The organism is Pseudomonas sp. Irchel s3h17 (assembly GCF_900187505.1).
In the GTDB taxonomy this organism is placed as follows: domain Bacteria; phylum Pseudomonadota; class Gammaproteobacteria; order Pseudomonadales; family Pseudomonadaceae; genus Aquipseudomonas.
Genome location: NZ_FYDL01000003.1, coordinates 113,452 through 169,956 on the forward strand (window position 1 = coordinate 113,452; position 56,505 = coordinate 169,956).

Genomic DNA, 56,505 nt, shown 5'->3' on the forward strand with positions numbered 1-56,505 from the left:
CGCCTGCCCTGGGGGATGGTGCTGCTCGGCGACGCCAGCTATTCCCTGTATCTGTTCCACCCCTACGTGATGAAGGTGTTCAACAAGGTTTTCCACGTGTTCGATACGTCGGGCCTGCTCGCCTACCTGATAGCAGCGCTGGCCATCGGCCTGTGTTATCTGGTCGCAATCAGCATCTATCGGCTGGTGGAGTTGCCAATGACCAGGCGGCTGCGCGTCATCTTCCTCGACCGTCATCGGGTTGGGAAGCTGCCACCGGAGTTGCCGGTGGAGCGCAGCGAATTGCGGGGTGAATGAGCGAGGTCAGAACAAATCGATCGGCGCGACTTCGTCCGCTGGCAGCGGGCTGCCCGGTGCGGTGCCGTTGCCCAGTTCGCTGCCGGTCGGTGGCGTGTCTTCGCTCTTGAACAGTTCGAAGTAGGCGCCCGGCGTACCTGGTGATGCTGCGCGACCGCTGATCGGGTCCACTCGCAGGCTGAGTATGCCTTCAGGTTCGGCCTGGGTATGGGGCGGCTTGTCCTTGAGTGCGGCGCCCATGTAGTTCATCCAGATGGGCAGTGCCACCGTACCACCATACTCCCGCCTGCCCAGGCTCTCCGGCTGGTCGAATCCGGCCCAGACGGTGGTTACGTAGTCGGCGTTGTAGCCCGAGAACCAGGCGTCCTTGGATTCGTTGGTGGTCCCGGTCTTGCCGGCGAGGTCGGTGCGCCCCAGGGCCAGGGCGCGGCGGCCCGTGCCAAGCTTGATCACGTCCTGCAGCATGCTGTTGAGGATGTAGGTCGTGCGCCCGTCGATGATGCGCTCGGCCACGGCCGGCGCGGGTGTGGCGGCTTGATCGACCGGGGTCTGGCCGGGTGCGGCGTTGACCGTGAAGGCTTCGGTAGTCGGTACGGCAATGCCGTCGCTGGCGATGGCGCCCTGGGGCACGCTTGGCGGGTTGGCGACGAACAGCGTGTCGCCATTGCGGCTCTCGATCTTGTCGATGATGTACGGCGTGATCTTGTAGCCGCCGTTGGCAAAGGTGCTCCAACCGGTCGCGATTTCCATCGGTGTCAGCGTCGCCGTGCCCAGGGCCAGCGAGAGGTTGCGTGGCAGGTCGTCCTTGTTGAAGCCGAACTTACTGATGTAGTCGATGGTGCGGTCCACGCCCAGCGCCTGGAGCAGGCGGATCGATACCAGGTTGCGCGACTTGTACAGCGCCTCACGCATGCGGATCGGGCCGAGGAAGGTGTTGGTGTCGTTCTTCGGGCGCCAGACCTTGTCCAGGTACTCGTCGACAAACACGATCGGCGCATCGTTCACCAGGCTGGAGGCGGTGTAGCCGTTATCCAGTGCGGCGCTGTAGACGAAGGGTTTGAAGCTCGAGCCCGGTTGGCGCTTGGCCTGCATGGCGCGGTTGTAGTTGCTCTGTTCGAAGGCGAAGCCGCCGACCAGTGCGCGGATTGCCCCGTTTTGCGGATCCAGCGAGACCAGTGCGCCCTGGGCGACCGGGACCTGGCTGAACTTCAGGCTGTTATCGGGCTGACGCTGTACGCGGATCAGGTCGCCGACCTGGGCGACGTCCGAAGGCTGGCGTGGGACGGGGCCCATGCTGTTGGTATTCAGGAACGGCCGCGCCCACTTCATGGTGTCCCAGCTGACGTGCTCGGCGCCGGTGCGGGTCAGTACCTGCAGGCCCTGCTTGTCGACCTGGGTGACGATGGCCGGCTCCAGGCCGCTGATGGTGCGCTGCTTGGTCAGCTCGGCAGCCCAGGCGTCGAGTGTCTTGCCTGGCAGGCGCGATTCAGGGCCGCGATAGCCGTGGCGCTGGTCGTAGGTCATCAGGCCTTCATGGACGGCAGTGTTGGCCATCTCCTGAAGGTTGCTCGGCACGGTGGTGGTGACGCGGAAACCTTCCGTGTAGGCGTCGCTGCCATAGCGCCCGACCATTTCGGCGCGGGCCATTTCAGCGATGTACGGCGCGTTCACTTCCGGGGTCGGCACATGGTAGCTGGCGTTCAGCGGTTCGTTGATCGACGTGGTGTAGTCGGCTTCGGTGATTTTACCGAGCTTGTACATGCGCCCCAGGATCCAGTCGCGACGTTCCTTGCTGCGCGTCGGGTTGGCCAGCGGGTTGAAGCGCGACGGGGCCTTGGGCAGGCCGGCAATCATTGCCATCTGCGCCAGGGTGACGTCACGGATCGACTTGCCGTAATACACCTGTGCCGCCGCCTCGATGCCGTAGGCGCGGTTGCCCAGGTAGATCTTGTTCACATAGAGCTCGAGGATCTCGTCCTTGGTCAGCTGACGCTCGATCTGCAGGGCCAGGAGGATCTCCGTGGTCTTGCGCGAGAAGCTGCGTTCGCTGGTCAGGAAGAAGTTCTTGGCGACCTGCATGGTGATGGTGCTGCCGCCGGACTGGATGTGTCCGCTTTTGATCAGCTGGGTGGCGGCACGCATCAGGCTGCTGGGGTCGACGCCATAGTGATTGGCGAAGTTGTCGTCTTCAGCACTTAGTAACGCATTAATGAAATTGGGGGGAATGTCGGCGAAACGTATCGGTGTACGGCGCATTTCGCCAAATTCTGCGATCAACTTGTCGTCGCTGCTGTAGACCCGCAAAGGGATCTGCAACTGGATGCTTCTGAGCGCCTCCACCGAGGGAAGCCCCGGGCTAAGGTAAAGAAACGCGCCACTCAGACTCAGGAGCAGTCCGCAGAAAATGGCGACGATGGACCACCCGAAAAATTTCAGCAGACGAATCAAGGCTTTTGGATATCCAGGGTAAAGAATGAATTAGGCGTCAGGGCATTCAGGGTTAGCAAGGATCGGCCTGCGCTTGCGAAAAGCGGAAAAAAACGATGGGCATTATAAGCACTTTTTCTACCTCAGGCGCATTTGGCCCCAGTGTCAAGACTCGGCTATTGAACGCAACGAACAATAAAGAGTCCGTAACTCACGGAAAGTCATAGGGAATTGGTAGTGCCAGGACTCTTCAATAAAAAGCGCCGCAGGCTATTGGGCATCGACATCAGTTCAACCTCGCTCAGGCTTGTGGAGCTGAGCCGCTCTGGCACGCGCTATTGCGTCGAAGCCAGTGGGATGGAGCTGCTGCCAGCCGGTGCGGTGGTCGAGAAAAACATTGTCGAACTCGACATGGTTGGGGCGGCACTGTCCCGGCTGCTGCAAAGGACCCGGAGCGATGTCAGGAATGCCGCGGTGGCGGTTTCCGGATCAGCGGTCATCACCAAGGTCATCGAACTGGATGCCGGGCTGTCGGTCGATGAGATGGAGTGTCAATTGAAGCTCGACGCCGACCAGTATATTCCTTATCCCCTCGACGAAGTCGCCATCGACTTCGACGTCCAGGGTGTCGTTCGTCATAGTCCTGAGCGGGTAGAGGTGCTGCTGGCCGCCTGTCGCAAGGAAAGTATCGAGCTGCGTGAGGCTGCGCTGGCCCTGGCGGGCCTGACGGCCAAGGTGGTCGACATCGAGGCGTTTGCGTTGGAGCGGGCCTATGGCTTGCTGGTGCCACGGCTGGCGGGTTTGAGCGAGCACTCGATCGTGGCGCTGGTCGACATCGGTGACACCATGACCACGCTCAACGTGTTGCTCAATGGTCGAGTGATCTATACCCGTGAGCAGTTGTTCGGTGGTCGCCAGTTGACCGAGGACATACAGCGACGATATGGCGTGTCTGTCGAGCAGGCGATGCTGGCCAAGCGACAAGGCGGGCTGCCGGAAAACTACGCTCGAGAAGTCCTGCAGCCCTTTTGCGAGACGCTGGTGCAGCAGGTGTCGCGCTCCTTGCAGTTTTTCTTTGCCGCAGGCCAGTACCGTGCGATCGACCATATCGTGCTGGCCGGTGGCACGGCTTCGATCGACGGTCTGGGCCGCATGGTCGAGCAGCACCTGGAGACGCCAACGTTCGTGGCCAACCCGTTCGTCGGCATGACCTTGGGCCGCAAGGTCAATGCCGTTGCGCTGGCGACGGATGCACCGGCCTTGATGATTGCGTGCGGTCTGGCGCTTAGGAGCTTCGACTGATGGCGCGGATCAATCTACTGCCCTGGCGTGAAGCGCAGCGCGAGGAGCGGCGCCAGCGTTTCCTGCTGTCGTTGGTGGGTGTCGTGGTCGTGGCGGTTGGCGTGATTCTGTTGGGCAATCACTGGATCAACAGCGCCATCGAACGGCAGATCGCCCGTAACGCCTATGTCAGCAGGCAGATTGCCGTGCTGGATGACCGGATCCGGCAGATTGGCGAGCTGAAAGCCCGACGTGAGCAACTCGTCGAGCGCATGGGGATTATCCAGGGCCTGCAGGGTAATCGACCGGTCAGTGGGCGAGTCTTTGACCAACTGGTGCGTACCCTGCCCGCGGGCGTGTATTTCACCGAGGTGAAGCGGGTCGACGACACGCTGTCCATTCGTGGCGCGGCACTCGCCAGTGACCGGGTCTCGGACCTGATGCGCAATCTCGAGGGGTCCGACTGGTTCGGTGCGCCGAGCCTGAGCGAGGTCAAGACCGCGACGCCTGGCGCATCGGATCAGGCCAGTCTGTTCCGGTTGACCGTTCGCCAGGTAGCGCCGGCCACGACCGGGGGCGCGGAATGAGCCTGGTGCAATGGCTGGACGCGGTGCGCAAGGTCGATATCAATGAGCTGGACCTGAACAACATCGGGTCGTGGCCTGCACCGGTCAAGGTCCTGGTCGGTGCATTGGTCATGGCCCTGGTGCTGGTGTTGGGCTACAACCTTCAGCTTCGCGACCTGGACGATCTGCTGGAGCAGGCGCGTGCCGGGGAGGCGAGCCTGAAGGCGCAGTTTTCGAGCAAGGCGCAACTGGCGGCCAACCTCGAGCCCTACACCGAGCAGATGAAAGCCATGGAAGAAGCGTTCGGTGTGCTGCTCAGGCAACTGCCCGGCGATACCGAAGTGCCAGGGCTGCTGGAGGACATCAGCCGAACCGGCCTGGGCAGTGGCCTGGCGTTCGAAGAGATCAAGCTGCTGCCGGAAGTCGCCCGGCCGTTCTACATCGAACTGCCGATCCAGATCGCCGTCACGGGCGACTATCACGACCTGGCGACCTTCGTCAGCGGAGTCGCGGGACTGTCCCGGATTGTCACCCTGCATGACTTCAGCATCGAGCCGGCCAGCCCGGGTCTCGACGCCAGGCTGCGCATGAACATCCAGGCCAGGACTTACCGCTACAACGATACCGGGCGCCAGCCATGAGTGCGCCGCGATGGCTCTTTCCTCTCGTGCTGGCGGGCGGTCTTGCCGGGTGTGACGGTGACGGCGATTTCAGCGACCTGGATGCCTATATGAACGAGGTGCTGGTGCGTCCGCCCGGCCAGATTGAGCCGATGCCGGTCTTCCGCGCTTACCCGACGTTCACGTACAACGCCGCCTCGCTACGCAGCCCGTTTTCCGCGCAGATCAGGCCGGGCCTGGCCGGTGGTGGTCAGGGTTCGCGCGCTGTCCGGCCGGATCCCGCCCGGATCCGGCACTACCTGGAAGGTTTCAATATCGAGCAATTCGAAATGGTCGGCACGATCGCCAATGCCTCGGGCACCTTTGCGCTGTTGCGTGGTGCCGGTGGTGTGCATCGGCTCAAGGTGGGCGACTACCTGGGTCGTAACGACGGGCGGATTGTGGCGATCGGCGATGACCAGGTCGACGTGGTCGAAATCGTTCCCGATGGCGAGGGTGCCTGGCTGGAGCGACCGCGGACCCTCCCTCTGAAAGTGCACTCATAGTGGAACCCGAATCATGAACAGGACTCTTTCAATCCTCGGTCTGTCGCTAGGGATAGCGCTGCTTTCTCCGGGGGTGTCGGCGGCCAGCCTCAACGCGCTGGATGTCGCCGCGCTACCGGGTGATCGCGTCGAGCTGAAGCTGGTTTTCGACGGGCCGCCCCCGGAACCTCATGGCTACACCACGGATAAACCCGCGCGAATTGCCCTCGATTTGCCGGGGGTGACCAGTCACCTGGCCAGCAAGCACCGTGACCTGGGCGGTGCAAACGTGCGCAGCGCCACGGTGGTCGAGGTCAAGGATCGAGCGCGACTGGTGATCAACCTGGCGCAGTTGGTGCCCTACAGTACGCGGGTCGAAGGCAACGCCTTGTTCGTGGTGGTCGGGCAGGCGGCTGCCGTTGCTCGCAAGGCAAGCCCGGCCAAGGTCGCGCAGCCTTCCGGAAGTGCCGACTACGCGGGCAAGGCCATTCGCGGTGTGGACTTCCAGCGTGGAGAGCAGGGTGAGGGCAACGTTGTCATCGACTTGTCGGATCGAGGGATCAGCCCGGATATCCAGGAGCGCGACGGCAAGATCATCCTCAGTTTCGCCAGGACCCGCTTGCCCGAGCGGTTGCGGGTTCGTTTGGACGTCAAGGATTTCGCCACCCCGGTGCAATACGTCAATGCCAGTGCATCCGCCGACAAGGCCAGCATCAGCATCGAGCCCAGTGGCGCCTTCGACTACTCGACTTTTCAAACCGACAACAAGCTGACCGTCAGTGTCCGACCGATGGTCGTTGAGGACCTGCAAAAGCGCAATGTCGAGCGCTCTGCCTACAGCGGTGAAAAGCTGTCGCTGAATTTTCAGGACATCGACGTGCGTTCAGTGCTGCAACTGATCGCCGATTTCACCCAGCTCAACCTGGTGGCCAGTGACACGGTGCAGGGTGGCATCACCTTGCGCTTGCAAAACGTCCCTTGGGACCAGGCGCTGGACCTGGTGCTCAAGACCAAGGGGCTGGACCAGCGCAAGCTTGGTAACGTCCTGCTGGTCGCCCCGGCGGACGAAATCGCCGCCCGTGAGCGCCAGGAACTGGAGTCGCTAAAGCAGATCGCCGAACTGGCCCCGCTGCGCCGGGAACTGCTGCAGGTCAATTACGCCAAGGCGGTGGATATCGCCAAATTGTTCCAGTCGGTGACCAGTGCCGAGGCCAAGCGCGATGAGCGCGGCTCGATCACCGTCGATGAGCGCACCAACAACATCATCGCCTACCAGACCCAGGAACGACTGGAAGAGCTGAGGCGGATCGTCGCGCAACTGGATATTCCGGTGCGCCAGGTGATGATCGAGGCACGCATCGTCGAGGCCAACGTCGATTACGACAAGAGCCTGGGTGTGCGCTGGGGTGGTTCGGTGCGTAGTGGCAACTGGAACGCTTCCGGAGTTGGCAGCGCGAAGGAGGGGGCCTTGGGCAGAAGCGCCAGCACCAATTCACCGTTCGTCGACATGGGGGTGGCGGGCCATACGTCGGGAATCGGTATCGCCTACATCACCGATAACCTGTTGCTGGACCTTGAGCTGACGGCCATGGAGAAGACCGGCAATGGGGAGATCGTCTCACAGCCCAAGGTGGTGACCTCCGACAAGGAGACTGCGAAGATCCTCAAGGGTACGGAAATTCCCTACCAGGAGGCCAGCTCCAGTGGCGCGACCTCGGTGTCGTTCAAGGAGGCCTCGCTGTCTTTGGAGGTGACGCCGCAGATTACCCCCGACAACCGCATCATCATGGCAGTCAAGGTCACCAAGGACGAACCGGACTACCTGAACAAGGTGCAGGATGTACCGCCGATCAAGAAGAACGAGGTCAATGCCAAAGTGCTGGTGACCGATGGCGAAACTATCGTTATCGGTGGGGTTTTCTCAAATACTCAGAGCAAGGTCGTAGATAAAGTGCCATTTCTCGGTGATGTGCCGTATCTTGGCCGCCTTTTCAGGCGTGACGTGGTGTCGGAGAAAAAATCCGAGCTGCTGGTATTTCTCACTCCGCGTATCATGAATAACCAGGCGATTGCTGTGAGTCATTGATTCTGTGCGAAATTTGATTCTTGTTGGGCCGATGGGTGCTGGTAAAAGCACCATCGGTCGCTTGTTGGCCAAAGAGTTGCGCCTGCCGTTCAAGGATTCCGATAAGGAAATTGAATTGCGCACGGGTGCCAATATCCCGTGGATCTTCGACAAAGAAGGCGAACCCGGCTTTCGTGACCGCGAGCAGGCGATGATCGCCGAATTGTGCGCGCTCGACGGCGTGGTGCTGGCGACGGGAGGTGGCGCGGTCATGCGCGAAGCCAATCGTCGCGCGCTGCATGCCGGCGGGCGCGTGGTGTATTTGCATGCGTCGGTCGAGCAGCAGGTCGGGCGCACTTCGCGCGATCGCAATCGTCCGTTGCTGCGCACCGCCGATCCGGCCAAGACGCTGCGCGATCTGCTGACGCTGCGCGATCCGCTGTATCGGGAAATCGCCGACCTGGTGGTGGAAACCGATGAGCGGCCACCGCGGATGGTTGTTCTAGACATTCTGGAGCGCTTGCAGCAGCTTCCTCCCCGTTAATCCCCGGCGCGAAATGCGCTATCCTCGGCCTCGCGCCATGACGGCTTCGGGGTGTGGCGCAAGACGGGTGGGCAACGTCATTCAATCAGGTGTTGCCAATCGATAACAAAAGGCAGGGCACCTGATTCCAACTTCATTGTGGGGACACATGCAGACACTTAAGGTCGATTTAGGCGAGCGTAGCTACCCGATCCATATTGGCGAAGGGTTGCTGGACCAGCCCGAGTTGCTGGCGCCGCATATCGCTGGGCGGCAAGTGGCAATCATCTCCAACGAGACCGTTGCGCCTCTGTATCTGGAGCGTCTGACCCGCAGCCTGGCACAGTTTTCCGTCATTTCGGTGGTGTTGCCCGATGGCGAAGCCTTCAAGACCTGGGAAACCCTGCAAACCATCTTCGATGGCCTGCTTACCGCACGCCATGACCGACGCACCACCGTGATCGCCCTGGGCGGCGGCGTGATTGGCGACATGGCCGGTTTTGCCGCCGCCTGTTACCAGCGTGGTGTCGATTTCATTCAGGTGCCGACCACCTTGCTGTCGCAAGTCGACTCCTCGGTAGGCGGCAAGACCGGGATCAACCATCCGCTGGGCAAAAACATGGTGGGCGCTTTCTATCAGCCGAACGTGGTGCTGATCGATACCGCCACCCTCAACACTTTGCCGGCCCGCGAGCTGTCTGCCGGCCTGGCCGAAGTCATCAAGTACGGGTTGATCTGCGACGAACCGTTCCTGACCTGGCTCGAAGACAACGTCGACCGCCTGCGCGCCCTCGACCAGGGCGCGCTGACCTACGCCATCGAGCGCTCCTGCGCGGCCAAGGCTGTGGTGGTTGGCGCCGATGAGCGTGAGTCCGGTGTGCGGGCCACGCTCAACCTGGGTCATACCTTCGGTCACGCTATCGAAACCCACATGGGCTATGGTGTCTGGCTACATGGCGAAGCGGTGGCTGCGGGCACGGTAATGGCGCTGGAGATGTCGTCGCGCCTGGGCTGGATCACACCCCAGGAGCGCGATCGCGGTATTCGCCTGTTCCAGCGTGCCGGGTTGCCGGTCATCCCGCCAGCAGAGATGACCCCTGCCGATTTTCTCGAACACATGGCAATAGACAAGAAAGTAATCGACGGCCGTTTGCGGCTGGTGTTATTGCGCCGTATAGGCGAAGCCGTAGTGACCGACGATTATCCGAAAGAGGTTTTACAGGCCACGCTGGGAGCGGATTACCGCGCCCTGGCTCAGCTTAAAGGTTAATAAGATCCCCATGACCAGTTTGCATGCCGACGAGGCGTTCCTAGGCCACTACCAGTTGAACCATGACCCCTTTGCTCCACGGGTTCCAGGGTTCAAATTCTTCCCTGCCCAGCGCAAGCCCGTGCTGGGACAACTGCATCACCTGGCCCGTTATAGCCAGCTGTTGCTGGTGGTCACCGGGCCGCAAGGCAGCGGCAAGACCCTGTTGCGCCAGGCGCTGGTTGCCAGCACCAACAAGCAGACGGTACAGAGCGTGGTGGTCTCCGCCCGCGGTGCCGGTGATGCGGCCGGTGTGTTGCGTCAGGTGGCCCAGTCGCTGGAAATCGCGCAGGCTGAAGTCGGTGCGATCCTCAAGCAGGTGGTGCAACTCGCCCTGACCGGCCAGGAAGTCTATCTGCTGGTGGACGACGCCGAGCAGCTCGACGAGTCGGCGCTCGAAGCGTTGCTGGCCCTGGCGGCCGGTGCGCCTGAGGGGCGCCCGCATGTGTTCCTGTTCGGTGAGCCGTCGCTGATCGCCGGGCTTGAGCCGTTGACGGGCGAGGAAGAGCGCTTCCACGTCATCGAGCTGCAACCGTATGCCGAGGAGGAAACTCGCGAATACCTGGCTCAGCGCCTTGAGGGTGCCGGTCAGGGAATCGAACTTTTCTCCGCCAATCAGATCTCTGATATTCACGAAAGCTCCGACGGCTGGCCTGGAAACATCAACCAGGTTGCCCGCGATGCGATGATCGAAGCCATGATTGCTAGCCGCTCAGCGGTCAAGCGTCCAAGTGTGGGGTTCAACATGCCGAAGAAACACGTATTGGCAATTTCCGCCGTTGTCGTGGTTGCGGTGGCCGCTGCCTGGTTGATGCCGGGCCGCAGCAAGACACCAACCACCGGCGCACCTGCCAACGAGCAGGCGCAACTGCCGCTCGGCCAGGGCGCTCCAACACCGAACGGCGGCGCTCCGGCGGTCGAGTTCGCCGGCAACACCCAGCCGATGCCGCTGCCGCTGGTCGGGCAATCCCAGCCGGTAATGCGGGGGCCGTTGGCTGAAGAGGCCGGTGGCATCACCGAAGGCGACGACGGTGTGCCGCTCGAAGGTTCCAGCGCTGTTCCGCCGACCGTGACCACCATTGCACCGCCGGCCGGCATTTCAGCCGGTCCTGCACCGACCCCGGCTCCAGCACCTGTTGCCAAGCCAGCGCCTGTCCAGGTTGCTACCGCCAAGCCTGCACCTGCTCCAGCGGCCAAGCCGGCCCCTGTGGCCAAGCCTGCTCCAGTAGCCAAGCCGGCCGAGAAGCCAGCTACGGTCGCCAAGGCGACATCCGGTGGTAGTTGGTATGCCGGTCAGGCTCCGGGCAGCTACGTCGTACAGATCCTGGGCACCAGCTCGGAAGCCGCGGCGCAGAACTTCGTCAAAGAGCAGGGCGGCCAGTACCGCTATTTCAAGAAAGTGCTCAACGGCAAGCCGCTTTACGTCATCACTTACGGCAGTTTCGCCAACCGCGATGCAGCTGTTACCGCTATCAAGGCCTTGCCAGCGAAGGTTCAGGCTGGTAAACCTTGGCCTCGCACTGTCGCCAGCGTCCAACAGGAACTGGCAACAACTCGCTGAAGATTCGGCGGCCTTATCCAGGCCGCCTCTCCAAGCACCTCAAAATTTCTACAAGTGCGCGCTGCTCTACAGGCCGCGTGCCTTGTGGTGTCTGCGTCACAGTAGTCTTTGGGTCGTTGCGGTCAACATCAAAAATGTTTTGACTAGCACAGCATATCGATTTAAACCTTTCATAAATGCGACATAGATTTGCGACATTTCGTCGTCAAATTTGTGAGCCTCTGTGTCGGTGTGTACAATGACCTCCCTTTTGCCCCCGCAAAGCTGGCGTACGTTCGGCGCGGAAGGTAAGCGGTTGAATTAAAAAGAAATTTGTCTCTGTAAGAGGCAGCCTGGTGAGAAAGTGTCTATGAAAGCAGGTCTGTACCAACCCGATGAATTCAAGGATAACTGCGGTTTCGGCCTGATAGCCCATATGCAGGGCGAACCCAGTCATACCCTTTTGCAAACGGCCATCGAGGCCCTGACCTGCATGACCCACCGCGGTGGGATCAACGCCGACGGCAAGACCGGTGACGGTTGCGGTCTGCTGATTCAGAAACCGGATGTGTTCCTGCGTGCCATCGCCCAGGAAACCTTCGGTGTGGAACTGCCCAAGCAATATGCAGTGGGCATGGTCTTCTTCAACCAGGATCCGGTCAAAGCCGAAGCTGCTCGCGAGAACATGAACCGCGAGATACTGGCTGAAGGCTTGCAACTGATCGGCTGGCGCAAAGTGCCAATCGACACCAGCGTCCTTGGCCGCCTGGCCCTGGAACGGTTGCCGCAGATCGAACAGGTGTTCATCGCCGGTGATGGCCTGAGCGATCAGGACATGGCGATCAAGCTGTTCAGCTCCCGTCGTCGCTCGTCCGTGGCCAACGCCGCCGACACCGACCACTACATCTGCAGCTTTTCCCACAAGACCATCATTTACAAAGGCCTGATGATGCCGGCGGATTTGACCGCCTTCTATCCAGACCTGAGTGACCAGCGCCTGCAAACCGCGATTTGCGTGTTCCACCAGCGCTTCTCCACCAACACCTTGCCGAAATGGCCGCTGGCTCAACCGTTCCGCTTCCTGGCGCACAACGGCGAGATCAACACCATCACCGGCAACCGCAACTGGGCCCAGGCCCGTCGCACCAAGTTCACCAACGACCTGATGGACCTGGACGAGCTCGGCCCGCTGGTCAACCGCGTCGGTTCCGACTCCTCGAGCATGGACAACATGCTGGAGCTGATGGTCACCGGTGGTATCGACCTGTTCCGTGGCGTGCGGATGATCATTCCGCCTGCGTGGCAGAACGTCGAGACCATGGACCCGGACCTGCGGGCGTTCTACGAATACAACTCGATGCACATGGAACCGTGGGACGGCCCGGCCGGCGTGGTCATGACCGATGGTCGCTACGCGGTATGCCTGCTCGACCGTAACGGTCTGCGTCCGGCGCGTTGGGTCACCACCAAGAATGGCTTCATCACCCTGGCCTCGGAAATCGGTGTCTGGAACTACCAGCCTGAAGACGTGATCGCCAAGGGCCGTGTGGGCCCGGGCCAGATCTTTGCCGTGGACACCGAAACCGGTCAGATCCTCGACACCGACGCCATCGACAACCGTTTGAAGTCCCGTCATCCCTACAAGCAATGGCTGCGCAAGAATGCCCTGCGCATCCAGGCGACCATGGAAGACAACGACCACGGTTCGGCCTTCTACGACGTCGACCAGCTCAAGCAGTACATGAAGATGTACCAGGTCACCTTCGAAGAGCGTGACCAGGTGCTGCGTCCATTGGGCGAGCAGGGCTACGAAGCGGTCGGCTCCATGGGCGACGACACGCCGATGGCCGTGCTGTCCCAGCGTGTGCGCACGCCGTACGACTATTTCCGCCAGCAGTTCGCGCAGGTCACCAACCCGCCGATCGACCCGCTGCGCGAAGCCATCGTCATGTCGCTGGAAATCTGCCTCGGTGCCGAGCGCAACATCTTCCAGGAGTCGCCGGAACACGCCTCGCGCGTGATCCTCAGCTCGCCGGTCATTTCCCCGGCCAAGTGGCGCTCGCTGATGAACCTCGATCGCCCGGGCTTCGAACGCCAGGTCATCGACCTCAACTACGACGAGGCCATGGGCCTTGAAGCCGCCGTGCGCAATGTCGCCGATCAGGCTGAAGAAGCCGTGCGTGCCGGTCGCACCCAGATCGTGCTGAGTGACCGCCACATCGCCCCGGGCAAGTTGCCGATCCACGCTTCGCTCGCCACCGGCGCGGTACACCACCGCCTGACCGAAAAAGGCCTGCGCTGCGACTCCAACATCCTGGTCGAGACCGCCACCGCTCGCGATCCGCACCACTTCGCGGTGCTGATCGGTTTCGGCGCCTCTGCTGTTTATCCGTTCCTGGCCTACGAAGTGCTGGGCGACCTGATCCGCACCGGTGAAGTACTGGGCGACCTCTATGAGGTGTTCAAGAACTACCGCAAAGGCATCACCAAAGGCCTGCTGAAGATCCTGTCGAAGATGGGCATCTCGACCATCGCCTCGTATCGCGGTGCTCAGTTGTTCGAAGCCATCGGCCTGTCCGAGGAAGTGTGCGACCTGAGCTTCCGTGGCGTGCCGAGCCGCATCAAGGGTGCGCGCTTCGTCGACATCGAAGCCGAGCAAAAGGCCCTGGCTGCCGAAGCCTGGAGCCCGCGCAAGCCAATCCAGCAGGGCGGTCTGCTGAAGTTCGTCCACGGTGGCGAATATCACGCCTACAACCCGGACGTGGTCAACACCCTGCAAGCCGCTGTGCAGCAGGGTGACTACAGCAAGTTCAAGGAATACACGGCGCTGGTGGACAACCGTCCGGTGTCGATGATCCGCGACCTGCTCAAGGTCAAGACCCTGGATACGCCGCTGGACATCAGCGAGATCGAACCGCTGGAATCGGTGCTCAAGCGCTTCGACTCCGCCGGTATCTCCCTGGGCGCCCTGTCGCCGGAAGCTCACGAAGCCCTGGCCGAAGCCATGAACCGCCTGGGTGCGCGTTCCAACTCCGGCGAAGGCGGCGAAGACCCGGCGCGCTACGGCACCATCAAGAGCTCGAAAATCAAGCAGGTGGCGACCGGCCGCTTCGGTGTGACCCCGGAGTACCTGGTCAACGCTGAAGTGCTGCAGATCAAGGTCGCCCAGGGTGCCAAGCCCGGCGAAGGGGGCCAGTTGCCAGGCGGCAAGGTCAACGGTCTGATCGCCAAGCTGCGTTATGCGGTGCCGGGCGTGACCCTGATCTCGCCTCCGCCGCACCACGACATCTATTCGATCGAAGACTTGTCGCAGCTGATTTTCGACCTCAAGCAAGTCAACCCGAAGGCGCTGGTCTCGGTGAAACTGGTTGCCGAAGCGGGCGTGGGCACCATCGCTGCCGGCGTGGCCAAGGCCTATGCCGACCTGATCACCATCTCCGGCTACGACGGCGGCACCGGTGCATCGCCACTGACCTCGATCAAGTACGCGGGCGCTCCATGGGAGCTGGGCCTGGCGGAAACCCACCAGACCCTGCGCGGCAACGACCTGCGCGGCAAGGTGCGGGTGCAGACCGACGGCGGCCTGAAAACCGGCCTCGACGTGATCAAGGCGGCCATCCTCGGCGCTGAAAGCTTCGGCTTCGGCACCGCGCCGATGATCGCCCTGGGCTGCAAATACCTGCGCATCTGCCACCTGAACAACTGCGCCACCGGCGTGGCGACCCAGAACGAGAAGCTGCGCAAGGACCACTACATCGGTACGGTCGACATGGTGGTGAACTTCTTCACCTACGTCGCCGAAGAAACCCGTGAGTGGCTGGCCAAGCTGGGCGTGCGTTCCCTCGAGGAACTGATCGGTCGTACCGACCTGCTGGAAATCCTCGAAGGGCAGACTGCCAAGCAGAACCACCTGGACCTGACTCCGTTGCTGGGCAGCGATCACATCCCGGCGGACAAGCCACAGTTCTGCGAAGTGGACCGCAACCCGCCGTTCGACAAAGGCCTGCTGGCCGAGAAGATGGTCGACATGGCCACGTCGGCGATCAACGACCTGAGCGGTGCCGACTTCGCCCTGGATATCTGCAACTGCGACCGTTCCATCGGCGCGCGGATCTCCGGTGAAATCGCGCGCAAACACGGCAACCAGGGCATGGCCAAGGCGCCGGTCACCTTCCGTTTCAAAGGCACCGCTGGCCAGAGCTTCGGTGTGTGGAACGCCGGGGGCCTGAACATGTACCTGGAAGGCGACGCCAACGACTACGTCGGCAAAGGCATGACCGGCGGCAAGCTGGTCATCGTGCCGCCCAAGGGTAGCGTCTACAAGACTCAGGACAGTGCCATTATCGGCAACACCTGCCTGTATGGCGCCACCGGCGGCAAGCTGTTCGCCGCCGGTACCGCGGGCGAGCGTTTCGCCGTGCGTAACTCCGGTGCCCACACCGTGGTGGAAGGCACGGGCGATCACTGCTGCGAATACATGACCGGTGGTTTCGTCTGCGTCCTGGGCAAGACCGGTTACAACTTCGGTTCAGGCATGACCGGCGGTTTCGCCTACGTGCTCGACCAGGACAACAGCTTCGTTGACCGGGTCAACCACGAACTGGTGGAAATCCAGCGGATCAGCGGCGAGGCGATGGAAGCCTACCGCAGCCACTTGCAACGCGTGCTGAACGAATACGTCGAGGAAACCGACAGCGAATGGGGCCGTAACCTCGCTGAAAACCTTGATGACTATGTGCGTCGTTTCTGGCTGGTCAAGCCCAAGGCTGCCAACCTGAAATCGTTGCTTTCCAGCACCCGTGCCAACCCGCAGTGATATGCGCCTGAAGAGTTTGATGAGGTTTTAACAATGGCTGAACGTCTGAATAATGACTTCCAGTTCATCGAGGTCGGGCGCAAGGATCCGAAGAAGAAACTGTTGCGTCAACGCAAGAAAGAGTTCGTGGAAATCTACGAACCCTTCAAACCCCAGCAGTCGGCCGACCAGGCCCACCGCTGCCTGGGTTGCGGTAACCCGTATTGCGAATGGAAGTGCCCGGTGCACAACTTCATTCCCAACTGGCTGAAGCTGGTGGCCGAGGGCAATATCCTCGCCGCCGCCGAACTGTCGCACCAGACCAACACCCTGCCGGAAGTCTGCGGCCGGGTGTGTCCGCAGGACCGTCTGTGCGAGGGTGCCTGCACCCTTAACGACGGCTTCGGCGCGGTGACCATCGGTTCGGTGGAGAAGTACATCACCGACACCGCGTTCGCCATGGGCTGGCGCCCGGACATGTCCAAGGTCAAGCCGACCGGTAAGCGTGTGGCGGTGATCGGTGCGGGCCCTGCGGGCCTGGGCTGTGCCGACGTGCTGGTGCGCGGTGGCGTGACCCCGGTGGTGTTCGACAAGAACCCGGAAATCGGCGGTCTGCTGACCTTCGGTATCCCGGAGTTCAAGCTGGAAAAGACCGTGCTGAGCAATCGCCGCGAAGTCTTTACCGGCATGGGCATCGAGTTCCGCCTGAACACCGAAGTGGGCAAGGACGTGACCATCGAGCAGTTGCTCGAGGAATACGATGCCGTGTTCATGGGCATGGGCACCTACACCTACATGAAGGGCGGCTTTGCCGGTGAGGACCTGCCGGGTGTCTATGACGCCCTGGATTTCCTGATTGCCAACGTCAACCGCAACCTGGGCTTTGAAAAGTCGCCGGAAGATTTCGTCGACATGAAGGGCAAGAAGGTCGTGGTCCTCGGTGGTGGCGACACGGCGATGGACTGCAATCGGACCTCGATCCGCCAGGGTGCCAAGTCGGTGACCTGCGCCTATCGTCGTGACGAAGCGAACATGCCGGGCTCGCGCAAAGAGGTGAAGAACGCCAAGGAAGAAGGCGTGAAGTTCCTCTACAACCGCCAGCCAATCGCCATTGTCGGTGAAGACAAGGTCGAAGGCGTGAAGGTGGTCGAGACCCGTCTCGGCGAGCCGGACGCCCGTGGCCGTCGCAGCCCCGAGCCGATCCCGGGCTCCGAAGAGATCATCCCGGCCGACGCCGTGGTCATCGCTTTCGGATTCCGTCCAAGCCCGGCGTCGTGGTTCGAACAGTTCGAGATCCAGACCGACAGTCAGGGCCGCGTTGTCGCCCCGGAACAAGGCAAGTTCAAGCACCAGACCAGCAACCCGAAAATCTTCGCCGGTGGCGACATGGTGCGCGGTTCCGACCTGGTGGTGACGGCGATCTTCGAAGGCCGCAATGCCGCCGAAGGGATCCTGGATTACCTGGGCGTGTAACCACTTTCCAGAAATGGAATGCGGTCCAAATGTGGGAGCGGGCTTGCTCGCGAAGAGGGAGTGTCAGTCGACAGTTTTGTTGTCTGACACACCGCATTCGCGAGCAAGTCCGCTCCCACAGTCGCTTTGTGGTGAGGCAAATACTGCATTCCACCGCGACAAATTGACCCGATAGACAAAAGGCTGACCTGCAACCGTGCCTTTTGCGTCGCGCTCTGAGAAAATGCCCGCACTTTTTTTCCGGATGCCGACATGACTGCCCTGAAGAACGACCGTTTCCTTCGCGCCCTGCTCAAGCAACCCGTAGACGTCACGCCCGTGTGGATGATGCGTCAGGCCGGTCGCTACCTGCCTGAATACCGTGCCAGCCGCGCCAAGGCCGGCGATTTCATGAGCCTGTGCATGAACCCGGAGTTCGCTTGCGAAGTCACCATGCAGCCGCTCGATCGCTACCCGCAGCTGGATGCGGCGATCCTGTTCTCCGATATCCTGACCATCCCCGATGCCATGGGCCAAGGCCTGTACTTCGAGACCGGCGAAGGTCCGCGCTTCAAGAAAGTCGTCAGCACGATGGCCGACATCGAAGCCCTGCCGATTCCTGATCCGCACAAAGACCTCGGCTACGTGATGGACGCGGTCAGCACCATCCGCCGCGAACTGAACGGCCGCGTGCCGCTGATCGGCTTTGCCGGCAGCCCATGGACCCTGGCCACCTACATGGTCGAAGGCGGCTCGTCGAAAGACTACCGCAAGACCAAAACCATGCTCTACGACAACCCGCAAGCCTTGCACCTGCTGCTGGACAAGCTCGCGCAGACGGTCACCAGCTACCTCAACGGCCAGATCATGGCCGGTGCGCAAGCGGTACAGATCTTCGACAGCTGGGGCGGCAGCCTCTCGGCGGCGGCATACCAGGAATTCTCCCTGGCCTACATGCGCAAGATCGTCAGCGGCCTGATCCGTGAGCACGAAGGCCGCAAAGTGCCTGTGATCCTGTTCACCAAGAACGGTGGCCTGTGGCTGGAAAGCATCGCTGACGCTGGCGCTGATGCATTGGGCCTGGACTGGACCTGCGACATCGGCAGTGCCCGTGACCGCGTCGGCAGCAAGGTGGCCCTGCAAGGCAACATGGACCCGACCGTGCTCTACGCCAAGCCAGAAGCGATCCGCACCGAAGTCGGGCGCATCCTCGCCAGCTACGGCAAAGGCAGCGGCCACGTGTTCAACCTCGGCCACGGCATCACCCCGGAAGTCGACCCGGAACACGCTGGCGCCTTCCTGCGCGCGGTGCACGAGTTGTCGGCGCAGTACCACGAGTAATCCGTGACAACCTGCCTGGCCTCAGTGCCAGGCAGGTCTTGCACCTCCCCTATCCAATCCCTTCTGGTTTGGCACTTCTGCTGCTGATACCCGCCTGCCTGGTGTCTAGGGATGGAAGCCTTGCACTTCCAGGCTATATTTCCAGTTGTTTAACTTTTTATGTCGAGTTTACGTCGAACAAGTACGACCTTATGTAAGGCGTCGTTACATTGTTTGTCTGATAGATAGCATTGTCGAAAATTCCTGCTCGGTGCGGGACTTGTCCTACATCGAATTAAAAGTTCAGAGCTTAAAGTGTGGCACTCGCTCACCCTGGTCAGCTTGAATGCTAAACCCATTGCAAATAGGTGTCTGGATCGAACTTGTTATAACGGCACTCTCTTGTACGCTTCCAGGGTATTGATGTCGTAGTTGTACGACCGTTCGATACTGAGCAGCTGTCCGTCATATGACGTCCTGAAACGGTTATTAATACCCAGTCTGGAACTAAAAACATGAATAGCACTATTTCTAAAGGAGGCGCATTGGCAGGATGTGCTTCCTCGTTGACTCTATTGGCTGTAATGCTGGCCTCACCGGGTGTCGCCGCCCATGGTTACTTGAATGAACCGCCTTCGCGGGCCTTTCTTTGCCAGAAAGGCTTGAACAAGGATTGCGGTGGTGCGCAATACGAACCCCAAAGTGTGGGCGAGACCTTCAAAGGGTTTCCCGGTGGTGTCGGGGGGGCTCCGTTGCAGGGCCCGGTTGACGGGAAGATCGCCAGTGGGGGTATTACCTTGTTCTCCGCGGTCGACGCTCAGTCCGCCAGTCGTTGGCATCTGACTGAAATCAAGGATCGGTCTGTCGATTTCGACTGGACCTACACCGCTGCGCACCCTGCGACCAAGCATGAATACTTCATCACCAAAAACGGTTGGAATCCCAACGAGGCACTCAAGCGCGCCTCTTTCGACAGCACGCGGTTCTGTAATGTCGACGGTGGTAACGTGCTGCCGGTAACCGGCGCCAAGCACGCCTGCGTGATTCCGGACGACAAGACGGGTCACCACGTGATTCTGGGAATCTGGACCGTCGGAGACACTGATGCGGCCTTCTACAACGTTGCTGACGTCAACATTCTTGCCGAAGCAGCATTGCCGGGTGGCTGGAGCCCGGTGGGCAACATTACCCCTGCAATCACCTTGTTGCCTGGCGATAAGGTCAAGGCACGGGCCTTTACCGCCAACGGTGAAAGTGCGCAATACAGTGTCGGGATCTCGATCAACAACGCAGAAGAAGGCAAGCCTGAAAATTGGTCGTTTGCCTTGGCCGAGAAGATCAACAAGACCCAGAAACTGATTCGTGCAGGCATCCGTGATGAGCAGGACAACATCGAGCCGGTCAAGGGCGTGAACAAACTGTACGCTCAGAAAGACAGCGGTGTTACACGATACGAAATTGCTCTGGATATGCAGGAAGATACCGAAGCGCGCATGGAATTTGGTGCCCTGGCCCCCGAACATGAATTGGTGAAGGGGGTAGGTGCGGTCGCGGTACCGGTTGTCAGCAACCGTGCGATGACCCTCGAAGCGACCATTTTTGATGAGGCTAACAAGCAAGTCGGCTTCACCCGTCAATCGGCGGCGGCAAACAGCAACCCCACCCTGAGCATCGATGTGCGTTCAGCTCCGGGCAAGCATGGAGTGAAACTGCTCGGCACCACCGAGGATGGTCGTACAACACGCCAGGCCTTCGAACACACCGAGTTGATCGGTGAAGGCGGAGCGCAAGAGTACGACTTTGAATTCCCGAGTAATCTGGGTGAATACACTGCCGGGACCAAGGTGCTGCAACCCAAGGACGGCCAGGTCTATGAGTGCAAGCCGCCCCCTAACTCGGGCTACTGCAAGCAGTACAGCCCTTCGGCGAATGGTTACGAGCCAGGAGTTGGTGGCCACTGGCACATGGCCTGGGATCAAAAGTAAGCGGACCTGACACTACTTCGGGCATTCAAGGGTTATTGAATGCCCGAAGTTCAAGGTGTAGTTTGCTTGGAAGTGAGTAGGTGAGTGTATTTAAATGAACACTTTGCCCTATACCGGTGTGGAGAGGTCTCTGCACTGGTTTTCTGCGGTCATTATTATCTGGATTATCTGGGCGCTGGATAGCGGATTTTATGTTTCGCTGTTCGAAGTGTCGATGGCGCTCAAGGGGTTGCTGACGTTTATCAATATATCGCTGACCACTGTTCTAATACCATTTTTTGTTGTGCGGGTTTCTCTGGCCGCGTGGCGACATGTTCTTGTCGCAAGAACGGCTCGATTGCCAGTAGAGCGTCTGGCTTCATTTGTACATGGGTTGATTTATCTTGTTATGAGTATCGTGCTGGTGACGGGTGTACTGATGATGGATCAAGTAATTAACGTCTTTGATCTCGTGTTCATTCCTCAACCCTTGGAAGATCCTTATTGGATTTCGCTGTTTTTTCGTATGCATGTCTTTGCATGCATCGTACTCGCGGTGTTGGTCGCCTTGCATGTCTGCGCCGTCGTAAAGCACGAGATATCGGGCCGCCGCGTCCTGGCAAACATGTGGTTCAAGCGCTGAATGGCCCGGTTGTTGACGGTGCTTTTCGCGCACTGGTCGGTGCTGCTTGCTGCTCTGTTGTGGACGGCACCACTTGGCTATGGCGTTTACCTGTTCAGTCAAGAAGTGCACATGCGCGAGGAACTGGCGCTGCGATCGTCATCGACGGGCGAGCCGCCCAAGGCAATACAAGCACAGGTCGAGTTCAATCCCGATGCCATCGCAACGGTAATGGGGTTGGCAGCACAAACGGCTGTCGAGCGTAGCGCGGAGCCCCTGACGTTACGTGGCAGTTTTGTCTCAAGCACGGGTCTTTCCCGGGCTTTGCTGGCAGGCGCGGATGGCGAACGTCTGTATCAGGTCGGTGACAGTTTGCCGGGCGGTAGCGTGCTACGGCGGATCGAGGTGTCCAGAGTTGTGTTGTGGCGCAAGGGGCGCGAGGAGTTGTTGATATTGCAACCAGGCACTGAGAGCCCGGTGTTACGGCCCAATCCGACTGTCCCCAGGCCGGCACCGGCTCTTCTTCACCTTCGGCCAAGCACTCATCTGTCACAGGGTCATTGAATGAACTTTCCAACTCGTTTTGGCACCTCTGGCGTACTGCTGAGTGTCCTGGTTTTCGCTGCCCTGCTGATACCCGCTAGGGCGGCGGCCGAAGAGGAGCGCTGGCAACTGGCAATGAACAACGCTGAGCTACGCGACATTGTGGAAGAGATGTCGTCGATTCTTGGCACAACCGTGATCCTCGATCCCAAGGTACAAGGACGGGTCACTGTGATGTCCCAGCAAGCACTGGATCGCGAGGGTGTCCGACGCTTGTTCTACTCCGTGCTTGATGCGCACAACTTTACGGTCATTGATCAGGGCGACCGCATCCTCATTACGCCCGTGGCAGAGGCCAAGACCCGGGCCGGCCAGGCCGATCCACGAACGTCCCGCGATGGGCAGTTCGTCACCGAAGTCATCGCGCTCGGCGCCAGCACGGCGGCTGACCTGGCGGGGTTGGTCCGGCCATTAGTGTCGAGTAACGGGTATGTTGGTCCTTCGGTCTCCGCCAACGCCCTGGTGGTCACCGACAGCGCCAGTAATGTCCGACGGATTGGGCAGGTGGTGCGCCAACTCGACTCCGGTACCCGCAATGGCCACACCATCGTCACATTGCGTCATGGCCTGGCGGGCGAAATAGCCAAGGTACTGGAAGTGTCTCTGGGCAAGGCCGGCACCGAGGCCGGGAGCCTGGTGATTGCCGACACCCGATCCAATCGCCTGGTGTTGGTGGGCCCCCCCGTGGCACGTGAGCGCCTGGTTCAACTGGCACGATCACTGGATATTCCAGCGACAGGCAAACTCGATAATGCCCGGGTGATCCGCTTGTACCACAGCGATGCCAAGCAATTGGCAGAGGTCCTGGATGAACTGGGACAGGGTTTCAAAGCTCAATCCGGCACCGGCCAGGCAAAAGACTCGCTGTCGCCCACACCTGTGATGGTCAAGGCGGACGAGCGCCAGAACGCCCTGGTGATATTCGCCGACCCGACACAACTGAGTACCCTTGAAAACATTGTTCGTGAACTGGATCAGCCACGCGCCCAGGTACTGATTCACGCCGCCATTGTGGAAATTACCGGTGACATCGTCGAAGCGTTGGGAGTGCAGTGGGGGCTGGACAGCGGTGACGTCAAAGGCATCATCAACTTTCCCGGTACCGGTGTTCCGGTACTGGGCGGACTGGGTTTCGATGACAAGAATCCGGCCCCGGAAGGCTCGCTGTTGCGTCTTGGCGGGGGTAATTTCACGGCCCTGATTTCGGCACTGGCGAGCAACAGCCGCAGCAACCTGCTGTCGACGCCAAGCCTGTTGACCCTGGATAACCAGGAGGCGGAAATCATCGTTGGCCAGAATGTGCCATTCAAGACCGGCTCCTATGCCACCAATAGCAACGGTGCCGACAATCCGTTCACCACGGTGGAGCGTAAGGATGTCGGGATCAGCCTGAAGGTCCGCCCGCACATCAACGAAGGATCGCTCCTGCGACTGGAGCTGGAGCAGGAAATTTCCGATATTGCGCCGGCAGTGTCCGGGGTGGACTCATCCGATCTGATTACCAACAAACGCGCGCTGAAAAGCACCATTCTGGCCAATGATGGTGAGATCATCGTGATCGGCGGCCTGATCAAGGACAGCGTGCGGACCCAGGAAAGCGGGGTGCCGGGGTTGCGTAATATTCCTTATCTGGGCGCATTGTTTCGCTGGACCAAGGATACCCAGACCAAAAGCAACCTGATGGTGTTCCTGCGGCCGACCATCGTGCGCAGCCGGCAGGATCTCGCCGAGATCAGCCAGGATCGCTACAAGGCGCTGCGTGAGTTGAGTCAGCCCGACTCACGCCAGAACAATTCACTGTCCCTGCCTCAGGATCCGCATCGGCTGTTCGATGAGCAGCGCGAGCGGGCTGCCCCGTGACGAGCCTGAAGGGCTGCGAGCAGCTGCCATTCGGTTTTGCCCGGCGTTCGGGTGTGTTGCTCGAAGGCTCGGGCTCGGCGATGCGCCTGTCGATTCGTGATGACACTGCCTTGACCGCGCTGGCGGAAGTCCGACGCATCACCGGACGTGACTTGCCTCTCCAGGTGCTGGAGCCCGCGCTGTTCGCGATACGTCTGGCGAGTGCTTACCGTGAAGGCCGCAGCGCTGCCGAACAGGTCGCCCAAGGGCTGGACGAAGAACTGGATCTGCTGAGCCTGGCCGATCAGTTGCCGCAGACTGCCGACCTGCTCGAGCAGGAGGGGGATGCGCCGATCATTCGGCTGATCAATGCGTTGCTTAGCGAGGCCGTGCGCGAGAAAGCTTCAGACGTCCACCTGGAGACGTTCGAGCAATACCTGTCGGTGCGCATGCGGGTGGATGGGCAGTTGCGCGAAGTGCTTAAGCCACGACGTGAGCTGGCCAATTTGCTGGTGTCGCGACTCAAGGTCATGGCCCGCCTGGATATCGCTGAGAAGCGTGTGCCGCAGGATGGCAGGATGGCGTTGCGCCTGGCCGGGCACGAAGTCGATGTGCGGGTCTCGACCTTGCCATCGGCCCATGGCGAGCGTGTGGTTTTGCGTTTGCTCGACAAGCAGGCCGGCCGCCTCGACTTGCAACGCCTGGGCATGCCTCCCGAAACCCTGGCGCGCTTCGCGCACATGCTCGGCAAGCCCCACGGGATACTTCTGGTGACCGGCCCCACCGGCTCGGGAAAAACCACCAGTTTGTATGCCGCCCTCGCCAGCCTCAACGATCAGACGCGCAATATCCTGACAGTGGAAGACCCCATTGAGTACCACTTGCCGGGGATTGGCCAGACGCCGGTCAACCCCAAGGTCGAGATGACTTTCGCCCGTGGTCTGCGGGCGATTCTGCGGCAGGACCCGGATGTGGTGATGGTCGGTGAAATCCGTGATCGCGAAACCGCCGAGATTGCTGTGCAGGCTTCGTTGACCGGGCATCTTGTGCTGTCGACTTTGCACACTAACAGTGCGGTAGGCGCTGTCACCCGGTTGCTGGACATGGGCATTGACGCCTACCTGTTGGCCTCATCGCTGGTGGGAGTGCTCGCCCAGCGCTTGTTACGGACACTCTGCCTGTATTGCCGGGAGCCTTACGAGGCGGACCCGGTTGCATGTCGCCGATTAGCTGTCGAAGCGCCGGTGCAATTGTTCAGGGCCCAAGGCTGTACACAGTGTCAGCAAGGTTATCGTGGGCGGATCGGTGTGTATGAGTTGGTCAGTATCACGCCGGCGCTGTCGATGCTTATCCATCAGGGTGCCAGTGAACAGGCCCTGACGCAGGCCGCGCGGCAGCATTCCCACAGCCTGTTTCAAGATGGTCAGCGCTTGGTACTCGAAGGGCTGACCAGTCTAGACGAGCTGCTGCGCGTCAGTCAGGAGGACTAGCCCATGCCGGAATTCGAGTACCGGGCACAGGACCACAGGGGCCGGCCGTGCAAGGGCGTGCAGGAAGCCGACAGCCCCAGGCATGCGCGCCAATTGCTGCGCGGGCGAGGTTTGTTACCCAGTCATGTGGCGTTGGCAAAGCCTCGGAGTGACCAGGTGACCGGGATTTCCAGCGGCTGTTCATTAGCGGCCGGCGAACTGGCGTTGCTGACCTTGCAATTGTCCACACTGATTCAGGCTGGCCTGCCGCTGGAAGAGTCGTTGCGCGCCGTCGCCGCACAGAGTGAAAAGCGTCGAATCGGCCATCTGCTGTCGGTGGTGCGTGCCCGAGTGATGGAGGGGCACGCGCTGGCAACCGCGTTGGCTGCATTTCCTCGGGCGTTCCCCGAGTTGTTTCGCGCCACCGTTGCGGCAGGTGAGCGCGCCGGGCATCTGGGGTTTGTTCTGGAACAACTGGCGGCCTACACCGAGGCTCGCCACTCATCCCGTCAGCGCATCCAGTTGGCACTGGTTTACCCGATGATCCTGATGTTCGCGTCGCTGGCAATCGTCGGTTTTCTGCTCGGTTACGTAGTGCCGGATGTGGTGAAGATTTTCGTCGACAGTGGTCAGCCGTTACCGCTGTTGACCCGCGGCATGATCCTGCTCAGCGACGGCTTGCGTCGTCATGGCCTGCTCCTGTTGGCGGCATTGCTGGTGTTGCTGTGGCTGGTGCGCTGGGCCTTGCGCCAGCCCTCCTTGCGCCTGCGCTGGCATGCGGGAGTGTTGCGTTTGCCGCTGCTGGGGGGCGTGTTGCGGACCATGGAAGCAGCGCGCTTTGCCAGCACCCTGGCCATTCTTGGCAAGAGCGCGGTGCCGTTGGTCGACGCTCTGGAAATTGCGGCCGCGGTGATTGGCAACCTGACGATTCGCGCCCGGATGCACGACGTCGCGCGCTCGGTACGCGAGGGCGAGACCCTGACTCACGGCCTGGAACTGGGCGGTGATATCCCGCCGATGATGCTGCACATGATAGCCAGTGGCGAACGTGCAGGGGAGCTCGACAACATGCTGGCACGTGCCGCCGAACAACAGGAGAAGACCCTTGCTGCGCGGATCGCCCTGGTTGTCAGCTTGTTCGAGCCGATCATGCTGGTGTTGATGGGCGGCATCGTGCTGCTGATCGTCATGGCCATTCTTCTACCCATTCTCAGTCTCAACCAATTGGTGAGTTAGTCGATGAACCCTGTCCGTTGCTCAAATGCCCGCCGCCAGCGCGGTTTTACCCTGATCGAGATCATGGTGGTGGTGGTCATCATCGGCGTGCTCGGTGCGATCGTTGTGCCGCAGTTCATGAGCCGTCCCGATCAGGCCAAGGTCACCGCGGCCCGCACCGACATACTGGCGATCTCCACGAGCCTGGAAATGTATCGCCTCGATAATTTCCACTACCCCTCGACCCAGCAGGGCCTTGAGGCGTTGGTCAAGCGCCCGCAAGGCGCTCCGGTGCCGCGAAGCTGGAACCCGCAGGGCTATCTCAAAAGTGTGCCGATAGACCCTTGGGGAACACCGTACCAGTACCTCAACCCCGGGGTGCACGCGGCAGATGGTGGCTACGACCTGTACTCCCTGGGTGCCGATGGGGTGACCGGTGGCGAAGGGTATGGGGCGGATATCGGTAACTGGGGAGAGTGAGTGATGCGGCAGGCGTGCAGGGGGTTCACCTTGCTTGAGTTAATGGTGGTCATGGTGTTGATCGGGATACTGCTGGGCATGGTCGGGTTGGCGACCGGGAGCAACCCTGCACGGCTGGCCCGGCAAGAGGCCAATGCCTTGATCCAGTTGCTGCAAACACTACGCGAGCAGGCGGTGCTGGAAGGGCGTGAGTATGGCCTGCGACTGGAGCCTGACAGCTATCAGGTACTCAGCCTGAAGGGACGGGACTGGCATCCGGCAGGCAGTGCCTATCGTTTGCCCCAGGGGTTACAGTTGCATCTGGAGTCGCCGGGACAAACCTCAACCTTGAGTGCGCGTGGGAATCAGCCACAGCTGTTGGTGTTCAGCAGTGATGAAAACACGGCGTTTACCCTATACCTGCAACACGACCAACAATCGTTGATCAGCCTCTCAAGCGACGGACTGAGCGAGGCCGTGCTGGATGAGTAAGCGCACGTCGAGAAAGTCACGTCTCGCCCGCCGCGAGCACCGTGGCTTCACGCTGCTGGAAATCATGATCACCTTGGCGGTATTCGCGACACTGGCGGCTGCAGTGATGGCAGCCGGGCAATACACGCTCAAGCAGAACACACGATTGGAGGAGCAGTTGTGTGGCGCCTGGCTGGCGGATAATCATCTGAGCGAATTACAGTTGGGTGCCGTTCCGGCGGCAGCGCGTGCTCATGTGAACCTGCACTTTGATCGACGGGATTGGCGCTTGAGCCAGTCCGTCAGTCCGGGCGTCGAACCGGGGCTGCTCAAGGTTGAACTCAGCGTCAGTCCGCAGGACAGTGAGCGGGTGGTGCATCGAACCACCGGTTGGGTTGATACCCGTGAGCCATAAGCAGCTGGGCTTCACCTTGCTCGAACTGGTGATCGCCATGGCGATCTTTGCCGTACTCGGTCTGGCGAGCTGGCGACTGTTCGATGGTGTGGTCCGGGTCGAACGCAGCAGCTCAGCCCATGAACGCGACATGCGCACGCTGCAACGGGCTCTTGCGGTGATCGAGCGTGATGTTCTGCACGTCACTGCCCAGCCTATAGTGCTCCAGCAAGGTGTTTTGCAGTTGCAGCGTGGCAACTGGCGTAACCCGCTGGATCAGCCACGCAGCGAGGTGCAGAACGTCATCTATCGCCTCGACAGGGGCACGTTGTGGCGCGAGAGTCTTGGCGCGGATCAGCCCATAGAACAACGCCAGGTGGTGTTGACCGAGGTCCGTGAATTGCGCTGGCGGCTCTACGATGGCCAGGGCTGGCGCAGTGATTGGCCGATCAAGCGGGCGCAGTCGATGCCCCGAGCGCAGGCACTGGAAATCAGTTTCTCAACGGCGCGCTTCGATCAGATTCGTCGGGTTCTGTTGCTCCCGGGAAGCGCCTCATGAACCGACAACAGGGCGTGGCGCTGATCAGCGTGCTGCTGGTCATGAGCCTGGCGTTGCTACTGACCAGCGCCATGTTGCGCAATCATCGTCTGGTGGTCAAAAGCACCGCGCAACAGCTGCATCAGGTGCAGTTGCGTCAGGCAGGGTTCGCGGCGGAGCGTTGGGCCTTGCAGCGCTTGCGCGGCGCAGACCTGCTGGCATCACGTAGCGTCAGCCTGGGGCAGGAATGGGCGCAGGTCGTACCGCCTATCGAGTTCGACGGTGGCTTGCTGCAGGTCCGGATAGAAGATCTTGGCGGGCGTTTCAACCTGTCGGCGTTACTGACCGGCGGCAAAGTCGAGGCCGTCACGCAACAGCGTTGGCTGCGCCTGCTGGCGCTACTGCGCATCCATGACCCGCACCTGGAAAACCTGGCCGACGCCGGTCTTGTCGGTGTGAGCGACCTCAGTCAGTTGCGGGTGTTACCCGGTGTCGATGGCGATCTATTGCATCGTTTACAGGCAATGGTTGCGCTGCTGCCCAAGGACGCCAGCCTGAATATCAATACCGCATCGGCGCAGCAACTGATGACCCTTGGCGGTCTCAGCGAAACGGATGCGCGGACATTGGTGCAGCAGCGCCCGGCGCAAGGGTATCGCTCTGTCCAGGCGTTCGTCGAAGACCCTTTGCTTAGCGGGCTTGAACTGGGTAGTCACGGCCTGGGGCTGGGCAGCCGCTGGTTTCGAATCACCGTGGATGTAGCACTTGGACCCAGCCGGATCCGGCTGGTCAGCGAAGTCGAACTGGATGCCAAGACCCGTGGGGTGAGTGTTCTGCAACGACGTTTCCTACCCCCTCTGACAAGCGGGACCTCGTGATGACCACCTGCCTTTATCTCACCCCCGAAGGGGCGGTCGAACCATCGACGCAATGGCCGTGCTGCCTGGTCCCGGCAACAGGGCAACACAGGATCCTGACACTGGCCGAGGCCGCTGAAGCGCTGGATGGGCAGGCGGTTGACCTGGTGTTGCCGGTGGAGATGTGCAGTTGGCTGCACACCGAAAAATGGCCCTCGCGCCGCCGCCCTGATGTGCAGGCCGTGGCCTTCGCCATTGAGGAACAGTTGAGCGAGGACCTCGAAAACCTGCACCTGAGCATAGGTGTGCGTGATCGTTTGGGGCGCTACGGGGTGTGGGTGATCGACCGGCAACGCTTTGCTCAGCTGCTGGCGCTGGTGATCGAGCAGGGGATTACTCTCAATGCGGTGCAGGTCGATGCCGATCGCCTGCCGCGTGATCAGGCCTATGGCGTGTGGTGGCTGGGACGCTGGCTGATCGGTGGGGCGCTGGAGGCACGGATCGCGGTGTCGGCGCCCGCATTGACGGTGCTCAAGCCGCGCCTGCCTGAGACCATGTGTTGGCTGGATGATGGCTATCAAGCGCTACACGGCCCGGCTGGGGCAGGGCGGCCAGTCAATCTGCTGCAGGGTGATTTTGCTCGCCGACGTTGGCGGTTGCCCTGGATAACCGCGCTACTGTCGATAGCACTTTCATGCACCCTGGCGTGGGGATTCATGCAGGTACGCAGCAGTTATCTTGAGTTGCAGGCCCAGCGCCTGTATGCCGAGAGCGAGCAGAAATTCAGGGCGTTGTATCCGCAGCAGACGCGTATTGTCGATCTGTCGGCGCAACTCAAGGCGCTCCAAAAGCACAGTCGCACTGATACACAACTTACCCAGATTGCGCGTCTGTTGAAATTGACCGAACAGGTGATTGGCGCCAGCAGTGTCGTGGTACAGCGCGTCGAGTACCGGCTTGCGGACGGCTGGAGGCTGCAACTGACGGCGGACAGTTTTGCCCAGCTGGAACAATTGCGCGAGCGCGGCCAGAGCAGCGGATTACCGATCAGGCTGGGCGGTGCGAGCAAAGTGCAGAATCGGGTCCAGGCAACGCTGATATTGGAGCATCAGCCATGAACTTCAAGGTTGCGAAACTACTTGGCATCGCGTCATCGACCTGGCGTCGGCTGACGTTACGTGAACGACAGGCGCTCTGTGCCTTGGGCGCAGTATTGCTGGCCGGGTTGGCGTTTGTCGGCGGGTGGCAGCCGGCTCAATCGCGACTGGCAGCCGCCGAGCGCGCGTATCAGCAACAGCAGCTGCTGGCCGCAGAGATCAGTAGCACTCAAGCACCGAGTCTGCGAGTGACTGATACACAGCCACTGTCGGTGCGGCTCAGCGAACGAGCGATGACCGATGGCCTCGACCTGCAACAACTGGAGGTGCAGGGAGACGTCCTGCGCCTGACCTTGAGCGGCGATGCGCGAGTGCTGCTGGCCTGGCTCCACCGGACCGAGCAGGCCGGCGCGGTTGTACAGTCGTTGACGCTGGACAAGCACGATCAGCAATTGGTGGCGCAACTGGTGCTGCAGGCAGCGCCCGAGCGCTAGGCGTTCAGAGCCTTTGGGGTGTTCAGTGGCCTGAGGTCGATGGGCACGGATTAAGTTTCAATTCAGCGAGCCTGATTATGCTGGGGCCATCGAAATCAACACGGAATGATCCCCATGAAAGCTCGTTACCTCGCTCTGCTGATTGCCCCGCTGTTCAGTACCGCTGCTTTGGCCGCCGGCTACACCGGTCCTGGGGCCGAGGTGGTGACCACGGTGGCCGCCGCCAACGATGCCGCTGACGACACCCCGGTGGTCCTGCAGGGCTTCGTGGTCAAGAAGCTGAACAACGACGACAAGTACGAATTCAAGGACGCTACGGGCACCGTGACGATCGAAATCGACAACGAGGACCTGCCAGCCGTGGCCTTCAACGAAAAGACCCGGGTCAAGCTGACCGGTGAAGTGGAGAAGGGCTTGATCAAGCGTGAGATCGATGTCGATCTGCTGGAGATCATCAACTGAGACATCCCTTCTTCCCAAGGGCCGCTCTGCGGCCCTTTTTGCGTCAGGCCCTGGCGCTTTCTGCCAGCGTCGGCAATTTCGCCAGTTTCAATGCCACCCACAAGGCAACCAGCAACAATCCGCCGATAAACAGACCAATCCCGTTCCAGCCACCCAGGTGCCAGAAAACGCCGCCTGCGGTACCGGCGATGCTGGAGCCGGCGTAATAACTGAACAGGTACAGCGACGAGGCCTGGCCCTTGGCTTTGGTGGCACGGCGGCCGATCCAGCTGCTGGCCACCGAGTGCGCGCCGAAGAAGCCAAAGGTGAAGATCAGCATGCCGATGATCACCAGCGGCAACGGGCTGAGCATGGTCACGGCCAAGCCGGCGAGCATCAGCACGATGGTTGCCCAGAGCACTTTACGCCGCCCCAGCCGGTCGGCCAGCGAGCCGATTTTCGCCGAGCTGTAGATGCCCGACAGGTAAACCACAGACAGCAGGCCGACCAAGGCCTGGTCCATGTGGTACGGCGCGGCCAGCAGGCGATAGCCGATGTAGTTGAACAAGGTGACGAACGCGCCCATCAGCACAAAGGCCTCAAGGAACAGCAACGGCAGGCCGGCATCGCGAAAGTGCATGCGGAAGCCTTCGAGCAGGCTGCGCGGGTGCATTGAGCGTGAACGGAAGTTGCGTGACTCAGGAAGGATCTTCCAGAACACCGCGGCCGCGATCAGTGCCAGGCCGCCGATCACCAGCATCGCCGTGTGCCAGTCGACGAAGTCGATCAACACGCCAACGATCAATCGGCCGCACATCCCGCCAATGGCGTTGCCACCGATGTACAGGCCCATCGCCAAGCCGATGTGTTGCGGATGAATCTCTTCGCTCAGGTACGTCATGGCCACCGCCGCCAGCCCGCTCAGGGACAAGCCGGTCAAGGCACGCATCAGCAGAATCCCCTCCCAGGTCGGCATCAGGGCGCTGGCGATGGTGCACAGCGCAGCGGCAAACAGGGCAGCCACCATCACCGGCTTGCGGCCGATACGGTCGGAGCTGGGGCCGGTGACCAGCAGGCCGATGGCGAGCATCCCGGTGGCCACCGACAGGATCAGGCTGCTCTGCGCGGCGTTGATCGAAAACTCATGGGAGAACAGCGGCATCATCGGCTGCACGCAATAGAGCAGGGCGAAGGTGGCGAAGCCGCCACTGAACAGCGCCAGCACGGTGCGCATGAACATCGGGGTGCCTTTTTCGATGTACACCTCGTTCAGTTGGGCGACCCCATCGTCCAGAGCGGCAGGCGGTATTTCATGGGCGAGTGGAGCGACAGCAGTTTTCACGGGGGACCTCGGGAGTGCATAGCCGGGCGGGCAATGAAAAAATCATATAGCCGGCTAATATTTCTATCCAATATATTGTTCGACCTGTTTAAGAGGTTTTACGACCTAATGGGGTTTTCATGGAATTGCGTCATCTGCGCTACTTCATCGCCGTCGCCGAAGAACTGCATTTCGGCCGCGCGGCACAGGTGCTGGGTATCTCCCAGCCCCCCCTGAGTCAGCAGATCCAGGTGCTGGAACAGGAAGTCGGTGCCCGTTTGTTCGAGCGTACCAATCGTCGGGTCGAGCTCAGTGAGGCTGGCCGGCTGTTCCTTGAGGAGGCGCGGCTGGTGCTGGCCCAAGTCGACAAAGCCGCCGATGTGGCCCGCCGCGCCCAACTGGGCGAGCTGGGAGAGTTGAAGATTGGCTTCACCTCATCCGCACCGTTCAACTCGACCATCCCCCAGGCCATCTTCTCGTTTCGCCAGCGCTTCCCGGCCGTGCACCTGAACCTGCGGGAAATGAGCAGCACCCAGGTCGCCGATGCGCTGGTGGATGAGTCGATCCAGGTTGGCATCATGCGGCCGTTGCCGTTGCCGGATTCGCTTGAGGTGGTCGAGCTGACACGTGAGCCGTTGGTGGCGGTGCTCAGTTCCAAGGACCCGCTGTCGGTAGGCAGCGAGGAGGGCGTGTTCCTGTCGGCGCTGGCCAATGAGCCGTTCGTGTTCTTCCCGCGCAGCTACGGCAGCGGCCTTTACGCGCAACTGCTGAGCCTGGCGCGTGATGCCGGGTTCAGCCCGCACTTCGCCCAGGAGGCCGGCGAGGCCATGACCATCATCGGCCTGGTGGCCGCCGGCCTGGGCGTGTCGGTGTTGCCCGCGTCCTACCAGCGGATGCGCATCGACGGCGTAGTCTACCGCCCCTTGCTTGATCCGCTGGCGATGTCGGCGGTGTGGCTGGTGCAGCGCAAGGATCAGAAATCACCGATGGCCAAGGCGTTTGTCGAGTTGCTGACGCGCAAGGTCGACGAGGCTTAGGCGGCGATGTCGCAGGGGGGGGCGGAGCAATCTCACATCAGGTTGCGGAAGCTGATGTGGGCGCCGCGAAAGACGGGGTAATGGGCGATCTCAGTGAGGCCGCCCTTGTTCTGTTCTAAGCCGAAACCTGCAACTGCAATCGTCGCCCGATGACATCCAACAAATCACATCCATCGCGCAATGAAGTCACCAGTACTCGCGCCAGTTCACTGTGAACGCCCTCGCTAGATGCGAAACTTTCCAACAGCTGAGTGGCGGTGCGGATGCGGTAGGCGGCTGTTTCGTGCAAAACGTCCAGTGGTGCTTCGGTGTCGATCAGCAGCGATGCAATCGTGCACTCGATGCCGGTGACAGGCATATATCGATCCATGACAAAACCTCCATTGGGTAAAGAAGCCGATCACTTATAGCGGGATTTTTTTGGGCAGAACCTCAGGTAATCCTTCGGGCGGATTCAGGTTGTCCAGTACTCGATTTACCAATAACTCAGTCAGCACGGCCAGTTGCTGAATTGCCAACGCTACATTGCGGCGCGAGCCTTCCAGCTCGCAGGCTAGATTGGTGCTCATGACATTCAGTGAGGCAAGGGTTTCACTGGCGTGACAGAGCAGGGATTCCGTGTCGACATTCGGAATGATGGTGAAAACATGGCTGACAGGATCGGGACGGCCTGGATTGCACAGGTGAGCGCTGACGGTGCGCTCTGTGAGTTTGGAGAGTTTTGACAAATCGACGGCATCGACAGGAGGTGCGTCTGGTGATGCGGAGAAATTGGGGATGTTTGTTTTCATGCCGGAGCTCCTTGCAAGGTTTAAGAAAGCGTCAGCCCCATGCTGACAATCAGAAGTGGTTAGTGGCCGCACATGATCTGATGCGGTGGTAGATGTATTACCAGAAAATTCTATTTAATTAATCAAATAAATGAACATCTGTGTAATTAAATGATTCAGGTCTAGCTACTTGTAGGGCTATTCAAAGAGTGCGGCGCGCTAATCAACCGGATTGCGCTGATTTTGTGCATGCCGATGCCTCCTGGTTTTTGTAAGAAGATTCCTTTTTGCGCGTGGCTGATGTCAGTCGAATAGAGCGCTATTAAAAATAACAACGAAAAACATCAATTGACGGCTATTTGGTGTGTTTGTAATAGTGTTTCTGCTCAGGGTTTGGAGCTGGGGGCTGGTCCCACATGGAATTGCCTTTGTTGTCATTTGGCTAAGGCGTGCGGTTTGTCGAAGCTATAAGTATTGGTGGCTATTTGATGTATAGAAAAGAAAAAACAGAGAAGTTAAAAAATAACATTAAGTATCTAATAAAGAGTCGTGGAGAAACGCGGCTGTCTTTGTGCAATTCCAGCGGGTTGACCAGGACGACCATCTACAACATTCTGGAAGGGCGGGTGGTCAATGTGCAACAGTCGACTATTCGCAAGATATCAGATTTTTTTGGGGTGTCTTACAAGGAGATAGAGACAGTTGACTTTGAAGAGAAGGAAACAATAGAAAGCAGTGTGTCGCTGCATGGGAATATGAATCCCGCGGCAGTCCCGATAATTAGAGAGAGCTTGCTGATTCAAAATTTGGATAAGAGAATTGGCGAGTTAGCCGTTTCTCACCCTCTGACATATTATTTTGGATCGGCCAGCAATTTAATAGGCGTGCTTCTGGAGAGCAAAGTGAGCGGGGTAAACGAGTCAGGGGATCTCTTGATAGTGAGGAAGGGGGTGTCGAGTGGTAGTGGCGAAAAATTAGTGTATGACAAAACAACAAATAAATTGTCTGTGATTAGCGGGTCTTACTTTGATTCTGACGTTGTCAGTATAATTGGGGATGTGGTAGAGGAAAGATTTAATGGCTGCTAATAACGAAGATGAAAATAGCAAGTACAAGCTGCTAGGGTTTGAGAATGATAAAAGTCTTGCGGTGGTTATGGTTGTTTCTACAGGCAAGGTCATTAAGTTAAAGCTGAGCCACTTGTTGAAAAGTGAGATATTGGAAAATTTCAGTAGGCTCGAGATAAAGGAGGTGTACAGAAAATTTTACTCAGGTGGTGCTGCACCAACAGCTTATGAAGTAAGTGATCGAAATGAAAAGTCATGGATGATTTATGTTGCTCTAAATTTGGTTATGCTTACTATCTATATATTTACAAATGTTGCAGCTACAAAGCTCGTTTATATTGATGTATTTGATGTTGTTGTTACTCCGGGCGTTTTTCTCTATCCGCTGACATTTTTAATTGTTGACGTGTTGAATGAGTCTTACGGGTTTAGACTTGCAAAGAGAGCTATTTTATTCGCGTTTATAAGTAATGCTTTTATTATTTTGTTGTTGAGTGTTGTTGCTTCTCTCCCTGGATTGCCTGGCTGGAAACTTGATGTACCATATAGTGAAGTTATGGCTCATGTGTCGTCAGTAGTAGTGGCGTCCTCAGTGTCATTTCTTTTTTCTGAATATGTGAACTCTTATTTGTTGTGCAGGATAAAAGAGCTGACAAATTCTAGATTTTTATTTCTAAGGGTATTCCTTAGTACTTTCTTTGCAGTGATATTGGATACTTTTCTTTTTTGCTACATTGCGTTCTATGGTGTCATGCAGAATGGCGATATTCTTGATATGGTTTACGCTCAAATAGCAATAAAAATGTGTTTTGCTGTTTTTAATATTTTCCCTGCCTACGGAGCAAGGTCATTGTTTAAAAGGTATGTCACAGGTAGCCAGGTGGCATAAAGAAGGGTGCGGGGGCATTCCATTCCCCCAGCGCTATTTTATCTATTGTAATTTTAGTTTTAGACTGTTCTTGGTATCTGTAGGGTTTTCCAAGAAATTCTTCAGCCCTTCTGCGCGTAGATTACAAGCGTCGCAGTTGGCGCATCCACTCCCCTTGAGTCCATTGTAGCAAGTCAGTGTGTGATGGCGAATCAAGTCCAACTGTTTGTAATGATCGGCCAGCGCCCATGTTTCTGCCTTGTTCAGCCACATAAGTGGCGTTTCAATACGCAACTTATAGTCCATCCCAAGTTCGATGGCTTTGTTCAGGGTCTTGACAAACTTATCCCGGCAGTCTGGATAGCCAGAGAAGTCTGTTTCACAAATCCCTGTAATGACAGCTTCGGCATGCACTTGATATGCATAGATAGATGCCAATGTTAAAAACAAAATGTTGCGCCCTGGGACGAAGGTGTTTGGCAGTTCGTTCTCGGAGCTTTTAGTACTCGGGATCGGGATGCTGTCGCGTGTCAGGCTGCTGATAGCCAATTCGTTTAGCAATGACGTATCAAGTACTTTGTGGATTTTTATACCCAGCTCCCTTGATAGTTGTCGTGCCACTTCAATTTCCGCGCGATGACGCTGACCATAATCAAACGTAATGCAATGAATTTCATCGTATTTCGGCAATGCATGAATTAAGCAGGTGGTTGAGTCTTGTCCGCCACTGAAAACGATAACCGCTTTTTTAGTCATGATTTTTTCTTCCTTGGGGCAGCCCCGACATGTAGCTGGGGCATTGACCCTACCGGGAAGCTCCCACTTTAGCTGTGGGACGTTTCTGAAATGTCGTGCTCCATTTTCCGCTTATTTCATGGCTGCGTTTTTTGATTTGGCTACGACCACCGTCAGAAGCTCAACGAGGTATTGACCCCGCCGAAGGCGAAGTTGTTGCTCATCGCGAATCGGCTGCTCATCTGGCGGGCCTCGCCGCGCAGGTAGCCCAGTGCGCCACACTCCGGGTCGACGTTGTCGAGGTTGCGGGTGTGGGCGTACTGGTCACTGTTGAGCATCTCGATGCTGAACCAGGACTCCAGCGCACCGTAGGCGCCGAGGGTTGCACTCAGATGTTTCGCGAGGTCAACAATCCCGCCGCATGGCATCCGTCGGGGTATCTTATCAGCGGCTCACGCGCATGCCAGCTGGATCTTGTGCGGTTCTTGGCCTCCATAGTTGAAAGCTTCGGCTCCATACCACGTACTCAGCTGTCAGTGCTTTAAAGGCTTCGAGTATCGGCTTGTTTACGGCCCAGTTTCCGTGGCGATTTTGGTACACATGAGCTTCGCCGAACTTCAGACGGATTTCCCGCGCAGCGAGGGCTTGCGGTAGATAGTTCTGTTTACGGTATTCGGCCAGCATCCATTGGGCGATGCCCATGTCTTCATCTGTCCAGGTCATGGCGTGGATTCCCGCTGAAAGCCCTTGGTTCAAAATTGCTGATCGGGGCGCAAGAGGTGTTTATCGAGAATGCGTTCAACCTGTTGCGGCGTCTTGCACGAGAACCACAGGTTAGCGGGGTAAATCACCATGACCGGGCCGTGGTTGCAGCGGCCCAGACAGCCCGATGCGTTGGCGCGCGATGTTCCCGGTTCACCCATTTTGGCGATCTTGCGTTTTGCGGCGCTGAGCAGTTCATGAGCGCCTGAACCCGAGCAACTACGGCGCCCATCGGGACGCAGGTTGGTGCAAATCAACACATGGTGTTCGTAGGCAAGGGTCGGATTTTCTGCGTCATTCATGGGGGGACACGACCTCTGTTCAAACTTTGTCGGCAGGAACTGAGGTTTTCGATGGTTCCAGATTGAGGGCGAGTACGCTCGTCAGCACAATGGCCGTTCCTACGATGACCATCGCAGAAGGGCGTTCACTCAGAACCAACGAGGCCATCAACATTGCTGTGGGGGGGATCAGGTAAAGCGAAATGGACGCGCGGCTCACGTTGCTCTGCGCCAGTACGTATGCCCAGGCGAGGTATGCAAGGGCGCTGGGGAAGATGCCCAGAATGAGCACCGCCAGGTTGACCGAAGTTGAGGCGTTTTGTGCTTCGGTCCACAGCCCCGGGACATATACAAGCAGCAGTACCGTGCCCGACCAAATGGTGTAACACACCATCGTCAACCCGTCATAACGATGGGAATGGCGTTTTTGCAAGGCGAAGTACAGACTCCAGGACAACGCCGCCAGCAGAATCAACAGCCCATGCGCGTCCAGCTCACCAAAACCACGGTCCCCGGTGACTACCACGGCGGCGCCGAGTAGCCCGCATAGCACACAGATCCATTGCCAGCCGTTGACCCGATCTTTGAACGCGAAATGCGCCAATAACGTGCTGAATAGCGGCGTGGATTGTGCCAGTACGCTGGCGGCTCCGGCGCTAACGCCTTGTTGGCCGTTGTTGAGGGCTATGTGGTGCAGGCTGACGGCAAAGAACCCCAGCACCGCCAGCAGTGGCAGGTCTTTCAGGCTAGGCAGGGAAATACGCATCACCAATGCAACGCCAGCCATGAACGTTGATGCGATGAGGAATCGCATCAGCGCGAGATGACCGGGCTCATAGGCCTTTAACCCGATGTGGATTCCAATGGGGGAATAGGCCCAGCAAAGGATTACAAAAAACGCCGCCAAAGCGATTTTTATACCGGGCCTTGTATTCATTGAGTCGCAACCCTGGACGTAGCCCGATTTTGCATGCTGGGCATGGCACGGGCTATACCGTCCCAGTACTGCTCGGTGATGATCAGGAAGCGGTTGAACGAAGCGCTGACTTCCTCTATGTGCTGGTCGGTGGTGCATTCTTGAGTGGCCGCTTTCACCGCCTGGATCTTGTGTTCTTTTTCTGCATCCCCGATGTGGATGTAGAAGTACTCGCAGTGCTCATGAAAGTCGTCGTTATTGGCGTACAGGTGCTTATAGTTGCGTGCCCCTTCGTACAAACGGGTGAGCATCGAATAGGCCAGCCATTCCTGAGCCAGCAATGTGCCGAGTACATGACGCGGACTGTTGTAGCGGCCACCGTCGGTGTACAAGCTCAACTGTTCGTGGATGAACGTGCGGGTGCTTTTCAGTACAGGCAGAGCGGTGAGTTCGTCCATGCTGTACGGCCGATCAGCGAGACGGCTGAGAAGGTCGATCAGATAACTTTCCAACAGAGTGAGGTGGGCCTTTTCCGGGTTGCCGTAGCCCATCTCGGAGTACAGGTTTTTGACTATTTCGACCTGAGCATGCAGGTCGTCAGCGCCCAGAAATGAAAGGGCGACCATACGAGAGGTCAGCGTGGCGCGGGCCAGGTAGTTCCGGGCGAACACCTCAACGTCACCCAGGGAGAGTGGGTCTCTCATCCATCGTTGGTAGAACGTGTTATTCAAGGCTTTATGGGTGAACACGCTTTCGGCGAGGCACTGGACTTTGCGCTGAGATAACTCCATAAGAACTCCTGTTCATCGGGGAAATGAATGCGCGACAGCGTCACTGCAACCTGCGCCGGTTGAAGTATCAAAAACACATGGCCTCACTACAAGTGACTTAAACTGAACCGTGCATTCACTCTGGGTGAGCTATGGAATTGTCCCAACTGCGCATGTTCAAGACGGTTTACGACTTCGGCAGCATCGCGCGCGCCGCCGAATTGCTGCACTGCGTACCGTCTAATATCACCGCACGACTCAAGTCCCTGGAGCGAGAGCTTGGCACACCGCTGTTTTTCCGCGACGGTCGAGGGTTGCGGATCACTCCTGCTGGGGAGGTGTTTCTTGATTACGTGACGAAAATTCTGGGTTTGGCTGAAGAAGCTAAACGCGCGGTAGCGCCCTCCAATACACCTGGCGGTCCTCTGAGAATTGGCGCGATTGAGTCTAGTGCTACGGGACGGCTGCCCCGGTTATTGGCCAAGTACCATGCGCTGTACCCACAGGTATCGCTGGAGTTGAGCACGGGTACTTGGGCTCAGCTACTGGACGACATTCAGCATCACCGACTTGATGGGGTGATCGTGGCGGTGAACATTGAACGGCCCGGTCTCAAGCATGCAGTGGTATACCGGGAAGATTTAATTCTCATCGCGTCCAAGTCGCATGGGCCATTGCGCAAAGCAGCGGATCTGCAAGGTAAGGAAATTTTTATGTGGCCCCCGGGCTGTCCGTACCGGTTGGCGCTGGAGCAGTGGCTGTTGCGCCATGATCAGGTGTTGCCGATCGTCAGCATTGCAAGCTATGGCACCATAGTTGGTTGTGTCAGTGCTGGCGCCGGCGTTGCGCTGGTACCTCGCGGTATCTATGAGCAATACCGCCAAAGTGCGGGTTGGCAAGGATATGAGTTCCCGGATCTGACGAGTATCGATAACCTTTTTTATTGGCATGAAAACGCAGGTAGACACCCAGCTCGGGAGGCGTTTTTGGCGCTACTGCAGACAGAGTTCGAGGGCTCAGCGGCTTTGGAAGGAGGCGCTTGTGCGCTTCAGGTAGCACCAGACTGATGACTGCACCTTCACCAGGTCCCCTTCAACGCAGTCCGGGCATAATCGTCTCATAGGTCTTGGGGACCTTGCGCTCATTGCTCTTGTAGGCGCTGACGATATCCTTGACCTTGAAGTTTCAAGTTACGACCAGCGCCGAAAAATCAGCGAAGTATTCACCCCGCCAAACGCAAAATTATTGTTCATCACAAACTGGTTACTCATCTGCCTGAACTCGCCGCGCAGGTAGTCCAGTGCGCCACACTGCGGGTCGACGTTATCGAGGTTGAAGGTGTGGGCGTACTGGTCACTGTTGAGCATCTCGATGCTGAACCAGGACTCCAGCGCACCGCAGGCGCCCAGGGTGTGGCCGAGGAAGCTCTTTTGCGAGCTGATGGGCATGCGGTTGCCGAACAGGCTGCTGGTGGCCAGGGTTTCGGCGATATCGCCCTGCTCGGTGGCGGTGCCGTGACCATTGACGTAGCCGATATCGGAAGGTTTCAGTCCCGCATCTTCCAACGCCAGCTCCATGGCCCGACGCATGGTGGCTTGCTCCGGCCGGGTGGTGTGCTGACCGTCGGCGTTGCTGCCAAAACCGACGAGTTCCGCGTGGATATGGGCGCCACGGGCCAGGGCGTGCTCAAGCTCTTCAAGCACCAGCATGCCGCCGCCTTCGCCGATCACCAGGCCATCACGGGCGCTGTCGTAGGGGCGCGGGCTGGATTGCGGGGTGTCGTTTTTCAAACTGGTGGCGTAGAGCGCGTCGAACACCATGGCTTCGGTCGGACACAGCTCTTCGGCACCGCCGGCAAGCATCAGGGGCAGCCGGCCGAACTTGATCGCCTCGTAGGCGTAGCCGATGCCATGGCTGCCGCTGGTGCAGGCGCTGGACGTCGGGATCAAGCGCCCGGTGAGGCCGAAGAAGATGCTGATGTTGGCCGCGGTGGTGTGGGGCATCATGCGGACGTAGGAGTTGGCGTTCAGGCCTTCGGCCACCGAGTTGAGTAGCATATTGCCGAACGCCTTGATCTCGTCGGTGCTGCCGGTGGATGAGCCGCAGGCAACGCCCATGCGCCCGTCCTTGATCGACTCGTCGCCCAGCAGGCCGGCGTCGGCCAGTGCGCGCTCAGCCGCGCCCACGGCCAGGCGTGAAACCCTGCCCATGCTGCGCAACTGTTTGCGGGTCCAGTGCGCCGGAACCTTGAAGTCATCGATGGGTGCGGCCAGGCGCGTATTGAGCTCGGTAAAGCGATCCCACTCATCCATGCGGCGGACGCCGCTGCGGTTGGCCCTGAAGTGGCCCGAGATGGTCGCCCAATCGTTGCCCAGGGACGTGATGCCGGCCATGCCGGTGACGACAACACGTTTCATCAACACAGGCCTCCATTGACGGCCAGCACCTGCCGGGTGATGTACGAGGCTTCCGCCGACATCAGGAAGTTCACCGCGCCGGCGACTTCTTCCGGGGTGCCCATGCGTTGTACGGGGATCATTTTCATCAGGTCTTCCAACGGCACGTGGTCATCGAGCATCGCGGTGTCGATCAGGCCGGGGGCGACACAGTTAACGGTGATTTTGCGCTTGCCCAGCTCGATCGCCAATGCTTTTGCCGCGCCGATCAGACCGGCCTTGGAGGCGCTGTAGTTGACCTGTCCGCGATTGCCGATCAGCCCGGAAACCGAGGTGATACAGACAATCCGTCCGGCAGCGCGACGCCGGATCATCGGCATCATCACCGGGTGCAGGACATTGTAGAAACCGTCGAGGTTGGTGCGCATCACCACATCCCAGTCGTCTTCGCTCAGGGCGGGAAAAGCACCGTCGCGGGTCAGGCCGGCGTTGAGCACCACCCCGTAATAAGCACCGTGGGTGTCGACATCGGCTTCAAGGATGGCCTTGCACGCGGCCCGGTCGGAGACGTCGAACTGCAGAATGCGCGCGTTGCGGCCCAGCGCCTGAATCTCGGACTGCACGGTGGCGGCCTCGGTCAGGCCGCTGCGGCAGTGCAACACGATGTCATGCCCGGCTTGAGCCAGGCGCAGGGCGATAGCGCGGCCAATGCCACGGCTGGAGCCGGTGACCAGTACGGATTCAGTCATCACTCGACTCCTTGGGTTCATTCAGATAGTGAGCTGGCTGTGGCGGCCGGAACACGTTCAGCCGGGCGCTGGCGTGGATGCCCGGGGCGGTGATGTGGCATTCGAATATGCCCATGCCGTTGTCGTCTTCCAGCGAGCGCGTTCCGTGAATGGTCAGCTCGGTGCCCGCCGGGAAACACTCCACGTTGCATTCGAACTTGCGGGTACCGAGCAGGAAGCCCAGCTCCACGGGATTGCCGCGTTGACGGGCATGGCAACCGGCGTAGGCGGCCACGCTCTGGGCCATCAACTCGATGCCGACCCAGGCTGGCAGGCTGCCGTCCGGAAGGCTGTACAACCCATCGGGCCTGACGGTGAGCCGGGTTTGAATCTGTTCAGCGTCGAACCCCAGGATCTGCTCGATGAGGATCATGTCCCCGGCGTGGGGCACCAGCTCGGCGATCGGCCAGTCAATCATGGGGCGTCTCCGATAATCAGGCTGACGTTGTTGCCACCGAAGGCGAACGAGTTGCTCATCAGGTAGCGAGGTGCAATGGACGCCAGGCGATCGGCCGGGGTCACCCATTTCAGTGGCGGAAGTTCGGGGTCGGGCTGGCCGTCCCAGACGTGGGGGGGCAGGGCATGCTCGCGGTTGCCCGGGCTCAGGCTCAACCAGCAGAACGCCGCTTCCAGTGCGCCGGCGGCACCGAGGGTGTGTCCGGTCATCGGCTTGGTCGAGGAGCAGGGTACGCCGGCCGGAAACAGGGCCGCCACTGCCAGGCTCTCCATGGCATCGTTGTGTTGGGTGGCGGTGCCATGCAGGTTCAGATAGTCGATTTGCCCAGGCTGCAGGCCGGCGCGGGCCAGGGCTTTGTTCATGGCTTTCAGGGCACCGCGGCCGCCGGGTTCCGGTGCGGAAATATGGTGGGCATCGGAACTGGCGCCCGCGCCGAGCAGGGCAATGGCCTGGCTGTCGCCGGTACGCTTGCTCATCAGGAACAGCGCTGCCGCTTCGCCGATGTTGATACCACTGCGGTTGACGGAAAACGGATTGCAGCGCTGCCCGGACACCGCTTCCAGTGCCGAGAAACCGTTGAGCGTCAGCTTGCACAAGCTGTCGACGCCACCGCACACCACCGCGTCGCACAGCCCGAGGTCCAGCAGGCGCTGGGCACTCATCAACGCGCGGGCGCTGGAGGTGCAGGCGGTGGAGATCACATAGGCCGGGCCACTCACTTCAAGCCAGTCGGCGAGGAAGTTGGCCGGGGCTCCGAGCTCTTGCTGTCGATAGTCATAGCTGGCGGGGAACTGATGCTCACGCAGGTACTGGGCCAGGCCCTGGCTGGCTTCCTCGATGCCCGACGTGCTGGTGCCCAGAACGATGCCGATTCGGTCACGGCCATAGGTCTGGATCGCCTGCTCGATGTCATCGCGAATCTGCAGCGCGGCTTCCAGCAGCAGCTGGTTGTTGCGGGTGGCATGCAGGCCCAGTGCAGCCGGGATCGCTGCCAGTTCGCCCCTGACCGCGGCCATCGGCAGCGAACGCTGGGGGACCCAGCCGGCCTCGGCGCGCATGCCCGAGCAGTCACCGGCAAACAGGTTGCCGGCCACTTCGTGTTGCGTGCGGCCCAGGCTGCAAATCAGCCCGAGGGCGTTGAGGTAGGCGGTCATGGCGTGGGCTCGTGCAGCGGCGTGACGTGATAGGTCGGGCCATTTGGCAGTTTCAATTCAAAGCTCATGGGTTGTGTATAGCGGACTTCCCAGCGCGCGGGCAGGGATCGTTGCATGCCATGCTGCCAGGCGGCGGGGTAGTTGGCGTGCAACTCGCCTGGCGGGGTCAGGGCAAACAGCAAGGCGGCAAACAGCTCCCGGGCTTGCGGGTTGGGCGGCAGCAGCCCATCGGCTTGCCATTGTTGGTCAATCAGACGCTGGCGAGCCTGGGGAATTCCCAAGGGATCCATCATTGACCAGCGAAGACCTGCACCCTCGCGCTGGATCACCAGCAGCCAGTCCAGGCGTTGCTGGTTTTCCTCGCGCTCAATGTGCAGTTGCAGGGGCAACTGCAGGGTCGGGTTTGCATCGGGCAGCGGCGGCTGGCTGGCGCAGGCGCTCAGCAGCAGGGCACAGCACACCAGCAACAGGCGAATCATCAACGCCGGCCCGCCAGCGGGTTACGGACGACCAGGCCATTCATGTGGCGTCCCCTGCACAGATTTTCGAAATCATGTTCAGTCGACGCTTGGCCTCACTGACGAACGGGTTGCGCTCATCCCAGGCATAGCCGGCGAGAATCGAGCTGATCATGCGGCGGATATCCGCGGCGCCGCCCTGATAGAAAATCACATCCTGGAAGGTGCCGTTGTACCAGCCCTCGACATAGCAGCGGAAGGTGTCGACCCCGCGCTTGAGCGGCTCGGCAAATTCGCGCTGCCAGTCGACCGCTTCACCTTGCAACTGACGGTGCAGTACGCCAGCGGCCATGCTGGCCGAACGCATGGCGATGGTCACGCCGGAGGAGAACACCGGGTCCAGGAACTCGGCAGCGTTGCCCAGCAAGGCAAAGCCTGGGCCGTGCAGGGTCTTGACGTTGGCCGAGTAGCCGCCGATGGTCCTGGCCTCGGTGTCCCACACGGCGTTTTCCAGTACGCGGGCGAGGCTCGGTGTCTCAGCGATGAAGCCGCGCAGGCAATCGTCCAGGTTGTCGGTGCGCCCGTGGAAATGCTCGGCCGCCGCGACCACTCCGACCGAGCAGCGGCCATTGCTGAAGGGGATGGTCCAGAACCAGATGTCGCGCTGCGTCGGGTGGGTGGTGATGAGGATCTTCTCGCGCTCGAACGTCGGGCAGTCGATGTGGTCCTCGATGTGGGTGAACACCGCCTGGCGCACCGGGAAATTCGACGCGGCCTCCAGATCCAGCAAACGTGGGAGAACCCGGCCGTAGCCGCTGGCGTCGAGAATGAAGTCGGCTTCGACCTGGTACTGGCTGCCGTCCTCGCGTTGCACGTTCAGATGCGGCTTGGGGCGTTCGATGTCAACGTCGACCAGGGTTTCGCCATAGCGGATTTCCACGCCTTGCAGGGCGGCCTGATCGGCCAGCAGCTTGTCGAAATCGGCGCGTTGCACCTGGAAGGTGGTCGGTTTGCCCGGGGTGAAGGTGTCGCCGAAATCGAACGCACTGTAGCGCTCGCCCCAGGCGAATGCCGCGCCGGTCTTGAGCTGGAATCCGGCGGCGTTCACCGCCTCGAGCATGCCGGCTTCCTCGACGAAATCCAGGCAATGGGACAGCAGGCTTTCGCCGATAGAGAACCGGGGGAAATGCTGGCGTTCGATCACCAGCACATCGTGCCCCTTGCGCTTGAGCAGCGCTGCGGCAATGGCGCCGGAGGGGCCGGCACCGATGATCACTACCTGACGACGTTCCATTTCAATGATTGGCACGAGGACTCCTGGCCGGGGCGGCGATTTTCAGAGGCGTACGGTGCATGCCGACCAGTGCCGGCAGCAGGGTGGCGATCAGCCCCATCAGCATCAGCGCGAAGTACAGCGCCGGGCTGATGAGTTGTTGTTGCAGCAGCAGATTGAGGAAGACGATTTCGCTCAATCCGCGAATGTTCAGCAGCACACTTTCTCGCCAGCGACTGGCGCCTTCGAAAGAGCGTCCGGCCCAGCCCAGTCCCAGCCAGTTACCCAGCAGTTTACTGGCAATCGGCAACACGAGCAGCGCCGACAGTTGCAGCCAGCCGAGGCTGTCCAGGGCACTGGGCACGTTGATCTGCACGATACCGAAGGTGAGGATCAGCGGGATGGCGATCCAGGTTTGCACGCGACTCATCCACACCGTCGGCAATGGCAGTACCAGTGGTACCTTGAGCGCGGCCATGCACAGCAGGTAGCCGATACCAACAATCAGCGCATTGAGCTTGTAATGCTCGGCCACCACCAGCAGCAGGAAGAAGCCTGCGCTGTGCAGCAACGGTTGGCGCAGGTGCAGCAGCCGTAGCACCAGCGGCAGGCAGGCGCCGGCCAGTGGCAGCAACAGGCTGCTCAGGTGCAGGCTGCCCTGGGCGACGGCGAACAGTGTCCAGCAGGTGAGGTCGATGAGGATGGCGGTCTGCACCAGGCGCCGGGCCGCATCCAGTGGGTACTCGATGTGGCGCAGGTACAGGTAGAGCACCGGGATCGCGGTGATGGCGAACAACAGGCCGACGGCCAGTGAACTGATCCAGGGTTGCGCCGGCAGCAGCCAGACAGCCGTGGCCAGGCCGCAGGCGAAGGGGATGCAGAAACTGGGCAGGGCGATCTTCAGGCTCTGGCGATCCAGCCGCAGGTCGATCACGTCGCTGAGGATATGCCCCAGCAGCAAGGCGAAACCCAGGCTGTAGAGATTTTTCAGCCAGGTCGGGGCGATCAGGTCGGCGCCGCTGAGCTGCCAGCCAGGTTCGATCCAGCCATACATTAAAAGTGGCAGGCCGAAGGTTGCCAGCAGCAACTGGCTGACGATCGGAATCAGGCCGAAGTGACGGCCGACACGGGTGGCGATGGCGAACAGCGCCAGGGCCAGCAGCCAGAACAGCGCGACCATCATACGAGCGACTCCGTGACCGGGGCGGCATGGGCCTGTCGGGCCCAGGGCGCGAGCATGAAGCTGAACGCCAGGCCGAGGCTCACGGACAAGCCGAAGTTGCTCACGGCCGGGGTGCTGGACACGGCCAACAGCCCGAACGACAGCCAAGTGGTGGCGGCCGCCAGCAAGGTGCCCAGCAGACTCACCGCCGCACCGCCGACCTGCTCACGCATCAGGATGGCGTAATCGACGCTGATCGCCGTGACCAGCAGCAAGCCGAACAGGCTGAACAGGGTCAAGGGTTGTCCCAGCCAACCGAGGCTGGCCAGGCTGCACAAGGCCGCCAGCAGCGGCAGGGCGACGATCCGCAGTGCGCCACCGAAGCCAAATGGCGCCACCAGCACCAGCACGATCAGCACGCAGGAGGCGAGCTTCAGTTCGGCGGCGCTGATTTGGGTCTTGGCGAAAACCGTGTTCAGTTCGCCGAGGCGATCCACCAGCACCACACCCGGCAAGTCCTGGGCCTGCACTCTCAACAAGGCGGGATCGTTCAGGCCTTGCAGGCTGGTGATCGCCGCCACGCCCTCGTCCGTCGGACCCAGCCACAGGGCGCGATAAGGCTCCGCCAGCGGGCCACGCAGCGCGGCATCGATGTCTTCGACAGGCAGCGCCTGCAAGGCGGCCAGTTCGGCTTGCAGCGCCTCGGCCGGAATCCCCAGTTCAAGCAGTGGCTGCCAGAACTGCGGCAGTTTGTTCAGTGCCGTGCGCACCTGTTGCTGTTCGCTCGCCGAGCCGCTCAGTTGATCGAGTGCCAGATAGCCATCGAGTTTGTCCAGGTTGACCAATTGCTCCAGGCGGTCGCTCAGGGCGCTTTGCCGTTCGAGCAGTTGCTCCTGGTTGGCCGCGCGCACCAGGAAGAACTGGCTGGTGGGTTGATGGCCGGTGATGCGGGCAATGGCCTGGGCTTCATCGGTCAGTTGCTGGGGCGCACTGACCCATTGACGAATATCGTTGCGGGTCTGGAGTTGCAACAGGCCGCCGATGCAAAAGGCAATCAGTAGCCCGAGCAAGACGGGCGTACGAAAACGCTGGAGCAACGCTTCACGCAGGCTCAGCAGCGCCTCGCAGACCCGCAGCGGCCAATGGGCCGGACGCAGGTCGACGCCCTTGAGCAGCGCTGGCAGCAGACACACCGCCGACAGGTAGGCGCCGAGCAGTCCGGCGGCGGAGAACACGGCAATCTGGGTCAGGGCCGGGAAGGGGGTCCAGGCCAGGGCCAGGTAGCCGATGCAACTGGTGATCAGGCTCAGGGTCAGCCCCGGCAGGGTCAGGCGCAAGGCCGGCCAACTGTGCCACGGTTTCAGGCGCCAGCTCTTGGACAGGTAGTGCAACGGGTAGTCCACGGCCACGCCGATCAGGCTTGAGCCGAGCACCAGGGTCATCACATGCATGTGGCCGAACAGGGCCACGCAGGCCACCGCGCCAAACAACATGCCCACCAGCACCGGAACGAACGCCAGCAACACCCGCCAGCGGCGGAACGCCAGCAACAGCAGCAAGAATATGCCCAGGGTGGCGCCACCCCCGACCCAGGTCATCTCCTGGGTGGCTTGTTGCTGGCCTGCCGCCGCATACAGCAATCCACTGGCCGCGAGTAGCTGCACGTCATTCTTGGCCGCTGCTTCGCGACTGTGTTTGAGCAGGTCGGCTACTTGCAGTGGCAGGTTCATGTCGAAGGCATTGCCGGTAGTGCGCGCCCGCAGCAACACCCAGCTCTTGCCGTCGGCATCGGCGATCAATGCCCCGCTGCCGATGTCCAGTTGCACCGCGCCCTGTTGCGGCTGGCTGTTCTGGATACGTCCGGTCAGGCCCAGCCAGTCCTCCTGGCTGGGCACCAGGCTGAAGCCGCCGAAGGGATCGAACAGCGCCTGGACCCGCTGCTGGATGAATGCGTCGGGATGTTCGATCAACAACTGCCGGTCAGCCGTCGACAGCATCGCCAGGCGACCTTGCAGCAACTGCGCACGCAGGGCCGGCAGGTCCGCTTGCAGGGTCCACTGGACCGCTTCGAACAGGCCGCTGGCCTGCCATTGGTTGCCAAGCTGTTGGGCCATGGCGATGGCCTGCGTGCGGTCTTTGTGGCCGACCAGCACCAGTATTTCCCGGTTCAACGGTTCTTGCATGCGCTGTTCGGCACGCTGTTCCAGGGCATCTGGCGTGGTACCGGGCACCAGCTCCATCAGGTTGGCCGACAAAGGGGCGCCGTCACGCCATTGCCAACCGCCGAGTGCGAGCACTGCCAGCAGCAGGATCAGGAACAGCCAGGGGAGCCTGCGTTCACTTGGCAAAGTCATGGCGTTCCGCATCGCTCAAGGGTTGGTGGCGGGTGCTGTCTTGCATGTACAGCACGGTGCTGTCGCCCTGGGTCTCCAGCAGTTCGATACGTTGTACCAGTTCGCCGCCGTCGATAGCGATCTGATTGAACACTTGCTTGAGCAGCATCGAGCGGGGGATCAGGGTCAGTTTCCAGTGTTGTGGATCACCGGTCAGCGACAGCTCGAAATCCCGCTGCAAGCCACTGCTGTCACCTTGCAGCACGGCGAGGAACAAACGGTTCTGCTCGGCCCCGGCACTTTTGCCCGGCAGCCTTTGCCAACCGCTGCCGTCACGCCGGGCAATCCCCTGGGTGTCGATGCGGTAGTCCTGCTGCAGCGGTGTCTTGAGCAGCCACAGCAGCCCATGGTCCCTGGCCAGCACAAAGGTGCCGGTGCTGGTCAGCGGCTGCGGCAGGGCGCGCAAGTGTTTTTCCTGAATGAAGCGGCCGTGGATCACTTCGGGCTTGGCCAGCTGATCGCTCAACTGTTGCAGGTCGAAGGCCTGCGCCAGCGAGGAAAAGCCCAACAACGCGACCAGCATCACCACGACCCTGTAGCCGCAGCGTGTGGCGAGGGAGCTTGCTCGCACTGGTGTGCGCAGCGCTCCCAACCCCAGACGATGGTGTTCTCCAGGGGGGATCGAGTCGCCAGATTTGCCGGCGCTACGCGCCGGAGCGGGAGCAAGCTCCCTCGCCACAGAGTAGCGATCCACCAGGCTGCTTAGGGTCATGGCAGCATCCTTTCAACCGCGTCGATCAGCACCTTCGGCGAGGCCAGTTGCATCTCGCGGCTGGCGATATGCACCGCGACCTGCACGGAGCTGGCGCGGGTCAGGCGCTCACCGCTGGCCAGGTCGCTGATCAGGTAGTTGATCTTCAGCCGGTTCTCCCACTCCACCAGGCTGGCGCGCACATTGAGCGTCTGGCCGAACACGGCGCCGCGCACATAGCGCAGTTGCAGGTCGATCACCGGCCAGGCGTACCCGGAGGCATGCATGGCGTTGTAGTTGTGGCCGAGCCTGTCGAGCAGGGCGCAGCGGGCCATTTCCAGGTACTTGACGTAGTGGCCGTGCCAGACCACGTGCATGCTGTCGACGTCGAAGAACGGCACGAGGATTTGCGTGTCGGCGTGAAGCACTCCCTTGCTACGCATGCAGCCTCCAGTGTTGTGCGGCGATGCGTTGCAGGCAAAGGCGCAATTCGCCTTCCAGGGCACGGTCTTCGATGACCGGCGGGAAGTCTTTGGCCAGTGCTTCGTGCATGGCGGCCAGTGCTGGCGGCAACGGGCGGGCATCGGGTGCCTGGGCGCGCAGCCACACCCCCTGGTTGGCCGCGAGCAAGGTGGCGGCGGCGACTTGCTCGGTCAGCTCCAGTACACGGATCGCGTCGCGGGCGGCGATGGTGCCCATGCTCACTTTGTCCTGGTTGTGGCATTCGGTGGAGCGCGAAAACACGCTGGCTGGCATCGTATTTTTCAGTGCCTCGGCGGTCCAGGCGCTGGTGCCGATTTGCACCGCCTTGAAGCCATGGTTGAGCATCGCCCGCTCGGCGCTGGCGCCCGACAGGTTGCTCGGCAGGCCGTGGTTGTAGCGTTCGTCCACCAGCAGTGCGAGCTGGCGGTCGAGCAAGTCGGCGACGTTGGCCACGAGGTTTTTCAGGCTGTCCATGGCAAAGGCAATGTGCCCACCGTAGAAGTGCCCGCCGTGCAGCACGCGCTCGGCTTCGGCGTCGATGATCGGGTTGTCGTTGGCGCTGTTGAGCTCGATTTCGATGAACGAGCGCAACCAGTTCAGGCTGTCAGCCAGCACGCCAAGCACATGGGGGGCGCAGCGTAGCGAGTAGCGATCCTGCAGGCGGTGCAGCGGTGCGGTTGGCGCATCGATCGCCAGGTCCTTGCGCAGCCATGCGGCGACTTGCATCTGCCCCGGGTGCGGCTTGGCGGCGAACAGGCGCTCGTCGAAGTGTTCCGGATTACCTTGCAGGGCGACCACATTCAGCGCCGTGATGCGGGTGGCCAGTTGCAGCAGGTAGTCGGCGCGGGCGTAGGCCAGGCACGCGAGGCCGGTCATCACCGCGGTGCCGTTCATCAGCGCCAGGGCTTCCTTGGGTCGCAGCACCAGTGGCTCCCAGCCGAGCTCGCGGTGCACGTCCGCGGAGGGGCGGCGCTCACCGTTGAACAGCACGTCGCGCTCGCCGGACAAGGTCGCGGCCACATAGGACAACGGCGTCAGGTCACCGCTGGCACCCACCGAGCCTTCTTGCGGGATCAGCGGCAGAATGTCGTGTTCCAGGAACGCTTGCAGGCGCTCCAGCAGTTCCACTCGCACCCCCGATACGCCGTGGCACAGCGACTGCAAGCGCGCCGCGAGCACGGCGCGGGTGGCCTGGGCGTCGAGCAACTGGCCCAGGCCGCAGCCGTGGAAGGTGTACAGATGACGGGGCAGGGCTTCGACGTGGTGCAGCGGCACCGCGACCACGCACGAGTCGCCGTAGCCGGTGGTCACGCCGTAGATGACGCCTTCCTTGTCCAGCAACGAGTCGAGGAACCGCGCGCCCTTGGCGATGCGCTCGCGATAATCGCTGTCGCCTTGCAGTCGCGCGGGGGCCTGGCGGTTGGCCACGGCCAGCACGTCTTCGATGCGCAAAGGAAGTTCGCCGAAGGTTACCGGCTCAAGCATGGGCGTCGTCATCGGTTTTCCAGAAAGGGTAGAAGTTGAACCATTGTTGGGGCGCGTCGAGGCAATAGTGACCCAGCCGCTCGGCATAGCGGGAAGCCCACTGATGAATGACCTGTTCGCGCTCGCCGCGTTTCCAGGCCACGGCTTCGGCGAACGGTTCGAGAGTCAGTCGATAGCCGCCCGAGGGTTTCTTCAGGCACAGCAGCAGGTTGACCGGACATTTCAGCAGCCCGGCCAGCAGCCACGGGCCTTGCGGGAATGCCGCCGGATGGCCGAGGAAGTCCACCGTCACGCGGCGCCCGCCATGCAGTGGCACGCGATCGCCGGCAATCGCCAGCCATTCGCCACGTTCCAGGCGCTCATGGAGCTGCAACATGATCAGCGGGTTCAGCTCGCTGACCTGTATCAGCCGCAGGTTGGTGGCCCCGGCTTCGCCCAGCAGGCGGTTGAACTGTTCGGCGTGCTTGGTGTGCACCAGCACGTTCATGGTGACTCTTTCGCCGATCTCCGCCAGGGCCCGACAGACCTCGAGATTGCCCAGGTGTGCGCCGACCATCATCTGCCCCCGGCTGCCGCGCAATTGGTTGCGCAGCAGTGCCGGGTCGATGATTTCGATCTGCTCCAGGCCCAGCTTGCCATTCCACACATCGAGCTTGTCGAGCATCGAGTCGGCGAAGGCCATGAACTGACCGAACACGCGCCAATGGCTGGGACGCAATTCGCGGCGACCGCTCCAGTCAGCGAGCCGCTGTTGGTAGTGCCAGGCGCTCTGGCGAGCATTGCGGCCGAACAGGAAGAAGTACAGCACAATGCCGTACAGCAGCGGGCTCAACAGGCGTCGCCCCAGCACTTTGGCGGCGGTTGCGGTGAACTTCATCAGCCAGAAGCTGCCGCGTTCCTCGCGGTCGGCCCAGTGCTTGCGGTCGATGTTGTCACTCATGCTCGCCACCGTCGCCAGAGGATCATCGGCCAATGCAACAACATGCCGATGCACAGCCGGGTGTGCATGCTGGAAATCAACAGGTTGTCGTGGACCATCCTGAAGTGCGAAACGCCGTCCAGCGGGTAGTGCACCCGGGTTTGCAGCCATTGCATGGGTTGATTGCGCCAGGCCAGGCGCACCAGGATGTCGGAATCGAAATCCATGCGCTTGCCGACCCTTGCCGAGTCGATCACCGCCAGGGTCGGCGGCAGCGGATAGACGCGAAAGCCGCACATGGAGTCGCGAATCTGCAACGACAGTGTGTTGATCCAGACCATCACGTGAGTCAGGTAGCGAGCGTACAGGCGCCCCTTCGGCACGCTGGCGTCGTACAACGGATAACCGCAAATCAGCGCTTCGGGATGGGCGCGCGAGTGTTCGATGAACCGGTGGATATCCTGCAGGTCGTGCTGGCCATCGGCGTCAACCTGCAACGCATGGCTGAACCCCAGGCGGGAGGCCTCGCGCAGGCCGGTCATGACGGCGGCGCCCTTGCCCTGATTGACCGGGAGCCTGAGCAGGAACACCTTGTCGCGTCGTGCCAGCTGATCCAGCACGGCCGCACAGGCCGGGTTGCTGGCGTCATCCACCAGGATGCACGGCACTTGGCAGGCGAGCAGCGCATCAACCACGGTGCCGATGGCGGTTTCGTGGTTGTAGACCGGGATGACGGCGCAGGGGTTATGCATCTGCAGCCTCGAGCACGATCCGCCCGCTGGAGCAGGTGGCGGTTTCATTACGATAGGTGAAGTACAGTTTGTTGCGCGTCGGGTCGAAGCGCAGGTGCAACTGGACTTCATCGCCTGGCCGCAGCAGTTGCTGGAACTTCAGCACTTCCATGCCGGCAAACTTCTCCGGCAGGTCCATCAACTGCCGGCCCAGGCTCAGCGCCCAATCCACCTGCACCACGCCAGGCAGTACCGGTGCTTGCGGGAAGTGGCCGCTGAAGTAGGCAAGATCGGGCGGTACCGACAATTGCAGGTTCCACTGCCCATCGGCTTCAACCTGCTCCAGTACTTCAGGGGTCTTTGGACGCGGGGCCAGCAACAGGGCGTCGATCTCCGCCTGGGGCAGTTTGCCCTGGGGGTTCAACGGCAGTTGCCGGAGCAGGCGCCAGCGTCGTGGCAGGGCCAGGGCTTCGCAATGCTGGCTGAGGTGTTGGCGCAGCGTCTGGGTCAGGCTGCGGCGCCCTTGGTTGCGCAAGGCGTACAGGCCCGAGTCGCTCAGCACCAGCGCGGCCCCCAGGGAGGCGCGGTTCTCCTGAACCACCCCCAGGCGTGCTTCGGCGACCCATGGGTGGTCCATCAAGGCCCGTTCGAGCATGGGCAGCGAGATGCGTTTCTCTTCCAGTTTGACGATCCGGTCCAGCCGTCCCAGCAGCTCGAAACGGCCGTCAGCGGCGATACGTGCCGCATCGGCCGTGTGTTCGATATGGCCTTGGGGCAAGTACGGCGAGGCAATGAGCAACGCCCCGTCGCTGTCCAGGCTCAGTTCCACGGCCGCAAAGGGCTGCCAGAGTTCGTGGCCCTGGCGCCAGGCAATGCCACCGGTCTCGGAACTACCAAGGATTTCCGTCGGCCATTGTTGTAAACGCTCGTGCAGGCGTTGTGCGGCTTCGCCAGGCAGCGCACCGCCTGAGGAAAATACCTGGCGCACGGCGCTCAAGGCCGGCCAGTCGAGATTGTCGCCCATGCGCTTGAGCAGCGCCGGGCTGGCGACCCAGGCAAACGCCGGGTATTGGCGACTGGCGCGCTGCAGGTCTTCCGGGAAAGCCAGTTGCTTGCGCACGAAGGGGCGCCCCGCGCACAGGGGCCACAGTACCCGGAACAACAAGCCGTAGATGTGTTGAGTGGCGACACTGCCAATGATGCAGGCCGTGCCCAGCCCGGCACCCCACAGGTGCTCCAGGGCCTGGACCTCATTGGCCAGTTGCCTCAGGGTTTTGTCGATGCGCTTGGGTTCGCCACTGGAGCCCGAGGTGCACAGGCTCAGCAGGCACAGGTCCGGGTCCAGTGCCGCCGCCGCCAGTGGTGCATGCGGGTAATCGCGGACGTGTGTGTCGCCGGCTTGATCGGTCAGCCACAGATCGACTTCGCTCGCCCAGCGCTGGCGGGTCGGAACGTGCAGGTCGGCGGGCAGCAGCACGCTGACCCCGGCACGCCAGGCGCCGAGCAATGCAATTGCCAGGTCGGCGGCGTCTTCAAGGTGTACGGCGATGCGCTGTACGCCTTGGTCCCGCAGTCCGGCCGCCAGGCTCAGGGCCTGCTCGCACAATTGTCCATGGTTCAGCGTCGGGTCGGCCGTTACGCCACGCTCCGCTTGAGCCTTGAGCAGCAGGTGCTCAAGTTTTATCCAGTTCATGGGTGGCCTCGTACCCGTTGTCGTATGAGCCACTCAATGGCAAACATCAGACCAATCAGTCCATAGGAGATCAGGCCGGTGTACAGCATCCACCAACTCAGTGGCGCCCAAAGGGTCAGGGCCGCTGCGCACAAGCCGTTACAGAAAAAGAACACACACCACGCCAGCGTGACGCGTCGGGTATAGCGAATCGCTTTCGCAGGCAACTGCGGTTCCCGCAGGCGGGCCAGGCGTTCCACCATCGGCGGGCCGTACTTCAGGCTCAAACCGAACAGCAGCAACATCAGCACGCTGATCAGCACGGGATACCAGCGCAGCAACCCCGGGCTGTCGAACACCGCCAGCAGCAGGCAGAACACAATGGCCGCGCTCGCCATCCACAGGCTCCCGGGACGGCGTTGGCCAGTCAGTGCCCTGGCCAGCCACAGGCTGCCCAGCAGCAGGCCGAACTGCCACGGGGCGAAGTGCTCCATGCCGTAATACACCGCAAAGGGGTACAACAGGCCCGCCAGCAGAAGACCAAGGCCGATCAGTCGGCTCATGCGGCCGGTTGAACCAGGCGGTAGACCGCTTCGACCACATCGCCGACGGTGCGTACCGATTTGAACTCGTCCGCCGCGATTTTCTTGCCGGTCTGGCACTTGATATGGTCAATCAGGTCGACGGCATCGATGCTGTCGATCTCCAGGTCCTGGTACAGGTTGGACTCAAGA

Annotated in this window: 55 protein-coding genes and 1 pseudogene (2 of these 56 cut by a window edge); 30 read left to right on the forward strand and 26 right to left on the reverse strand. The window is 60.5% G+C overall.

Annotated features, from left to right (window positions below; translation table 11 throughout):
- Positions 1–297, forward strand: the 3' portion of a protein-coding gene (locus CKW25_RS04615; protein ID WP_172736411.1) for an acyltransferase. Its footprint begins 777 nt before the window's first position; only the last 297 of its 1,074 coding nucleotides appear in the window; its start codon lies off the left edge, out of view; its stop codon occupies positions 295–297.
- A 6-nt stretch (positions 298–303) separates the two neighbouring features.
- Here CKW25_RS04615 and CKW25_RS04620 read toward each other — a convergent pair whose 3' ends face one another.
- The gene (locus CKW25_RS04620; RefSeq protein WP_371854744.1) at positions 304–2,742 is read right to left on the reverse strand and encodes a penicillin-binding protein 1A; all 2,439 of its coding nucleotides are present in this window, start codon (positions 2,740–2,742) and stop codon (positions 304–306) included.
- A 219-nt stretch (positions 2,743–2,961) separates the two neighbouring features.
- Here CKW25_RS04620 and CKW25_RS04625 point away from each other — a divergent pair, with 219 nt between their 5' ends.
- The 25 genes from CKW25_RS04625 (at position 2,962) to CKW25_RS04750 (ending at position 31,203) form a co-directional block, all read left to right on the forward strand.
- Positions 2,962–4,026, forward strand: a complete 1,065-nt coding sequence (locus CKW25_RS04625; protein ID WP_095078019.1) for a pilus assembly protein PilM — start codon at positions 2,962–2,964, stop codon at positions 4,024–4,026.
- Positions 4,026–4,592 carry a PilN domain-containing protein gene (locus CKW25_RS04630; RefSeq protein WP_095078020.1) on the forward strand — a complete coding sequence of 189 codons (567 nt, stop codon included), beginning with the start codon at positions 4,026–4,028 and terminating at the stop codon, positions 4,590–4,592. Before CKW25_RS04625 ends, CKW25_RS04630 begins: the two co-directional genes overlap by 1 nt.
- A complete protein-coding gene (gene pilO, locus CKW25_RS04635) occupies positions 4,589–5,212 on the forward strand; it encodes a type 4a pilus biogenesis protein PilO (protein ID WP_095078021.1) in 624 nt (207 codons plus the stop codon). The genes CKW25_RS04630 and pilO overlap by 4 nt, the downstream gene beginning before the upstream one ends.
- Positions 5,209–5,736 (forward strand): pilus assembly protein PilP, encoded by a 528-nt coding sequence (locus CKW25_RS04640; protein WP_095078022.1) that lies wholly within the window; start codon positions 5,209–5,211, stop codon positions 5,734–5,736. Before pilO ends, CKW25_RS04640 begins: the two co-directional genes overlap by 4 nt.
- Positions 5,737–5,749: 13 nt before the next feature.
- Positions 5,750–7,801, forward strand: a complete 2,052-nt coding sequence (gene pilQ, locus CKW25_RS04645) for a type IV pilus secretin PilQ (RefSeq protein ID WP_095078023.1) — start codon at positions 5,750–5,752, stop codon at positions 7,799–7,801.
- Between the two features lie 4 nt (positions 7,802–7,805).
- Positions 7,806–8,324: a shikimate kinase AroK gene (gene aroK / locus CKW25_RS04650; RefSeq protein WP_095078024.1), complete on the forward strand. Its 519-nt coding sequence runs from the start codon at positions 7,806–7,808 to the stop codon at positions 8,322–8,324.
- 148 nt (positions 8,325–8,472) lie between these two features.
- Entirely contained in the window at positions 8,473–9,573 is a 1,101-nt protein-coding gene (aroB, locus tag CKW25_RS04655; RefSeq protein ID WP_095078025.1) for a 3-dehydroquinate synthase, read from the forward strand.
- 10 nt (positions 9,574–9,583) lie between these two features.
- The gene (locus CKW25_RS04660) at positions 9,584–11,173 is read left to right on the forward strand and encodes an SPOR domain-containing protein (RefSeq protein WP_095078026.1); all 1,590 of its coding nucleotides are present in this window, start codon (positions 9,584–9,586) and stop codon (positions 11,171–11,173) included.
- A 349-nt stretch (positions 11,174–11,522) separates the two neighbouring features.
- The gene (gltB, locus tag CKW25_RS04670; protein ID WP_095078027.1) at positions 11,523–15,968 is read left to right on the forward strand and encodes a glutamate synthase large subunit; all 4,446 of its coding nucleotides are present in this window, start codon (positions 11,523–11,525) and stop codon (positions 15,966–15,968) included.
- 33 nt (positions 15,969–16,001) lie between these two features.
- On the forward strand, positions 16,002–17,420 hold the full coding sequence (locus tag CKW25_RS04675; protein WP_095078028.1) for an FAD-dependent oxidoreductase: 1,419 nt from the start codon (positions 16,002–16,004) through the stop codon (positions 17,418–17,420).
- Between the two features lie 252 nt (positions 17,421–17,672).
- Positions 17,673–18,740, forward strand: a complete 1,068-nt coding sequence (gene hemE, locus CKW25_RS04680; RefSeq protein ID WP_095078029.1) for a uroporphyrinogen decarboxylase — start codon at positions 17,673–17,675, stop codon at positions 18,738–18,740.
- Between the two features lie 494 nt (positions 18,741–19,234).
- Entirely contained in the window at positions 19,235–20,704 is a 1,470-nt protein-coding gene (gbpA, locus tag CKW25_RS04685) for an N-acetylglucosamine-binding protein GbpA (RefSeq protein ID WP_095078030.1), read from the forward strand.
- A gap of 94 nt (positions 20,705–20,798) precedes the next feature.
- Positions 20,799–21,326 carry a cytochrome b gene (locus tag CKW25_RS04690; protein ID WP_095078031.1) on the forward strand — a complete coding sequence of 176 codons (528 nt, stop codon included), beginning with the start codon at positions 20,799–20,801 and terminating at the stop codon, positions 21,324–21,326.
- Positions 21,327–21,869 carry a type II secretion system protein N gene (locus CKW25_RS04695; protein WP_256577930.1) on the forward strand — a complete coding sequence of 181 codons (543 nt, stop codon included), beginning with the start codon at positions 21,327–21,329 and terminating at the stop codon, positions 21,867–21,869.
- Positions 21,870–23,768 carry a type II secretion system secretin GspD gene (gene gspD, locus CKW25_RS04700; protein WP_095078032.1) on the forward strand — a complete coding sequence of 633 codons (1,899 nt, stop codon included), beginning with the start codon at positions 21,870–21,872 and terminating at the stop codon, positions 23,766–23,768.
- On the forward strand, positions 23,765–25,237 hold the full coding sequence (gene gspE, locus CKW25_RS04705; RefSeq protein WP_172736413.1) for a type II secretion system ATPase GspE: 1,473 nt from the start codon (positions 23,765–23,767) through the stop codon (positions 25,235–25,237). Before gspD ends, gspE begins: the two co-directional genes overlap by 4 nt.
- 3 nt (positions 25,238–25,240) lie before the next feature.
- Positions 25,241–26,452 carry a type II secretion system inner membrane protein GspF gene (gspF, locus tag CKW25_RS04710; RefSeq protein ID WP_095078033.1) on the forward strand — a complete coding sequence of 404 codons (1,212 nt, stop codon included), beginning with the start codon at positions 25,241–25,243 and terminating at the stop codon, positions 26,450–26,452.
- A 3-nt stretch (positions 26,453–26,455) separates the two neighbouring features.
- Entirely contained in the window at positions 26,456–26,911 is a 456-nt protein-coding gene (gene gspG, locus CKW25_RS04715) for a type II secretion system major pseudopilin GspG (protein ID WP_095078034.1), read from the forward strand.
- A gap of 3 nt (positions 26,912–26,914) precedes the next feature.
- Entirely contained in the window at positions 26,915–27,382 is a 468-nt protein-coding gene (gene gspH / locus CKW25_RS04720) for a type II secretion system minor pseudopilin GspH (RefSeq protein ID WP_095078035.1), read from the forward strand.
- Positions 27,375–27,776: a type II secretion system minor pseudopilin GspI gene (gspI, locus tag CKW25_RS04725; protein WP_095078036.1), complete on the forward strand. Its 402-nt coding sequence runs from the start codon at positions 27,375–27,377 to the stop codon at positions 27,774–27,776. The genes gspH and gspI overlap by 8 nt, the downstream gene beginning before the upstream one ends.
- Complete coding sequence (locus CKW25_RS04730; protein ID WP_256577931.1) at positions 27,766–28,314, forward strand: type II secretion system protein GspJ; 549 nt, start codon at positions 27,766–27,768, stop codon at positions 28,312–28,314. The genes gspI and CKW25_RS04730 overlap by 11 nt, the downstream gene beginning before the upstream one ends.
- On the forward strand, positions 28,311–29,171 hold the full coding sequence (locus CKW25_RS04735; protein WP_095078037.1) for a type II secretion system protein GspK: 861 nt from the start codon (positions 28,311–28,313) through the stop codon (positions 29,169–29,171). Before CKW25_RS04730 ends, CKW25_RS04735 begins: the two co-directional genes overlap by 4 nt.
- Positions 29,171–30,268 carry a type II secretion system protein GspL gene (gene gspL, locus CKW25_RS04740; protein WP_095078038.1) on the forward strand — a complete coding sequence of 366 codons (1,098 nt, stop codon included), beginning with the start codon at positions 29,171–29,173 and terminating at the stop codon, positions 30,266–30,268. The genes CKW25_RS04735 and gspL overlap by 1 nt, the downstream gene beginning before the upstream one ends.
- Positions 30,265–30,741 carry a type II secretion system protein GspM gene (gene gspM, locus CKW25_RS04745; RefSeq protein WP_095078039.1) on the forward strand — a complete coding sequence of 159 codons (477 nt, stop codon included), beginning with the start codon at positions 30,265–30,267 and terminating at the stop codon, positions 30,739–30,741. Before gspL ends, gspM begins: the two co-directional genes overlap by 4 nt.
- 114 nt (positions 30,742–30,855) lie before the next feature.
- Positions 30,856–31,203 carry a YgiW/YdeI family stress tolerance OB fold protein gene (locus CKW25_RS04750; protein ID WP_095078040.1) on the forward strand — a complete coding sequence of 116 codons (348 nt, stop codon included), beginning with the start codon at positions 30,856–30,858 and terminating at the stop codon, positions 31,201–31,203.
- Positions 31,204–31,246: 43 nt separating this feature from the next.
- Here CKW25_RS04750 and CKW25_RS04755 read toward each other — a convergent pair whose 3' ends face one another.
- Positions 31,247–32,524 (reverse strand): MFS transporter, encoded by a 1,278-nt coding sequence (locus tag CKW25_RS04755; protein ID WP_095078041.1) that lies wholly within the window; start codon positions 32,522–32,524, stop codon positions 31,247–31,249.
- Positions 32,525–32,643: 119 nt separating this feature from the next.
- Here CKW25_RS04755 and CKW25_RS04760 point away from each other — a divergent pair, with 119 nt between their 5' ends.
- Positions 32,644–33,540: a LysR family transcriptional regulator gene (locus CKW25_RS04760; protein WP_095078042.1), complete on the forward strand. Its 897-nt coding sequence runs from the start codon at positions 32,644–32,646 to the stop codon at positions 33,538–33,540.
- A 115-nt stretch (positions 33,541–33,655) separates the two neighbouring features.
- On the opposite strand, the gene CKW25_RS04765 is transcribed toward CKW25_RS04760, so the two are convergent.
- Together CKW25_RS04765 and CKW25_RS04770 are read right to left on the reverse strand one after the other, a co-directional pair.
- Complete coding sequence (locus tag CKW25_RS04765) at positions 33,656–33,910, reverse strand: hypothetical protein (protein WP_095078043.1); 255 nt, start codon at positions 33,908–33,910, stop codon at positions 33,656–33,658.
- 34 nt (positions 33,911–33,944) lie between these two features.
- A complete protein-coding gene (locus tag CKW25_RS04770; protein WP_095078044.1) occupies positions 33,945–34,331 on the reverse strand; it encodes a DUF6124 family protein in 387 nt (128 codons plus the stop codon).
- Positions 34,332–34,798: 467 nt separating this feature from the next.
- Between CKW25_RS04770 and CKW25_RS04775 the strand changes: the two genes are divergently transcribed.
- Together CKW25_RS04775 and CKW25_RS04780 are read left to right on the forward strand one after the other, a co-directional pair.
- Positions 34,799–35,398, forward strand: a complete 600-nt coding sequence (locus tag CKW25_RS04775; RefSeq protein ID WP_095078283.1) for a helix-turn-helix transcriptional regulator — start codon at positions 34,799–34,801, stop codon at positions 35,396–35,398.
- On the forward strand, positions 35,388–36,266 hold the full coding sequence (locus CKW25_RS04780; RefSeq protein WP_095078045.1) for a queuosine precursor transporter: 879 nt from the start codon (positions 35,388–35,390) through the stop codon (positions 36,264–36,266). Before CKW25_RS04775 ends, CKW25_RS04780 begins: the two co-directional genes overlap by 11 nt.
- A 42-nt stretch (positions 36,267–36,308) precedes the next feature.
- Here the strand turns inward: CKW25_RS04780 and queC are convergent, their stop codons facing one another.
- The 6 genes and pseudogenes from queC to CKW25_RS04810 all read right to left on the reverse strand — a co-directional run bounded on the left by queC (position 36,309) and on the right by CKW25_RS04810 (position 39,730).
- On the reverse strand, positions 36,309–37,001 hold the full coding sequence (queC, locus tag CKW25_RS04785) for a 7-cyano-7-deazaguanine synthase QueC (protein ID WP_095078046.1): 693 nt from the start codon (positions 36,999–37,001) through the stop codon (positions 36,309–36,311).
- Positions 37,002–37,153: 152 nt separating this feature from the next.
- Positions 37,154–37,372 (reverse strand): annotated as a pseudogene (locus CKW25_RS04790) (beta-ketoacyl-ACP synthase); the annotation flags it as partial.
- A 52-nt stretch (positions 37,373–37,424) separates the two neighbouring features.
- The gene (locus CKW25_RS04795) at positions 37,425–37,703 is read right to left on the reverse strand and encodes a hypothetical protein (protein WP_095078047.1); all 279 of its coding nucleotides are present in this window, start codon (positions 37,701–37,703) and stop codon (positions 37,425–37,427) included.
- Between the two features lie 29 nt (positions 37,704–37,732).
- Positions 37,733–38,044 (reverse strand): ferredoxin, encoded by a 312-nt coding sequence (locus CKW25_RS04800; RefSeq protein ID WP_095078048.1) that lies wholly within the window; start codon positions 38,042–38,044, stop codon positions 37,733–37,735.
- A gap of 19 nt (positions 38,045–38,063) precedes the next feature.
- Complete coding sequence (locus CKW25_RS04805; protein WP_095078049.1) at positions 38,064–38,960, reverse strand: DMT family transporter; 897 nt, start codon at positions 38,958–38,960, stop codon at positions 38,064–38,066.
- Positions 38,957–39,730, reverse strand: coding sequence for an iron-containing redox enzyme family protein (locus CKW25_RS04810; protein WP_095078050.1), 774 nt, complete (start codon positions 39,728–39,730; stop codon positions 38,957–38,959). The genes CKW25_RS04805 and CKW25_RS04810 overlap by 4 nt, the downstream gene beginning before the upstream one ends.
- 131 nt (positions 39,731–39,861) lie before the next feature.
- On the opposite strand from CKW25_RS04810, the gene CKW25_RS04815 reads away from it, so the two are divergent.
- Positions 39,862–40,776 (forward strand): LysR family transcriptional regulator, encoded by a 915-nt coding sequence (locus CKW25_RS04815; protein WP_095078051.1) that lies wholly within the window; start codon positions 39,862–39,864, stop codon positions 40,774–40,776.
- A gap of 123 nt (positions 40,777–40,899) precedes the next feature.
- Here the strand turns inward: CKW25_RS04815 and CKW25_RS04820 are convergent, their stop codons facing one another.
- The 16 genes from CKW25_RS04820 to CKW25_RS04895 form a co-directional block, all read right to left on the reverse strand.
- Positions 40,900–42,126 (reverse strand): beta-ketoacyl-ACP synthase, encoded by a 1,227-nt coding sequence (locus CKW25_RS04820; RefSeq protein ID WP_095078052.1) that lies wholly within the window; start codon positions 42,124–42,126, stop codon positions 40,900–40,902.
- Entirely contained in the window at positions 42,126–42,854 is a 729-nt protein-coding gene (locus tag CKW25_RS04825; protein WP_095078053.1) for a 3-ketoacyl-ACP reductase FabG2, read from the reverse strand. Before CKW25_RS04825 ends, CKW25_RS04820 begins: the two co-directional genes overlap by 1 nt.
- Positions 42,847–43,311: a hotdog family protein gene (locus CKW25_RS04830; protein ID WP_095078054.1), complete on the reverse strand. Its 465-nt coding sequence runs from the start codon at positions 43,309–43,311 to the stop codon at positions 42,847–42,849. Before CKW25_RS04830 ends, CKW25_RS04825 begins: the two co-directional genes overlap by 8 nt.
- Complete coding sequence (locus CKW25_RS04835) at positions 43,308–44,504, reverse strand: beta-ketoacyl-[acyl-carrier-protein] synthase family protein (protein WP_095078055.1); 1,197 nt, start codon at positions 44,502–44,504, stop codon at positions 43,308–43,310. The genes CKW25_RS04830 and CKW25_RS04835 overlap by 4 nt, the downstream gene beginning before the upstream one ends.
- Positions 44,501–44,983 carry a hypothetical protein gene (locus CKW25_RS04840; protein ID WP_095078056.1) on the reverse strand — a complete coding sequence of 161 codons (483 nt, stop codon included), beginning with the start codon at positions 44,981–44,983 and terminating at the stop codon, positions 44,501–44,503. Before CKW25_RS04840 ends, CKW25_RS04835 begins: the two co-directional genes overlap by 4 nt.
- Before the next feature lie 40 nt (positions 44,984–45,023).
- A complete protein-coding gene (locus CKW25_RS04845) occupies positions 45,024–46,271 on the reverse strand; it encodes an NAD(P)/FAD-dependent oxidoreductase (RefSeq protein WP_095078057.1) in 1,248 nt (415 codons plus the stop codon).
- Positions 46,258–47,418, reverse strand: a complete 1,161-nt coding sequence (locus CKW25_RS04850; protein ID WP_095078058.1) for a sodium:proton antiporter — start codon at positions 47,416–47,418, stop codon at positions 46,258–46,260. Before CKW25_RS04850 ends, CKW25_RS04845 begins: the two co-directional genes overlap by 14 nt.
- Entirely contained in the window at positions 47,415–49,751 is a 2,337-nt protein-coding gene (locus tag CKW25_RS04855; protein WP_095078059.1) for an MMPL family transporter, read from the reverse strand. Before CKW25_RS04855 ends, CKW25_RS04850 begins: the two co-directional genes overlap by 4 nt.
- Positions 49,735–50,313 (reverse strand): outer membrane lipoprotein carrier protein LolA, encoded by a 579-nt coding sequence (locus CKW25_RS04860; RefSeq protein WP_095078060.1) that lies wholly within the window; start codon positions 50,311–50,313, stop codon positions 49,735–49,737. Before CKW25_RS04860 ends, CKW25_RS04855 begins: the two co-directional genes overlap by 17 nt.
- Positions 50,314–50,498: 185 nt before the next feature.
- A complete protein-coding gene (locus tag CKW25_RS04865; RefSeq protein ID WP_095078061.1) occupies positions 50,499–50,924 on the reverse strand; it encodes a thioesterase family protein in 426 nt (141 codons plus the stop codon).
- Positions 50,917–52,461, reverse strand: a complete 1,545-nt coding sequence (gene hutH, locus CKW25_RS04870) for a histidine ammonia-lyase (protein ID WP_095078062.1) — start codon at positions 52,459–52,461, stop codon at positions 50,917–50,919. Before hutH ends, CKW25_RS04865 begins: the two co-directional genes overlap by 8 nt.
- Positions 52,442–53,389, reverse strand: a complete 948-nt coding sequence (locus CKW25_RS04875) for a glycosyl transferase (protein WP_095078063.1) — start codon at positions 53,387–53,389, stop codon at positions 52,442–52,444. Before CKW25_RS04875 ends, hutH begins: the two co-directional genes overlap by 20 nt.
- Entirely contained in the window at positions 53,386–54,120 is a 735-nt protein-coding gene (locus CKW25_RS04880) for a glycosyltransferase family 2 protein (protein ID WP_095078064.1), read from the reverse strand. Before CKW25_RS04880 ends, CKW25_RS04875 begins: the two co-directional genes overlap by 4 nt.
- The gene (locus tag CKW25_RS04885; protein ID WP_095078065.1) at positions 54,113–55,792 is read right to left on the reverse strand and encodes an acyl-CoA synthetase family protein; all 1,680 of its coding nucleotides are present in this window, start codon (positions 55,790–55,792) and stop codon (positions 54,113–54,115) included. The genes CKW25_RS04880 and CKW25_RS04885 overlap by 8 nt, the downstream gene beginning before the upstream one ends.
- A complete protein-coding gene (locus CKW25_RS04890) occupies positions 55,789–56,334 on the reverse strand; it encodes a hypothetical protein (protein WP_095078066.1) in 546 nt (181 codons plus the stop codon). Before CKW25_RS04890 ends, CKW25_RS04885 begins: the two co-directional genes overlap by 4 nt.
- Positions 56,331–56,505 carry the 3' portion of an acyl carrier protein gene (locus CKW25_RS04895; protein WP_095078067.1) on the reverse strand. The gene runs 80 nt beyond the window's last position, so the window shows 175 of its 255 coding nt (coding positions 81–255); its start codon lies off the right edge, out of view; its stop codon occupies positions 56,331–56,333. Before CKW25_RS04895 ends, CKW25_RS04890 begins: the two co-directional genes overlap by 4 nt.

Excerpts from the sequence above, each read along its gene's own strand:
- CKW25_RS04630 (WP_095078020.1), top strand. The coding sequence starts at position 4,026 with ATGGCGCGGATCAATCTACTGCCCTGGCGTGAAGCGCAGCGCGAGGAG.
- pilO (WP_095078021.1), top strand. The coding sequence starts at position 4,589 with ATGAGCCTGGTGCAATGGCTGGACGCGGTGCGCAAGGTCGATATCAAT.
- CKW25_RS04640 (WP_095078022.1), top strand. The coding sequence starts at position 5,209 with ATGAGTGCGCCGCGATGGCTCTTTCCTCTCGTGCTGGCGGGCGGTCTT.
- pilQ (WP_095078023.1), top strand. The coding sequence starts at position 5,750 with ATGAACAGGACTCTTTCAATCCTCGGTCTGTCGCTAGGGATAGCGCTG.
- aroB (WP_095078025.1), top strand. The coding sequence starts at position 8,473 with ATGCAGACACTTAAGGTCGATTTAGGCGAGCGTAGCTACCCGATCCAT.
- CKW25_RS04660 (WP_095078026.1), top strand. The coding sequence starts at position 9,584 with ATGACCAGTTTGCATGCCGACGAGGCGTTCCTAGGCCACTACCAGTTG.
- gltB (WP_095078027.1), top strand. The coding sequence starts at position 11,523 with ATGAAAGCAGGTCTGTACCAACCCGATGAATTCAAGGATAACTGCGGT.
- CKW25_RS04675 (WP_095078028.1), top strand. The coding sequence starts at position 16,002 with ATGGCTGAACGTCTGAATAATGACTTCCAGTTCATCGAGGTCGGGCGC.
- hemE (WP_095078029.1), top strand. The coding sequence starts at position 17,673 with ATGACTGCCCTGAAGAACGACCGTTTCCTTCGCGCCCTGCTCAAGCAA.
- gbpA (WP_095078030.1), top strand. The coding sequence starts at position 19,235 with ATGAATAGCACTATTTCTAAAGGAGGCGCATTGGCAGGATGTGCTTCC.
- CKW25_RS04690 (WP_095078031.1), top strand. The coding sequence starts at position 20,799 with ATGAACACTTTGCCCTATACCGGTGTGGAGAGGTCTCTGCACTGGTTT.
- CKW25_RS04695 (WP_256577930.1), top strand. The coding sequence starts at position 21,327 with ATGGCCCGGTTGTTGACGGTGCTTTTCGCGCACTGGTCGGTGCTGCTT.
- gspD (WP_095078032.1), top strand. The coding sequence starts at position 21,870 with ATGAACTTTCCAACTCGTTTTGGCACCTCTGGCGTACTGCTGAGTGTC.
- gspF (WP_095078033.1), top strand. The coding sequence starts at position 25,241 with ATGCCGGAATTCGAGTACCGGGCACAGGACCACAGGGGCCGGCCGTGC.
- gspG (WP_095078034.1), top strand. The coding sequence starts at position 26,456 with ATGAACCCTGTCCGTTGCTCAAATGCCCGCCGCCAGCGCGGTTTTACC.
- gspH (WP_095078035.1), top strand. The coding sequence starts at position 26,915 with ATGCGGCAGGCGTGCAGGGGGTTCACCTTGCTTGAGTTAATGGTGGTC.
- gspI (WP_095078036.1), top strand. The coding sequence starts at position 27,375 with ATGAGTAAGCGCACGTCGAGAAAGTCACGTCTCGCCCGCCGCGAGCAC.
- CKW25_RS04735 (WP_095078037.1), top strand. The coding sequence starts at position 28,311 with ATGAACCGACAACAGGGCGTGGCGCTGATCAGCGTGCTGCTGGTCATG.
- gspL (WP_095078038.1), top strand. The coding sequence starts at position 29,171 with ATGACCACCTGCCTTTATCTCACCCCCGAAGGGGCGGTCGAACCATCG.
- gspM (WP_095078039.1), top strand. The coding sequence starts at position 30,265 with ATGAACTTCAAGGTTGCGAAACTACTTGGCATCGCGTCATCGACCTGG.
- CKW25_RS04750 (WP_095078040.1), top strand. The coding sequence starts at position 30,856 with ATGAAAGCTCGTTACCTCGCTCTGCTGATTGCCCCGCTGTTCAGTACC.
- CKW25_RS04760 (WP_095078042.1), top strand. The coding sequence starts at position 32,644 with ATGGAATTGCGTCATCTGCGCTACTTCATCGCCGTCGCCGAAGAACTG.
- CKW25_RS04765 (WP_095078043.1), bottom strand. The coding sequence starts at position 33,910 with ATGGATCGATATATGCCTGTCACCGGCATCGAGTGCACGATTGCATCG.
- CKW25_RS04770 (WP_095078044.1), bottom strand. The coding sequence starts at position 34,331 with ATGAAAACAAACATCCCCAATTTCTCCGCATCACCAGACGCACCTCCT.
- CKW25_RS04775 (WP_095078283.1), top strand. The coding sequence starts at position 34,799 with ATGTATAGAAAAGAAAAAACAGAGAAGTTAAAAAATAACATTAAGTAT.
- CKW25_RS04780 (WP_095078045.1), top strand. The coding sequence starts at position 35,388 with ATGGCTGCTAATAACGAAGATGAAAATAGCAAGTACAAGCTGCTAGGG.
- queC (WP_095078046.1), bottom strand. The coding sequence starts at position 37,001 with ATGACTAAAAAAGCGGTTATCGTTTTCAGTGGCGGACAAGACTCAACC.
- CKW25_RS04795 (WP_095078047.1), bottom strand. The coding sequence starts at position 37,703 with ATGACCTGGACAGATGAAGACATGGGCATCGCCCAATGGATGCTGGCC.
- CKW25_RS04800 (WP_095078048.1), bottom strand. The coding sequence starts at position 38,044 with ATGAATGACGCAGAAAATCCGACCCTTGCCTACGAACACCATGTGTTG.
- CKW25_RS04805 (WP_095078049.1), bottom strand. The coding sequence starts at position 38,960 with ATGAATACAAGGCCCGGTATAAAAATCGCTTTGGCGGCGTTTTTTGTA.
- CKW25_RS04810 (WP_095078050.1), bottom strand. The coding sequence starts at position 39,730 with ATGGAGTTATCTCAGCGCAAAGTCCAGTGCCTCGCCGAAAGCGTGTTC.
- CKW25_RS04815 (WP_095078051.1), top strand. The coding sequence starts at position 39,862 with ATGGAATTGTCCCAACTGCGCATGTTCAAGACGGTTTACGACTTCGGC.
- CKW25_RS04820 (WP_095078052.1), bottom strand. The coding sequence starts at position 42,126 with ATGAAACGTGTTGTCGTCACCGGCATGGCCGGCATCACGTCCCTGGGC.
- CKW25_RS04825 (WP_095078053.1), bottom strand. The coding sequence starts at position 42,854 with ATGACTGAATCCGTACTGGTCACCGGCTCCAGCCGTGGCATTGGCCGC.
- CKW25_RS04830 (WP_095078054.1), bottom strand. The coding sequence starts at position 43,311 with ATGATTGACTGGCCGATCGCCGAGCTGGTGCCCCACGCCGGGGACATG.
- CKW25_RS04835 (WP_095078055.1), bottom strand. The coding sequence starts at position 44,504 with ATGACCGCCTACCTCAACGCCCTCGGGCTGATTTGCAGCCTGGGCCGC.
- CKW25_RS04840 (WP_095078056.1), bottom strand. The coding sequence starts at position 44,983 with ATGATTCGCCTGTTGCTGGTGTGCTGTGCCCTGCTGCTGAGCGCCTGC.
- CKW25_RS04850 (WP_095078058.1), bottom strand. The coding sequence starts at position 47,418 with ATGATGGTCGCGCTGTTCTGGCTGCTGGCCCTGGCGCTGTTCGCCATC.
- CKW25_RS04855 (WP_095078059.1), bottom strand. The coding sequence starts at position 49,751 with ATGACTTTGCCAAGTGAACGCAGGCTCCCCTGGCTGTTCCTGATCCTG.
- CKW25_RS04860 (WP_095078060.1), bottom strand. The coding sequence starts at position 50,313 with ATGCTGGTCGCGTTGTTGGGCTTTTCCTCGCTGGCGCAGGCCTTCGAC.
- CKW25_RS04865 (WP_095078061.1), bottom strand. The coding sequence starts at position 50,924 with ATGCGTAGCAAGGGAGTGCTTCACGCCGACACGCAAATCCTCGTGCCG.
- hutH (WP_095078062.1), bottom strand. The coding sequence starts at position 52,461 with ATGACGACGCCCATGCTTGAGCCGGTAACCTTCGGCGAACTTCCTTTG.
- CKW25_RS04875 (WP_095078063.1), bottom strand. The coding sequence starts at position 53,389 with ATGAGTGACAACATCGACCGCAAGCACTGGGCCGACCGCGAGGAACGC.
- CKW25_RS04880 (WP_095078064.1), bottom strand. The coding sequence starts at position 54,120 with ATGCATAACCCCTGCGCCGTCATCCCGGTCTACAACCACGAAACCGCC.
- CKW25_RS04885 (WP_095078065.1), bottom strand. The coding sequence starts at position 55,792 with ATGAACTGGATAAAACTTGAGCACCTGCTGCTCAAGGCTCAAGCGGAG.
- CKW25_RS04890 (WP_095078066.1), bottom strand. The coding sequence starts at position 56,334 with ATGAGCCGACTGATCGGCCTTGGTCTTCTGCTGGCGGGCCTGTTGTAC.